Source organism: Calidifontibacillus oryziterrae, assembly GCF_000331575.1.
In the GTDB taxonomy this organism is placed as follows: domain Bacteria; phylum Bacillota; class Bacilli; order Bacillales; family Bacillaceae_J; genus Calidifontibacillus_A; species Calidifontibacillus_A oryziterrae.
The window spans coordinates 57,672-115,342 of sequence record NZ_ANOK01000004.1 but is presented as its reverse complement, the minus strand read 5'-3'; the positions used below and the strand labels follow the sequence as shown (position 1 = coordinate 115,342).

At 35.7% G+C, this 57,671-nt stretch carries 45 protein-coding genes (2 of these 45 cut by a window edge); 6 read left to right on the top strand and 39 right to left on the bottom strand.

The genetic code is table 11. The features are described from left to right. The 8 genes from D612_RS0103820 to D612_RS0103780 all read right to left on the bottom strand — a co-directional run. Positions 1 to 877, bottom strand: partial view of a lysylphosphatidylglycerol synthase transmembrane domain-containing protein gene (locus D612_RS0103820; protein ID WP_017754162.1) — the 5' portion only. Its footprint begins 119 nt before the window's first position; the window shows 877 of its 996 coding nt (coding positions 1–877); its start codon is at positions 875 to 877; the stop codon falls past the left edge of the window. Between the two features lie 5 nt (positions 878 to 882). Beyond that, positions 883 to 2,052 carry a TVP38/TMEM64 family protein gene (locus D612_RS19795; protein WP_017754161.1) on the bottom strand — a complete coding sequence of 390 codons (1,170 nt, stop codon included), beginning with the start codon at positions 2,050 to 2,052 and terminating at the stop codon, positions 883 to 885. Positions 2,053 to 2,196: 144 nt separating this feature from the next. Further along, the gene (locus D612_RS0103805) at positions 2,197 to 2,922 is read right to left on the bottom strand and encodes a YdjY domain-containing protein (RefSeq protein ID WP_017754159.1); all 726 of its coding nucleotides are present in this window, start codon (positions 2,920 to 2,922) and stop codon (positions 2,197 to 2,199) included. Positions 2,923 to 3,349: 427 nt separating this feature from the next. Continuing rightward, positions 3,350 to 4,273 (bottom strand): DMT family transporter, encoded by a 924-nt coding sequence (locus D612_RS17810; RefSeq protein ID WP_017754158.1) that lies wholly within the window; start codon positions 4,271 to 4,273, stop codon positions 3,350 to 3,352. Positions 4,274 to 4,368: 95 nt separating this feature from the next. Further along, the gene (locus tag D612_RS0103795; protein ID WP_017754157.1) at positions 4,369 to 5,418 is read right to left on the bottom strand and encodes a TolB family protein; all 1,050 of its coding nucleotides are present in this window, start codon (positions 5,416 to 5,418) and stop codon (positions 4,369 to 4,371) included. A 9-nt stretch (positions 5,419 to 5,427) separates the two neighbouring features. After that, the gene (locus D612_RS0103790; protein WP_017754156.1) at positions 5,428 to 6,222 is read right to left on the bottom strand and encodes a permease prefix domain 1-containing protein; all 795 of its coding nucleotides are present in this window, start codon (positions 6,220 to 6,222) and stop codon (positions 5,428 to 5,430) included. Continuing rightward, entirely contained in the window at positions 6,219 to 6,545 is a 327-nt protein-coding gene (locus D612_RS0103785) for a PadR family transcriptional regulator (protein ID WP_017754155.1), read from the bottom strand. Before D612_RS0103785 ends, D612_RS0103790 begins: the two co-directional genes overlap by 4 nt. A gap of 718 nt (positions 6,546 to 7,263) precedes the next feature. Then, positions 7,264 to 8,001, bottom strand: coding sequence for a DNA polymerase beta superfamily protein (locus D612_RS0103780; RefSeq protein WP_017754154.1), 738 nt, complete (start codon positions 7,999 to 8,001; stop codon positions 7,264 to 7,266). Positions 8,002 to 8,336: 335 nt separating this feature from the next. Between D612_RS0103780 and D612_RS0103775 the strand changes: the two genes are divergently transcribed. Continuing rightward, complete coding sequence (locus D612_RS0103775) at positions 8,337 to 8,711, top strand: PilZ domain-containing protein (protein WP_017754153.1); 375 nt, start codon at positions 8,337 to 8,339, stop codon at positions 8,709 to 8,711. Between the two features lie 153 nt (positions 8,712 to 8,864). On the opposite strand, the gene D612_RS0103770 is transcribed toward D612_RS0103775, so the two are convergent. The 6 genes from D612_RS0103770 to D612_RS0103745 all read right to left on the bottom strand — a co-directional run bounded on the left by D612_RS0103770 (position 8,865) and on the right by D612_RS0103745 (position 13,636). Next, a complete protein-coding gene (locus D612_RS0103770; protein WP_017754152.1) occupies positions 8,865 to 9,386 on the bottom strand; it encodes a CYTH domain-containing protein in 522 nt (173 codons plus the stop codon). 473 nt (positions 9,387 to 9,859) lie between these two features. Then, positions 9,860 to 10,051, bottom strand: a complete 192-nt coding sequence (locus D612_RS19365) for a hypothetical protein (RefSeq protein WP_154649430.1) — start codon at positions 10,049 to 10,051, stop codon at positions 9,860 to 9,862. A gap of 235 nt (positions 10,052 to 10,286) precedes the next feature. Then, complete coding sequence (locus tag D612_RS0103760; protein ID WP_017754150.1) at positions 10,287 to 10,547, bottom strand: hypothetical protein; 261 nt, start codon at positions 10,545 to 10,547, stop codon at positions 10,287 to 10,289. 174 nt (positions 10,548 to 10,721) lie between these two features. Continuing rightward, positions 10,722 to 11,180 carry a hypothetical protein gene (locus D612_RS0103755; RefSeq protein WP_017754149.1) on the bottom strand — a complete coding sequence of 153 codons (459 nt, stop codon included), beginning with the start codon at positions 11,178 to 11,180 and terminating at the stop codon, positions 10,722 to 10,724. Between the two features lie 287 nt (positions 11,181 to 11,467). Further along, positions 11,468 to 12,637 (bottom strand): sporulation protein YhbH, encoded by a 1,170-nt coding sequence (yhbH, locus tag D612_RS0103750; protein WP_017754148.1) that lies wholly within the window; start codon positions 12,635 to 12,637, stop codon positions 11,468 to 11,470. 543 nt (positions 12,638 to 13,180) lie between these two features. Beyond that, positions 13,181 to 13,636: a helix-turn-helix transcriptional regulator gene (locus D612_RS0103745; RefSeq protein WP_017754147.1), complete on the bottom strand. Its 456-nt coding sequence runs from the start codon at positions 13,634 to 13,636 to the stop codon at positions 13,181 to 13,183. A gap of 217 nt (positions 13,637 to 13,853) precedes the next feature. Here D612_RS0103745 and D612_RS0103740 point away from each other — a divergent pair, with 217 nt between their 5' ends. Further along, positions 13,854 to 14,084, top strand: coding sequence for a hypothetical protein (locus D612_RS0103740; protein WP_017754146.1), 231 nt, complete (start codon positions 13,854 to 13,856; stop codon positions 14,082 to 14,084). Positions 14,085 to 14,251: 167 nt separating this feature from the next. Here the strand turns inward: D612_RS0103740 and D612_RS0103735 are convergent, their stop codons facing one another. From D612_RS0103735 to D612_RS0103690, 9 genes are all read right to left on the bottom strand, one after another. Next, on the bottom strand, positions 14,252 to 15,118 hold the full coding sequence (locus tag D612_RS0103735) for a YitT family protein (RefSeq protein WP_017754145.1): 867 nt from the start codon (positions 15,116 to 15,118) through the stop codon (positions 14,252 to 14,254). Between the two features lie 234 nt (positions 15,119 to 15,352). Further along, a complete protein-coding gene (locus tag D612_RS0103730; protein WP_017754144.1) occupies positions 15,353 to 16,834 on the bottom strand; it encodes a potassium/proton antiporter in 1,482 nt (493 codons plus the stop codon). A 559-nt stretch (positions 16,835 to 17,393) separates the two neighbouring features. Beyond that, positions 17,394 to 18,116: a P-II family nitrogen regulator gene (locus tag D612_RS0103720; RefSeq protein ID WP_017754142.1), complete on the bottom strand. Its 723-nt coding sequence runs from the start codon at positions 18,114 to 18,116 to the stop codon at positions 17,394 to 17,396. Beyond that, positions 18,088 to 18,837, bottom strand: a complete 750-nt coding sequence (locus D612_RS0103715; protein ID WP_017754141.1) for a DUF1538 domain-containing protein — start codon at positions 18,835 to 18,837, stop codon at positions 18,088 to 18,090. Before D612_RS0103715 ends, D612_RS0103720 begins: the two co-directional genes overlap by 29 nt. After that, entirely contained in the window at positions 18,834 to 19,526 is a 693-nt protein-coding gene (locus D612_RS0103710; RefSeq protein WP_017754140.1) for a DUF1538 domain-containing protein, read from the bottom strand. The genes D612_RS0103715 and D612_RS0103710 overlap by 4 nt, the downstream gene beginning before the upstream one ends. A 130-nt stretch (positions 19,527 to 19,656) precedes the next feature. Further along, positions 19,657 to 19,887 carry a helix-turn-helix domain-containing protein gene (locus D612_RS0103705; RefSeq protein WP_017754139.1) on the bottom strand — a complete coding sequence of 77 codons (231 nt, stop codon included), beginning with the start codon at positions 19,885 to 19,887 and terminating at the stop codon, positions 19,657 to 19,659. A 99-nt stretch (positions 19,888 to 19,986) separates the two neighbouring features. After that, positions 19,987 to 20,889 (bottom strand): YitT family protein, encoded by a 903-nt coding sequence (locus tag D612_RS0103700; protein ID WP_026092384.1) that lies wholly within the window; start codon positions 20,887 to 20,889, stop codon positions 19,987 to 19,989. Between the two features lie 344 nt (positions 20,890 to 21,233). Further along, complete coding sequence (locus D612_RS0103695) at positions 21,234 to 21,830, bottom strand: TetR/AcrR family transcriptional regulator (protein ID WP_017754137.1); 597 nt, start codon at positions 21,828 to 21,830, stop codon at positions 21,234 to 21,236. Between the two features lie 106 nt (positions 21,831 to 21,936). Next, positions 21,937 to 26,163, bottom strand: a complete 4,227-nt coding sequence (locus tag D612_RS0103690) for a 2-hydroxyacyl-CoA dehydratase (protein WP_017754136.1) — start codon at positions 26,161 to 26,163, stop codon at positions 21,937 to 21,939. A gap of 350 nt (positions 26,164 to 26,513) precedes the next feature. On the opposite strand from D612_RS0103690, the gene D612_RS0103685 reads away from it, so the two are divergent. Further along, complete coding sequence (locus D612_RS0103685; protein ID WP_017754135.1) at positions 26,514 to 27,074, top strand: RNA polymerase sigma factor; 561 nt, start codon at positions 26,514 to 26,516, stop codon at positions 27,072 to 27,074. 972 nt (positions 27,075 to 28,046) lie between these two features. Here D612_RS0103685 and D612_RS0103680 read toward each other — a convergent pair. Further along, complete coding sequence (locus tag D612_RS0103680; protein ID WP_017754134.1) at positions 28,047 to 28,673, bottom strand: hypothetical protein; 627 nt, start codon at positions 28,671 to 28,673, stop codon at positions 28,047 to 28,049. Positions 28,674 to 28,869: 196 nt separating this feature from the next. On the opposite strand from D612_RS0103680, the gene D612_RS0103675 reads away from it, so the two are divergent. Both D612_RS0103675 and D612_RS0103670 read left to right on the top strand, forming a co-directional pair. Then, complete coding sequence (locus tag D612_RS0103675; RefSeq protein ID WP_017754133.1) at positions 28,870 to 29,439, top strand: sigma-70 family RNA polymerase sigma factor; 570 nt, start codon at positions 28,870 to 28,872, stop codon at positions 29,437 to 29,439. Then, positions 29,436 to 30,542, top strand: a complete 1,107-nt coding sequence (locus D612_RS0103670) for a DUF4179 domain-containing protein (RefSeq protein WP_017754132.1) — start codon at positions 29,436 to 29,438, stop codon at positions 30,540 to 30,542. Before D612_RS0103675 ends, D612_RS0103670 begins: the two co-directional genes overlap by 4 nt. Before the next feature lie 212 nt (positions 30,543 to 30,754). Here the strand turns inward: D612_RS0103670 and D612_RS0103665 are convergent, their stop codons facing one another. The 8 genes from D612_RS0103665 to D612_RS0103630 form a co-directional block, all read right to left on the bottom strand. Further along, positions 30,755 to 31,042, bottom strand: a complete 288-nt coding sequence (locus D612_RS0103665) for a hypothetical protein (protein ID WP_017754131.1) — start codon at positions 31,040 to 31,042, stop codon at positions 30,755 to 30,757. A 605-nt stretch (positions 31,043 to 31,647) separates the two neighbouring features. Then, complete coding sequence (locus tag D612_RS0103660; RefSeq protein ID WP_017754130.1) at positions 31,648 to 32,736, bottom strand: copper amine oxidase N-terminal domain-containing protein; 1,089 nt, start codon at positions 32,734 to 32,736, stop codon at positions 31,648 to 31,650. Positions 32,737 to 32,809: 73 nt separating this feature from the next. Next, the gene (locus D612_RS0103655; RefSeq protein ID WP_017754129.1) at positions 32,810 to 33,109 is read right to left on the bottom strand and encodes a DUF2651 family protein; all 300 of its coding nucleotides are present in this window, start codon (positions 33,107 to 33,109) and stop codon (positions 32,810 to 32,812) included. 218 nt (positions 33,110 to 33,327) lie between these two features. After that, the gene (locus D612_RS0103650) at positions 33,328 to 33,945 is read right to left on the bottom strand and encodes a LysE/ArgO family amino acid transporter (protein ID WP_017754128.1); all 618 of its coding nucleotides are present in this window, start codon (positions 33,943 to 33,945) and stop codon (positions 33,328 to 33,330) included. Between the two features lie 247 nt (positions 33,946 to 34,192). Further along, positions 34,193 to 34,906, bottom strand: coding sequence for a DUF1287 domain-containing protein (locus tag D612_RS0103645; protein ID WP_017754127.1), 714 nt, complete (start codon positions 34,904 to 34,906; stop codon positions 34,193 to 34,195). A gap of 273 nt (positions 34,907 to 35,179) precedes the next feature. Further along, positions 35,180 to 35,377, bottom strand: a complete 198-nt coding sequence (locus D612_RS17805) for a hypothetical protein (RefSeq protein WP_017754126.1) — start codon at positions 35,375 to 35,377, stop codon at positions 35,180 to 35,182. A 352-nt stretch (positions 35,378 to 35,729) separates the two neighbouring features. Then, entirely contained in the window at positions 35,730 to 36,308 is a 579-nt protein-coding gene (locus D612_RS0103635; protein ID WP_017754125.1) for a hypothetical protein, read from the bottom strand. Between the two features lie 33 nt (positions 36,309 to 36,341). Next, a complete protein-coding gene (locus D612_RS0103630; RefSeq protein ID WP_017754124.1) occupies positions 36,342 to 37,634 on the bottom strand; it encodes a uracil/xanthine transporter in 1,293 nt (430 codons plus the stop codon). A gap of 219 nt (positions 37,635 to 37,853) precedes the next feature. Between D612_RS0103630 and D612_RS17800 the strand changes: the two genes are divergently transcribed. Then, positions 37,854 to 38,894, top strand: a complete 1,041-nt coding sequence (locus D612_RS17800; RefSeq protein WP_017754123.1) for a copper amine oxidase N-terminal domain-containing protein — start codon at positions 37,854 to 37,856, stop codon at positions 38,892 to 38,894. Between the two features lie 584 nt (positions 38,895 to 39,478). On the opposite strand, the gene D612_RS0103620 is transcribed toward D612_RS17800, so the two are convergent. The 7 genes from D612_RS0103620 to D612_RS17790 all read right to left on the bottom strand — a co-directional run. Next, entirely contained in the window at positions 39,479 to 41,419 is a 1,941-nt protein-coding gene (locus D612_RS0103620) for a 7TM diverse intracellular signaling domain-containing protein (RefSeq protein ID WP_017754122.1), read from the bottom strand. Positions 41,420 to 41,421: 2 nt separating this feature from the next. Further along, positions 41,422 to 42,102 (bottom strand): response regulator, encoded by a 681-nt coding sequence (locus D612_RS0103615; protein WP_017754121.1) that lies wholly within the window; start codon positions 42,100 to 42,102, stop codon positions 41,422 to 41,424. A gap of 166 nt (positions 42,103 to 42,268) precedes the next feature. Continuing rightward, the gene (locus tag D612_RS17795) at positions 42,269 to 43,213 is read right to left on the bottom strand and encodes a GGDEF domain-containing protein (protein WP_017754120.1); all 945 of its coding nucleotides are present in this window, start codon (positions 43,211 to 43,213) and stop codon (positions 42,269 to 42,271) included. Between the two features lie 316 nt (positions 43,214 to 43,529). Continuing rightward, positions 43,530 to 47,234 (bottom strand): hemoblobin-interacting domain-containing protein, encoded by a 3,705-nt coding sequence (locus D612_RS0103605; protein ID WP_017754119.1) that lies wholly within the window; start codon positions 47,232 to 47,234, stop codon positions 43,530 to 43,532. Beyond that, entirely contained in the window at positions 47,204 to 47,926 is a 723-nt protein-coding gene (locus D612_RS0103600; protein WP_017754118.1) for a hemoblobin-interacting domain-containing protein, read from the bottom strand. The genes D612_RS0103605 and D612_RS0103600 overlap by 31 nt, the downstream gene beginning before the upstream one ends. 191 nt (positions 47,927 to 48,117) lie before the next feature. Then, complete coding sequence (locus tag D612_RS0103595) at positions 48,118 to 51,897, bottom strand: InlB B-repeat-containing protein (RefSeq protein ID WP_017754117.1); 3,780 nt, start codon at positions 51,895 to 51,897, stop codon at positions 48,118 to 48,120. 410 nt (positions 51,898 to 52,307) lie between these two features. After that, positions 52,308 to 57,671, bottom strand: the 3' portion of a protein-coding gene (locus D612_RS17790; protein ID WP_017754116.1) for an Ig-like domain-containing protein. It continues 3,915 nt past the right edge of the window; 5,364 of the gene's 9,279 nt are visible here — the last part of the coding sequence; the start codon falls outside the window, past its right edge — the gene reads right to left on this strand; its stop codon occupies positions 52,308 to 52,310.

Here is a 57,671-nt window from a genome sequence, read left to right as displayed (position 1 = left end):
GAAAGAAAAATATATAACTTACCTCTCTTACTCCGATCCCATTAATACTTATCGGGAGCATCGTTAACGCCGATATAAGCGTTATAATCACAAGCAATTCTAGAAACGGTACTTCAACATGCAGAGATTTAAATAACAAATCATTAATCCATACCATCCCAATTTGAAATGCAAATGATAAAACAGCAACAAGCAGCCACCATTTTGACCCTTTATTGCTATACTGCCCTGTTGTCTCACCAATTTTTAATAAGGATGCTTTTAATTTATCCATAATTTTTAAAAATACATTTGAGAATGTACGATTTAAGTCAACTGAGCCACGATTCTTTTTGCTTTGTATCATAAGGTACCACAGAATAAAAAATATAAGGACGAAAACAAGACAAAGAAGCACAATTGAACCTAGAAAAGGTCTCGCTCTTTCCGTAATCATCACACTACCTAGCAAAATCATTACTAATGCCAAACCGCTTGTGAACCGCTCAAACCCTACAGATGCTGTTGCTGTTGGCATCCCGATTGTTCTACCAAGCTGGATGATCCGAATAACGTCACCACCAACACTACTTGGTAAGAAATTATTAAAAAATAAGCCGATGTAATACAATCTCCCAAGTCTACCTAAAGAGACTGAATCGGAACCTTGTTCGACAACGGAAGCATCTACTAAAAGCTTCCACTTCCAAATACTCGGTAGCACTGTTAACTGAATTGCAACTAGCGCTAAAATGATAAATAATAAGGAACTTTCCTTTAATACTGTACCTAATTGAGACCAATCAATGGTGAACCCAAGCCAAATAATTAGGGCTGCGCTAATAAGCAAGCGTACCAATAATCTTAAATATTGGGTTCCTCTTTTACTGAAAGACATTTCCCCTAACTCTCCTGTGGCTTTTTCTTAAATTTACTAAATTTAGGTTTTAATAACATCCCAATAACAGCAAGTGCTATTACAATCGTAAACATGAAAAAGAGAATTTGTACCGTGCCTGTTGCGTTTTGCCCTAAATAAGAATACAAAATGGTTGCCGGTAATTGCCCTAGACCTGTTGCCCAGAAAAATTGCCAAAATGAAATAGATGTTATACCCGCGGCATAGCTGACTAAATCAAATGATACAATTGGCACTAAGCGGGCAATAAAAACTGCATGCTTCCCATACTTTTCAAAAAATTGATCCCACCAATGTAATCCATTTTTCGATACAATTTTTTCAACGACTGGTCTACCTAAAAATTTCGCTAAATAATAGCAGACGATCGCTCCGAGCATAGCTGAACTCCATGATAATAACGCACCGAAAAACCAGCCGAACAAGAGACCATTTGCGAAGGTTATGACGAACGCTGGCAATGGTGCCATAACCGATTGAAACACCATCAACAACCCTGAAAAAACGGCAGCTAGGGGGCCAAATGATAATAAATAATCCCTGAACCCTTCTACATCAGCATTTTTCATGATTGTTACTGCTTGATTAATCATTGTCTGGAACTCACCTTGAGCTAAATAACATAGTAGAAACAATTGTAAAAAAGCAAATAAAGACATAATGCCAATTCGTTTCGTTTTCGAAAATTGATCCCAAACTAACGTTGTTCCTTTTTTTAATGAAAGCGTCTCTTTCTCTGCAAAATAAAGTGAACATAAACCAAACAGCAGCCAGATTACTAGAATGATATTCATTTGTTGTAATGAAAATATATCACTTAAAAATAACGCTTTTCTTGTAATATAGGCTGGAATGACAAAGAAGCCTTCTTTTGCAACAACTGTTGCAAACAGCGTTATAATTGTTGTTGCAATTATTGTGAGATAATTTATTTTCTTGTTTGTCCAGAGGGCAAGATGCTTGCCATTCATAAATAGAACGATGAAGTAAAGCCAAATCCCAACAATCATTGAAACAACTATAAAAAATTCACTATCAAAACGCATATCTATCCAGTTACTTTGAATTAACAGCAAAGAAATACTAAATCCAATTAAATAAAACAGGAAAACGGAAGCAAAAAAGTGGCTTCCGAAATTTATAATTCGTCGCACGTTAATCCCCCTTTATTCCATAAACGAATAGATTATTACGGCTTAAATTCATAGCATTCTGTAACAAGGTTACCCTCTTTATTCCATAAACGAATAGGTTACTACGACTTAAATTCATAACATTCTGCAACATGGTTACCCCCTTTATTCCATAAACGAATAGGTTACAACGACAGGAGTTCCATCCGCTGGAAGAACATCAGGATTACCATGAAATGAAGCATTCCCTTTTTCGAATGTTCCAACTGGATGTGTTGAGTTACTAGTAATACCAACTGGGCAACTGTCAAAACACATATAGCAGCCTGTTACTTTATTAGCTGCTGCATCATAATTGCCACCAAAACGATAAACAATTTTTTTGCCAGTTGAATCAACCATTACTTCATTAATATCGTAGTCCTTTTCAGCACTTTCCCAAGTCACAGAAACGTTAAGCACATCACCTTTGATAAACTTGCCTTCTGTTGTTTCTTCAAATTCCTTACTTGCATCTCCACCTTTATCAACCGCAGGCGTTCCACCGATTTTTACTAATGCTTCATTGAAAGCAAGTGGATTTGCATACGTTTTTAAAACTGCTTGGTCACCATATGCTCCCTCAATCCAATTCATCCCATGGCGAGTTGGTTCAACTAAATATTTACCATTTACTGTTGCATATACTCGAACCAACTTATTTTCCTCATCAATAAAAATAGGTGTCTCTTTACTTAATTGTTCAACCGAGCTTGCATATACCCTCATCATTTCTTCCGTCGACATCTCGCCTTTTTGCTGTGCGGTCCCGCAAGCAGCCAACAATCCAACAACCATTGTTAATACGATAAATAGCTTAATACTATTATTCTTGAATAATTTCTTGAACATATCCCTCACTCCTCGTTAGTAATTCTATGCTGTTCAATAACAAAAATAAATATAACAAATAAAATTATTTTATACAACAGTTACACTGTTAGTTGAAATACCTCCAAACTGTGATTAAGTCCGTAGTCTTGCAAAAGAGATGAAGATAACTTTTTACAAACTGAATCTCTCATGATTTAAGTCACAGGTGTTCTGGCTATTTTGAATCAAACCTATGAATTTGATACCCTAACAAAAAAAGCCAGCATTATTTGCTGACTCACAACTAAGTGGTTATTCTTATTTTCTAGTATTTTCTTCTATTATTGAATCTAAAATTCTACTTATTATTCTTCATACTTTAGTATTGTTTTCATTTTTAATGACCCGAATTTTTCAGCATACAATTATTAACAGCCTGATTTTTTACTTTTGCAACACCGAAATTTCAACTTGTCCTACTCAAATCTTGGGATTTTTCCCTCTCTGACCCATCACGTGATATTAAAAATATCGCGACAATGACAAGAAAGATCCCGATGAAATGTGAGCTTGTAATGCTTTCCTTTAAAATTAAAAATGAAAGAATAGTAGAGCTTACAGGAAGCATACTAGTTAATACTCCAGCTGAACTTGCCGGAACCTTTGCTAAGCCTTGATACATTAGCAAAAATGCTACTATCGTAACAACGATTCCAAAATATAATATGTTCAACCAGTCTCCTACCCCAACACTACTAAAATTGAAATCCTTCGCTTCAATTAAAGCAAAAGGCAGGAACATAATTAGTCCAAAGATACTAACCATTGTTGTAATGACAAGGGGACTAAGCTGATTGGATACAAATTTGCCTAGCGTAATAAAAAATGTTTCACCTAATACCGCTCCAAAAACTAGTAGATTCCCAAACCATGAATAAGAATCACCAATCTTACCACCAACAAAGGTCATCACCAATACTCCAAAAACGGCAAATAAAATTCCCACACCTTGATGTATTGTCATTTTTTCTCTTAAAAAGATATAAGCAACAATCCCTACCACGGCTGGAAGTGTGCTCATAATTATTCCCGCTTCCATCGCAGTGGTATATTTTAGACCATAAAGCATAAAAACATTAAACAGAAAGATGCCTGTAAATGCTTGAAGAAACATTATAATTAGGTGCTTTTTATCAATTACAGGAAATCGCCGTTCTTGGCGCAATAAAAGTGGTATTAAAATTATAACTGCAATGACAAATCTCAGTTCCGATGCAATAAATATCGGAAAACTCGATACAATCAGCTTACCAACGACAACGGAGCTACCAACGATCGCCATGGCAACTGCTATTTTAATGTATGCTTCTGCTTGAAACGATGATGACAAAACGACACTCTCCTATCTACACGAAGCACCGGGGAACAGGAAGACGGTTCTCTTGCCCGTTCTTATGCTTCCTTCAATTTCATACTCTCCTTACCTTACATTTCTATCTCAATTTTTTCTAAATCCGTTCCGTCAACATTCACTTTCCATAATTGAAATTTTTCAGGCTTACCTGGCCAATTATACTGCTCTACAAAGAGAAGCTGCTGATTATGATTGAAAAACACAGGGTCTGAAGCATGTGAATGTAAATTTGTGATTTGGGTTGTACTGTTCGTCTCCATGTTCGTTACAAACAGTTCATATTTAAAATAGTTTTCTGTTTTTGATTTAGGCGTGACCGCTGAATAGGCAAGCTGGCTTTCATCGTTTGAAAAGGCAATCCCAAATACTTCTCCCCAGCCAAATTCACCCTCAGGTACAAATGAAAATTCCGTTTCGCCTGTTTCTAATGAGAACTTATATATTTCTTTAAAAACCTCAAACGTATCACTTTGTTCCTGCATTTTTTCATCATTCATCATTTGAAAATACAAGTATTTCCCATCAGCAGAGACAGTTATATCACTCATACTGTAATTCTTATAATTAGTTAATCTTTTTATTTCAGTTCCATCAACGTTCATTTCGTAAATGTCAAATTCATGCGGGCGTGGACCGGTAATTGGTGAATAATTTGTGTATACCCCTGCATTCAAAAAGTATATTTTTGTGCCATCCTTTGAAAAAGCTGCTTCGGAAACATAGTAATCATCATTTGTTAACTGCTGCGGTTGGCCGCCACTAGCATCGATAATATAAAGCGATTGCTTCGGTTCTTCTCCCTCGGTTACTAATCGATGAATATAAGCTATTTTTGAACCATCAGTTGAAAACTGCGCTGAAATATCATACCCAGTTTCTGGATATGTCAAGACGTCAACATTTTTTCCACTAACGCTTGCTTGATAAAGTCCAGCACTATTATTTTGAAAATATGAAAAAATAATTTTCTTATTGTCAGGTGAAACCGTTACACTAGAACCGATCCCACTATAATTCTCTTCTTCATTTGTACTCGTTTTCCAAAATCCAAATAGCAATGAAATAGCTAAAATCAAACCTACACTTATAGAAAAAATCACATTAAACTTTTTACGATTCATATTCTCACCTTATTTCGCAGCTTTACGGTCTACTAGTTTAATTTGCCACCAATATAACAGTCCCCATGCAAATATAATCGCCGCTGGCACGAACAAGACAGGATTTGGCCCTGCAAAAATAAGAACTCCAAATGAAAATAACATCGAAAATCCAATAGCAATTATTCCGATCGTTATATTGATAACGTGGACAATTTTTCGTCTCTTTAATGTCTTCTCATCTACCCTTTTATTCGTTGGTGGTTTTAAAGCTGTTAAAAAAATCATCCAAATTGAACTAATAACTAGTAAAAATCCCAGTACATTTAATAGCGGAATGTACCAGTTACTCATCGTATCAATTATTAAAAAATTAATAAAATAAAACGGAAATAGACTGATTAACAAAACATTCATCGCGATTTTTCTATTTGAAAAATAAACCGGATTAACCGCTGCAAATACTATCATCGATCCTATCAAAATACTTAAAGCAAGAACAATATACGTATTATCTGAAAACATTATCACATTATGAAAATAACACGCAAGACTAAACACGATTGTGCCAAATCCAATAAAAAGCAATAGATTTTTTCGATATGGATACATAGAACGCTGTAAATTGTTTCCTAGACGCTCTGCTTTTCCAAAACCTTGGATTGCTTGCTCTTCTGCCTCTTGTTCTGAAAGACCTTTTTGCATAAGTTCAAATTTTGCTTCCGCAAGATGAGTTAACAGTTCTTCCTTTAAGTCGGCTCTTTCAATATCATTACATTCAACATTTGCCAATATCTCCGTTATATATTGCTCTAATCTGTTCATGTTAATCCTCCTGAAACAGATTTAATCAGGCTGTTAATGTTATTCCATTCGCTCAGTTTCCTTTCTAATTCTTTACGCCCGTCATCAGTAATTCGATAATATTTTCTTCGACCACCTAAAGGTACATCTAGCCAATAGGATTCGACCCATTTTTTCTTTTCAAGTCGCTTTAAAGCTGGATACAATGTCCCTTCACTCATATTGTATAAATCATTACTTTTCTCTTTTAATGCTTTTACCATTTCATATCCGTACATTTCCTTCGATGAAATCATCGCAAGTAACAAAATATCAATACTACCTTTCATAAGCTCCTTATCCAAAACGACTCACCTCCAAAAGTGTTACTTTTATTGTATAACGATTTACATCGTATTACAAGGTTATGTAACAAATAGATGTACATCGTATTACAAGGTTATGTAACAAATAGGTGTACATCGTATTACAAGGTTGTGTAACAAATATAGGAAATCATTTGAAAAAGGGTGGTCTATTTGGGAATCTTCCAGACTTCGAGTCATATAGGAGAATCTTGAATTTTGCTGCGGCATTGGTTCTGCTAAGTGGGGTCAATTTAAAGGGGGAATTTTACGAAAATAGGTTCCTCTAAGCGGGTTACAATTATACGATTTTTAAATTTAGCGGACCTCAATTCCGCAATTCGAGTTAAAAATATTAGAAGTTTAGATCTTACGGACAGTGGTTCCGCTATTCGCGGTAAAAATATTAGAAGTTTAGATCTTACGGACAGTGGTTCCGCTATTCGCGGTAAAAATATTAGAAGTTTAGATCTTACGGACAGTGGTTCCGCTATTCGACTGAAAAAGGAACATTTTCTTGCGATTAGAATCAAATAACGGATCTGGTGTCCGCATAATGCTTGTTTTTAAAGGATAATCACAAAATAAAGGATCTGGTGTCCGATAAACTATCAAGAACACCATCCCACGAATCAACACTCTTTCCTCTACGATCGAAATTTTAAACAATATGTATTTTGAGTAACCTCACACCATTATTCCCCCCAAAAAAGTCACACTAATGCTTCTTGAGACGTAAAAACTCTTCTTTTATAGAGGCTCTGACACTTTCTTTAACCAAATTTTCAACTTTTTCCTTAAGGGATTCATTCGCAGCAAACGATTTATATACTTCCTCCAATAGTCGCACTTCTGATTCTTTGGCAGTTATCATGTTGATCAATTGACTCGAGTTAAACTTTCCATTTCTAATCTCAAGCAGTAAATCCCGATTTGAATCAGAAGAATTATATTGTATTGCCTTCTTAAATGAGCTAAATGAATTTTTATGAAAACGATCTAAAAAATCGAGGATTCTGTAGGCACCCATTGCATGTTTGCAAGTTTTTTCAATAGGCGCATCAGCTTGGTCGCGATAAAATTCTTTGCTTTTTTGAAGGTACATGCCGTAGCAGGCATCATATAAATACGGTAAATTGATTTTTGAAATGTCGTCTCTCAACACAATAACTTTATTGAAAAAATCATGATCAAAAATTTCATATTCCTCAGAAAAAAGAACCTCCATGAAATTCACATTTGATTTATACAGTAAACTCGGTAGTTTGCGAATATCATGAAATTCTACATCTTCATCAGTGCTGATTAGAGCTTTCGAATACTGTCCACCATTATAAAGATCATCAAAGTTTGGATAGAAAAAAATCTTATAATCTTTATCTGACTGCTTAGTATTCAAATTATAATTATAACTGCCAACTAGTGCTTTAAAACATAGTTTTCTTTCAATTTTCATATTCTTTCACCTATTTCCGTGGAAATTCGTATACTTTTTTCCATATTAACTCTCTTATTTTTATAATTATATTTTTCGTATTTCCGAATTTTTGTATATTTTAATCAAAAGGTTCACACTTTTTTCAAGAAAAAAAATGAACTGGACCCAATTTCCATTTATTATTTGGTATTATAATAAAAAACAATTAGCAATATTTTGTCATTTAATTAAATTGTAATTAGGTTACACTTCCCATCAAATGCAACACCTGAATATTATTACAATTTTTAGTAAACACCATAGAATTTAAAAAATAAAATTTAATCTATCCAATAGGAAGGCGGGGATATTAGATGTTAAATACATTAGTGAACAGAAGAAAGTACATTCGTGTTTATTTAACTGAACAGGTTCATGTTGATATTTATATTTCACGCATGAACCAAAGAGCATTTCCGAATGAACGAATAATGAATGGAACTGTAGATGACATTAGTATGGGTGGCTTGAAGATGACTTTCGATTTTTCTTTACCTTCTAAAGTTGGAGACACCCTTTATTTTAAGCTGGATTGTTTAGGAGCTATCTATACTTTCTATGGTAAAATTGTTTGGGAAAGGCCGATTAATGATACTCACCATTCTTACGGAATTGAATTTGAAGAGGAAATCACTCAAGGTGAAGAAATATCCGGTTTATTATTAAGTTTAACTGAAAAAATTAAATAATTTTTGAAAAAATGAATAAATTGAGAGAAACAACCACTTCAGGAAATTTGATGCAAATATTTTAAAAACGAAATTAAGACTTGCCCTGTATTTTAAAGGGACAAGTCTTATTACTTTATATACAAATAAATTTATTTACCTTTCTATACTCAATTATGCTTTTATTTCGCTTGGATGATGAATATCGTTAATCTTCAGAAATAGATTTTGATTCCGGTAGGAAAGGTCATCTGTAATTTCAGTACTAAACCAATGGGGAATTTCAAACTTATTTGCTTCTGCCTCTGAATCAAATTCAACCTTTACAATAATTAAACCTTCTAGTTTCCCAAAATACTTGAATATTGTTAAATGGTGTCCACAATAATCGTAAAATAATCTCTTTTTGATGATAGGTTTTAGATTATTGATTAGTTGTTTATACGTATTTTCCTGGATTTCAACTTCAGTTTTAATACGTGACATCCCTTTTCCTTTTTTAATTGACAAACAATACGTTACTTCATGCGGCTCAGAGCTATAATCCTCGATACTTCTAATTCTGACCTCTTCATCTTCTCCAAACGCAATATAATATTGCTCTACTAGATCAATAGACTCTAAATCTATCCGATCGAGAAGATAATCACATTCTACTAAAAACTTTCTGTCAATTTTTTTCTTTCCTGCAACCATTTAAGATCACCTCTCTATTATTGTTAATATTTCTGTAAAATTTATTTAATTACTTGTCCTATGATAGAAGAACCTTAGGAGATATTGAAAATCCTTAATTTACCACCTAATACATGCACCTAATATATAGACCTTATAACTCGGAAATTTTGGATAAATGTTATTTTATCATATAATAGATATAAATGTACATAATTTTCTGAAAAATAATAAAGTTACATAATTACTGTTGCGGCCTCTGCTCTTGTTGCTTTTCCTTGCTCCACCATCATTTGTTGAATCAACCTTCGTTCCTTGTGTACTTTATTAACACTTTACATGTTTCAATACTATTCCGCATTATTAATATCCTTTTTGTTGTCCTAAATAATTGCAAAAAGAAAAGCCAACATTTCTGCTGGCTTTCTTAATTATAAAAAACTTTTTGCACGACCATTGTGCAAGGAAGCACAAGAACCGTTCCTACGATTCCTTTATCGAAGCTTCTGCAGATCAATCTCGAACGAATTCCCCATCATTTTCAATATACGCTTTTCCTCTAAGTCGTTAATAACCTCTGCTAACTCAGTACTCTTTACTCCCGCCAACTGTGCTAATTCCCGAAGATTAAGGGACATTTTCACAAAAAGGGAATCTCCCATACGTTTGCCGAAGCGATTAGCCAATAGAAGCAGATTCTTCTCCAGAACAAGCATCTGAAGCAACTGCTGCGAATGGGGTTTTTTGTTCCTCAAAACTAACATTCCCAATTGTTTTTTCAAGCCATTTTTCCATAGGTTTATTGTCAATAAATGCTTCTTTAGACCATGTTAATCTCGCAATCTTAGACTATACACATGTAAATTAATTATATTTTATGATGGTAAAATAAAAAAAGACAGTTAGGAATTCGAACTCCACTTACTGTCTACTTAATCGTTCTATTTCTGATTCGACTTTAAATACTCTTTTGTTTAACACTTCCGTTTTATCATCAACATGATCAATAATTCTCTCTGTATATAATCCTAAACTATCAACCAAGTTCTTTTGCAGTTTTTGCTGGCCCAATTCTAGTCTACTTTGACCTTGTTTCAAATCATTTACGTCTATTTCTACTTGTCTTATATCCACACGCATTTCTTTTATCTCACTTAGTATTTGTTTTAAGATTTCTTCCACTTTCCGTTCTCCCCTCTACTCATACTATAATAATTATAACATCCATCATCACACAAACAAATAATGATTAACAAAAAATTCTGGTGGTACAATCAGAAGACCTTATAATACAGCAGCGATTTTTTCTTGAGAAGTTTGTCTTTGTTTTGCTATGAAGTTAACAGCGGGCTTCTGCTATTCATTTAACCTAATACTTTGATATTTCTCACTTCCCCCTTCCAAAATGGTGGATATATTTTCAACTATAATCCAATCGTCCATATTATCTTGCCGAGCAAGTTTGAACGGTTCAATTTTTTTTACATCTTGTAATTCTATTAAGCAAAGAAACCTTTTGCCAGCCCAACACTTAATTTGGGCATCCGTTAAGTTTAGCTTACTTTGATTTTCAGTAACTACTTTTCTTGATTCGTCCTCTGTCATTTCTTCAGAGTTAAATATACCTTTAACGGTAGCTTTAGCTTTTATTAATCCATCTCCATTGTTTTCAATAAAATATAAAGTTTCACCTTTAAATACTCTGCCATAAGGTAACTTTCTGCCTGTCGCGCCTCTAATAATCATTGTTTTTGAGCCATTCAGAATTTTTTCTAATACCTTTGCTTTCGTATCACAATAAACCAAATGTTCCATTTATTTAACCGCTAATTTTAAAATCCTTTTTCTGCCAATTCCTATCAAAACTTTAGTATCACTTATTAGTAAACTGATTATTGCATAAAAAGGAAAATACTGTGAAACCTTCTATCAATTACAATTATATTCATATTTTATGTTTTCCTTTTAAATTTTACTTGACCAATCATTTGCTGAACATAAAATATTTCATAACGTTGATCTATAACATAAAATACAAATAAAAAGTTATCCTAAACTATTACAAAGAACAAAAACCAGCATCTCTGCTGGCTTTTCATTTGTTAGGCATACGCCTTATTCTCATTTTCATTTCGAAAAAAGCTCCGCATTGCCGCATAGACGTCTGACTTTTGCTTCAATATATAATGACGGAATTTTTCATCTGTGATATTTTTATAGGCGGACATTAGCGTAGAATGCCGATTGTATTGATTCACTTCCCCGTACCCAAACATGTTGCTTACCTTCATCATCTCGCTGACGAGCTTGACACAACGGGCGTTGTCTGAGGTTAGATTGTCACCATCGGAAAAATGAAATGGGTAAATATTAAACCGAGTTGGTGAGTATTTATCTTCAATTAGCTCAAGTGCTTTTCGATAGGCAGAAGAACAGATTGTTCCCCCACTTTCACCTTTTAAGAAAAAGTCTTCTTCAGACACAACTTTTGCCTCTGTATGGTGGGCAATAAATTCAATTTCAACCGTTTCATACTTAGTACGTAAAAACCGCGTCATCCAGAAGAAAAAGCTCCGCGCCATGTACTTTTCCCAAATTCCCATTGAACCAGATGTATCCATCATTGCTAATACAACTGCTTTCGATTCAGGCTTTACAACCTCGTTCCACGTCTTAAAGCGGAGGTCATCCTGATAAATTGGGCTAAAACTTGGCTCTCCACGCATTGCATTCCGTACAAACGCATTTTTCAACGTTCGCTTTTTATCAATATTCCCCATAAGCCCAGTTTTACGGACATCATTGAAATCAATGTCCTCAACTACATTATCATCGCGCTCTTTTTGCTGAAGATTTGGTAGCTCTAACTCTTTAAAAAGTGCATCCTCAATTTCCATTAATGAAACTTCTGCTTCAAAGTAATCCTCACCCGCTTGATCCCCAGCTCCACTACCTTTGCCTGGGGCCTTTTGCCCGGAACCATCCCGCGCCACAACATCACCAATTTGACTATCGCCATCACCTTGACCTACATGCTTTGTCTTATCATAGTTATAACGAATCTTGTACTCATCTAATGAACGGATTGGTATTTTCACAACGTCCCTACCGTTAGACATGATAATACTTTCCTCTGTTATTAGATCTGGCAAATTGTTTTTTATTGCTTCCTTAACCTTTTCCTGATGCCTTTGTTGATCATCATGACCTTTCCGATGGAGGGACCAGTTTTCCTGAGAGATAACAAAGCTTTGGTCATTACCTGCTGCCATTTCCATTCCCCTCCCCAAAATTGAAGTTGTTATTCTTATTTCTAAAACAATTAACAATTCAAAATAAACCGATATACATAATGTGGAAGGTATATAAATATAGAGTTTACTTTATCCTATGCAAAATCAAGAAATAATTGCTTATAATTTCGAGGAATGTACGTGAACCCTGAAGTTTCATTACTAATTCTGCAGTTACCCCAATTTAATGTCGTGATTTACCCACGGGTTCAGTACGCTACCCACGTAATATCCCAATTTAGCCATGAGTTTCAGCACTTTACCCACGTACTATCCCAATTTACCCATGAGTTTCAGCACTTTACCCACGTACTATCCCAATTTACCCATGAGTTTCAGCACTTTACCCACGTACAACCTCTATTTACCGATATGTGCATCATTATTCTTACGTACTTCTCAATTCACCCAAATGTTTAAACATTTTACCCACATGGACTACTACTTCTTATTTTGTTATCCAGTTTATTGCCTTAGAGTGACAATGAATCTATTAAGCCACAAAAAGTGATTCACTCAGAATCACTTCCCTTTAACTAACTCTTCAAATTTTTCTTTTGTATCTTCCTTACTAAATGAACTATACCAACGATAATTTTCTTCGTCTAGAATTCGATAATGCTGGCTTAACAAATTCTGTTGAATACGAAAACCGTTTTGAACATCAATATTCTTCCACCATACTTTACCACCAAGTGTTTTATCCTTCGGTCGCTCCACCCCATCATGGGCAACCGTTTCAATAACCTCTAACGGGACATCACCTAAAACAGATTGAAGGACTTCACTATCACGGAATAATGCACATACTGCAACGATAAGAGTCCAACTCCCATTTAAACGGCCTTTCTCAATCTGAACCAGTGTTTTTTTTGAAATTCCCAATACTTCCGCCATCCGATCCTGTGTATAACCACTTTCCGTTCTAATTAATTTTATTTTTGCAGATAAAATTTCAATTAATCTCTCTTTATCCATGATTGTCCCAACTCCATATTTACACTTTCTATTTTTAGTGAAATTTTACACCCGCATCATTTTTAATTCAACTAATTCACTCACAACGGTAAATAATATTATTCTGAAACTTATGTGAGTTTGTCACAGAAAAAACATATTTTTTTAAATTTTCAGATTTATTGAACGCGAAAAAAATATTATGATTATAGTAAGAAATTCTAGGGGAGGATTAATAATGGTAATTCTATTAATTATTGGAATTAATTGTTTTGTGCTTGGGTTGATGCTCATTCCAATGATGTTTAATGACCTACAAGCCCCACCCTACTCCTACAACAATAATATTTCTCGAGCAGATTGGATTGAAAGACCATGGTACAAGAAAATTAGAAAACCATTTTCTTTAGGACTTGTCATTACATGGGGAATATCTTTCTTATGCTTAACTACTGTATACTTCAGCTAATTTACAACACCGGTAAATCCCAACTTTATATGTAAAAAGCATCTGCTTTTCGTTAGCTAGCAGATGCTATTTTATTCTAATTAAAACCAACTATTTTTATTAAAAATGTATTAAACAACAACCATACTCACTAAAACATAGGCTATTTTCATAACAATATTTTCAGATTAGTGCGCTCCGCTCTTCCTAAAATTACTACCTGAAACATCTGCAACATTCTCTATGGCCACTAAAGCACCTGGATCTAAGTCTTGAACAATAGATCTCAAATTAGATAATTCAATCCGTGAAACAATCGTATAAATAATTTTTTTTGGCTCCCTAGTATAAACTCCTTCACCGTGAATATAAGTTAATCCACGGCCTAATTCCTTTGTTAATGTATCTGCAATTTCATCTGGAATATCAGAAATTATTGTGACAGATTTTAATTCTTCCATACCTTCTACTACAATATCTATCATTTTAAAAGCGATGAAATACGTAATAATCGAGTACATCGCTGTTTCCCAGCTAAATACTAATAAAGCAGCTAAAATAAAAATGAATAAGTTCATAACCATTACAATTTGGCCAACTGAAATAGGACGCTTCTTGCTAACAAGGATGGCAATAATTTCTGTACCATCAAGAGCGCCTCCTGTTCTAATAACTAAACCTACACCTGTTCCAAGAATAACTGCGCCAATAATTGTTGCCAAAAACAAATCATCAGTAGCACTTTCAAAATGATGCAAGTAAGATGTAAATCCAGATAAAACAATTACTCCATATAAAGTATGTAATGTAAACTTAATTCCTAATCTTCGATAACCAATAAATAAGAACGGTATATTTAAAACAACAATAAACACACTCATTTTAAATCCAGTCAATTTTGCTGCAATAATCGAAAGCCCAATTACTCCACCATCTAAAATATCATTTGGAACTAAAAATAATTCAAGACCAATTGCTGCAATTATCGCCCCAATTGTAATCATAATGATTTGGCGAATTTCTTTAAAAATTCGCTTTTTTTTTGTCATTACCATATTCTCAACCTCTCTGTAAAATTAACTCAAGTTATTTTTAAATTGGCTACCCTTCCCAAACGCTCTCATAACTATAACCACGTGTTGTCTGGGCTGATGAATAAACTTTTTTTGGGTAGCCATTATCAAAATGTTCACACATAAAATTTACGACAAAAATAATAATAAGCTTCATTCTTGTGCATTTTTGGTTTAAAAGTTCCTATAAGGCTAACGATCTTCTCAGAGTTCGTATCACTCTTGAACTATTTTTGGTTTTAAAAGTTCTCTAAGATCACTTTTACTTCGCTTATCTGTTAATATATACAAAATATCCCCCTCGCATATTTTAGTATCTCCTCGAGGCGTAACAAGGTTATTTCCTCTAATAATCGCATTAATTAGCACATTATCTGGTAAGGTTATTTCTTTTAAAAATTTTCCGATTAACTCATGGTCATGTCGGACAATAAACTCAATCATTTCCGCATTTGCTTTCCCCATCGATACTAATTCAAGTGTATGTGGGGATGTAGGTCTCGCTGTCGTACTTAATCCAAGCTTAGCAGCAACATACGTGATGGTTGATCCTTGGACTAGTGCAGAAGTTAAAACTACGAAGAAAACAATGTTAAATATTAATTGACTGTTCTCAACACCAGCAACAATCGGAAATGTTGCTAATACGATCGGGACCGAGCCTCTTAACCCTGCCCATGAAACAAATAGCTTTTCTTTTAACGAATATTTAAAAAACGGAATCGATAAGAAAACGGCAACCGGTCTAGCAACAACTAATAAAATGAAAGCTAATAGCAAGCCCTTCCAAATAAGATCCCAATCCATTAACTGCGAAGGGAATACTAGCAATCCAAGAATAACAAACATTAAAATTTGCATCATCGAAGCAAATCCTTCATTAAAGCGAACAATTGAAGTACGATATGTTAAATCACTGTTCCCGATGACAATGGCAGCAACATATACAGCAAGTAGTCCACTTGCATGTATTACTGCGGTTATACTATAAATTAAGACCGCAAATCCAAGTGCCAAAACTGGATATAGTCCACTTGAATCTAAAGAAATTTTATTGATAATTTTCGTGACCAACCTTCCGGAAAAATACCCAATTGCCAAACCGATAATCATTTGCCAGAAAAAATTTCCAATTAGCATCCATAAATTCGAATTCTCTATCGTTAGAAACTGAATAAATGATAAAGTTAGGAAAACAGCCATTGGGTCATTCGATCCAGACTCTATCTCAACTGTAGCAGACATTCTTTCTTTAATATTTTGTCCTTTCATTACAGCAAATACAGCTGCAGCATCAGTAGAACCTACAATAGAACCCACTAAAAATGCCTCTAACCAAGTTACACCTAAAATCAGTTTCGCACCAATTGAAAATATAATAGTTGTGAGAAGAACTCCCAACGTGGCGAGTGATATGGCGGGATAGGCTACTTTTTTCACCGTTGTCCACTTTGTTTGAAGCCCTCCTTCAAACAAAATAATAACTAGTGCAAGTACCCCAATTAGCTGAGCAACATGTGGATTATCAAGATAAATAATCCCGAGCACATCACTTCCTAAAACCATTCCTAATGCTATAAATAAGACTAGTGCGGGTACGCCTAACCGTGACGAAAACTTAGTCGTTAGTACGCCTAATAATAAAAGCATTGCAAACATTAGTATAAAATAATCTGTATTAAAATCATGTGTTAACATTGAATCCCCCTTAAAATTTTATTAATAGATTCTAGGATAAATTCATTTAAGAAGGAAATTAGCTTGAAACTTTACAGCTAGTAATTTTTCTTGCTTTTTTACAATTGAAATATACGAAGAAATAAAAATTAAAATAGAAACGCAGATTAATAAAAATTTTTCATCATTAACTGATATTATCGAAGCGGATGTTAGTGGAGAAAAAGACTTTTTATACTTTGATGCTATATGTATTACATTGACCTGGCTGCTTTTCATAGATAAAATTTGATCAGCACTTGTAGACTGTAGCTGCGGATGAAGAGAGCAATAAGGAAATACGAGCTGAAGTATAAGAATGAATCCTATTACAGAAATGATCATTTTTGAAAAATACGCCATTTATTCTATACCTTTCTCCTTATTAGTACACTTAATAATTATAGCACAAGCCATAAATTGATTAAAAAGATAAGCATCTTTTACATTATTACAAAAAATGATGTGACTCACGAGGGCAAAAACAAATTAGAATCAAAAAAGGAACTGATTACTAGGAGTCAGTCCCTTTTAATATTGGTTAATTATTTTCCATAAATTTTTCATTTACCATTCTATTTAAAATATGGTTAATGCCTACCGTTCGCTCAACATCAAGAACAAACGCAATCCCTTTACCAGGTTTTTCAAGTTCCCCTTCTTTCATGATCGCCTGTAGCACCGCATCTGTTTTATTTCTATCAATTAATGTTAATACAATTTCTTTTTCAGGCTCTATTGGGATAGAAAAAAGCTTCGCTTGCTCTCTTATGCCTGTCCCGCGGCCATTAATGATCGTACCACCTTCTGCACCAGCTTTTTTTGATGCATCAACAACTTTTTCAGAATGGCCTTTATTAATAATTGTCACTATTAAATCGTAATGAATTGTTTCTTCCATTTTAAAACCTCCAACATTATTTGGATCGCATAAATTCAGCATACCTGCAATTCCTGAAACTTGTTTCACATCAATAACAAAGCCAATTCCATGAGATGGCTTGAATAAATTCCCTGCTTTTTCGACTGCTGAAAGAATACTATCCATCTTGTCTATTGGAATAACTGTTAAGATTACTTCTTTTTCTTTATCAACAGTAAAACCTAAAAATGTTCGCTTTTCATGAACGCCATGTCCGCGTCCAAATAGAATAGTTCCACCTCTTGCACCTGCGTCTTTTGATGCTTGAACAACTTTAGATGCTAAACCTTTTTTCACAATTGTGATCAATAATTTATGATCCTTGTTCAAAAGCTCGTTCATTTTCTTTCTCCTTTCGGCCATAAAGCAATCCTAATAGTAACACTGATAAAACCGGAGCAATTGCAACTAAGGCAATCATTCCAAATCCATCAAGTAAAGGATCACGACCTTCTAATACAGTTGCAATCCCTACAAACATTGCAACTAAAAACGTAGCAGTCATCGGCCCCGTCGTAACTCCACCTGAATCAAATGCAACAGCTGTAAACGTTGCAGAGGAATAGTACATTAAAATAATTGCTAATAAATAGCATGGAATAATAAAATACCAAATAGATATTCCTAAAATAACCCTAACCATTGATAATGCAATGGAAGCTGCAACTCCAATTGATAATGTATAAAGCAATACCTTTTGCGGAATATAACCACCAGACATTTTTTCTACTTCATGGTTTAATACACGGACAGCTGGTTCAGCAAAAACGGCAACGAATCCAAAAATAAAGCCAATCGGCACTAAAAACCATTTATTTGAAAATTGACCTAGGATCATCCCCATTTGCTCTCCTGCTGGTAAAAACCCAATATGTACGCCTTGGAGAAAAAAGGCTAATCCAAAAAAGGTAAGAAGCATTCCTTTTAAGATGTCCATTAGTTTCCTAATTGGAAGCTTTAGTATAAAAAACTGGAAAAATAAAAATAAAATCAATAACGGGAGCAGTGCCAAAGCAACTTCAGTTATTACATGACCAAATCCCTCAAATATTGTGATACTCACCCATAAATCACTCCCAACATTAACACAGCTAATATCGGTCCAAGAGAAGCTAAAGCAACTAATCCAAAGCCATCAGCTGAAGACGTTTTCCCTCTAATTACCGAAGCTACACCTACACCAAGTGCAATGATAAAAGGGACTGTCAATGGCCCCGTTGTTACGCCACCTGAATCAAATGAAATTGGTACAAATTGCGGTGGTGTAAATGCTGCAAGTAAAAAGACGATCAAATATCCTGCTGTCAATATGTATTTAAGTGGGACATTTAGAACGATACGAAGCATGGCTAATCCTACAAAAATAGCAACACCTAAAGCAACCGTATAAATTAGAATATTCCTTGAAACAGCTCCCCCTGAAACTAAATCAACTTGGAGAGCAAGTACTCGAACATCTGGCTCTGCAACCGTAACAACAAAACCAAGTAAAAAACCGAAAAATACAACTACCCATACCTTTCCGTATTTCGGCAAAGTAGACCCAATCAATTCCCCAACTGGCAACAATCCTACATTTACTCCTAACAAAAATAAAATCAAGCCGAGCGAAACCATAACTACTCCAATTATAAATTGAAGAAATACCTCCATCGGCATTCCAATAATCGTAAATTGTAATAGTATGACTACTAAAGTGATTGGAAAAATGGCGAAGAATACTTCTTTTATTGTATCAATAAGATTTTGCATTTCATCCCCTCCCTATTCCATTGACTTGGTTATGTACAATCATGCTCCTTAAACTTTAATGATTTATCTTTATTTTAACAGAAAATTAAATTTACTCGGCTATTTTAATACAAACCAATCTTTATCCAATTTAATCCTCATCCTTTATATCAAGATCTTCTGGAATCGGTTCATTAAGAATTTCTTCAACCAGTTTTTTATATTGTTCCATTTGTTCCATATGTGTATTAAATTGTTCCTTATTTATTAAGTATTGCTGTCCATCAAAAATAGCCCTAATCCGCTTTTGTTGGATTAAGGCTTGAATTGTTGATTCCTTCATATTTAAATATTGGGCAGCTTCTTTAATCGTTACATACATTTACTAGGCCTCCATCTGAACGATTGTTAATAGCTTTCTATAGTTTAGTTTTATAACCCATATTATTATAAACAATAACTAAATTCTGTAATCTTCATATTAGTGAATTGCTTTTTTCTTAAATCGACCACCACGGACCTCAGCAATATCTGCCACTGCTAAAAACGAACTTGAATCTATACCCTCTACAATTTCTTTAAGCTTTGCTTCTTCAAGACGGGATATGACACAAAAAACGACCTTCTTGTCGTCACCAGAATATGCACCTTCTCCATTTAAATATGTGACTCCACGACCTAATCGAGCCATAATTGTGTCACCGATTTCAGTATATTTTTCACTTATTATCCAAGCAGATTTTGATTGATCCAAGCCTTCAATTACAATATCAATCACTTTAAAGGCGATAAAATAAGCCAAGCTTGAATACATCGCCCGGTCCCAACCAAATACAAAGCCACCGCTGGCGAAAATAAAAATATTAAAAAACATAATAATCTCACCAACAGAAAACGGAAGCCGTTTATTTATCAGAATCGCTAGGATCTCAGTCCCATCCAACGAACCGCCGAATCGGATAACTAATCCTACCCCGGCGCCTAAAGCAATTCCACCAAACACAGTAGCGAGCAAAATATCATCTGTAAATGCAGGAACGGGATGAAGGAAAATCGTTGCTAAAGACATAATGGTAATCCCGAATAAAGTTGAAAGAGCAAAGGTTTTTCCTATATGCTTATAACCAACAAAGAAAAATGGAGCATTTAAGAAGAATAAGAATATCCCTAATTTTATACCTGTCAGATGGGAAACGATAATTGAAATCCCAACAATTCCACCGTCCATAATTTTGTTTGGTACAAGAAAAGTTTCAAGACCTACTGCCATTAGGACAGCCCCGATAAATAAGAATATAATTCTTTTAACTAGTTTTACTTTTGTTAATTTATGATGTTTAACTTGATTAGATAAGCTTTGAACTTCCGAATTAATTTTTGCCATTTCTTTTCCCATATTCCACCTCTTAACGATAAAAATTTTATCACAAGAAACCGATAGTTGTCACTTTAGAAATACTAACGCTAAGCCTTTATTTTTGATAAATTTTGTAGCAATAAAAAAGGCGCAAGCGCCCTGATTAGCGACGTAAAAATAAGAGCGCATCGACTGAGATAAAGGAAACACGTCGAGGGACGTGTCGATGTTGACTTATCGCAAAAGAGATGAGCGAAGTTTACTAGTCGCTGGGCGCTGGAGCTGGATTCCAAAGCGCAAAATTATATACTTTCTTATCTTTTAAAAAAGGGCATCCTCTAGAAGGACACCCATTTTTAATATTCCAGTATTTAAATATACTTAAATAAATAATGATTCACCAATAGTTCTACTTGTGATTTCGTATCAGGTAAATCGATCTCTGAAATTTTTCCGACAATTGGACTCATTAATATTGGGAAAACTAACGCCCCGATTATTTGTACTGCACAAACCGTAACCTTATCATGATCCACTTCCCCAGTTATTTCCTTGAGAGTGTTGATGATTTTGTTATAGCCCATTGTTTTCATAAAGGAAATAAACTCATTTTGCACGTCACAGGAAATTGTACCAATTGCCACTAATTGCCGTAGCAATCCAGGAAACTTCCCCAAAGCACTTGCATAATTAGTTAAAAAAATCGTCAGCCGTTCCAGAGCAGAAATATCTTTCCTATCAAACACGGTAAAGCAGCCTTTAAAAGAATGAATCATGACTTTAACTGTTTCATTTAATAGCTTTTCTTTAGAACCAAAATGATAATTAACAAGGGCAACATTAACATTTGCAAGTGCAGCGATTTTTCGAATTGTAACTGCTTCAAACCCCTCGTTATTGATAAGCTCCAACACAACATTTAGAATATGATCCTTTGTAGATAACTCGTCTCCTACTTGTTCTTTCATGGAATAACGCCTCCCTTTAAAGGGTAGTAGCAATTTCATTAACCTTGTACTAAGAAATAAACTTCACACGACTAAATTCCCGAGCGTTCTCACTAGTGTAATAAAACTAATAGATCTCTGTTTTTTCTACATTCTTAAATGCTGTTGCTAACATAAGCTTGAGTCGATTAATTTGATTCACTTCTGATTCGCTTGCATCATAATCAATTGCCGTCACATTTGCCGTTGGATACATTGCTTTCAACCCTTTCAGCATACCACGACCCGTTACATGATTAGGCAAGCAGGCAAACGGCTGTATACAAGCAATGTTCTCTACATCATGCTCAATAAGCTCCATCATTTCTGCTGTTAAAAACCAACCTTCTCCGGCTTGATTCCCGACCGACAATAGCTTGCTAGCTTTTTCTGCTAATTTGTAAATAGGTGCTGGTGCTGAAAATCTCTTACTCCTAGTTAAAGCTTCCTTCAAGGGCTTTCGGAATTGCTCAAGCAGGTAAATAACGCCATGTCCGACTGCCGCATTTTTTTTCGATTTTCCTAATTGGATTCCTTTATAGATCCGATCATAAGCACAATATAGAAAGAAGTCCATGATATCAGGCAGGACGGCCTCTGCACCTTCTTGTTCAATCATTTCTACAATTCGATTATTGGCATTTGGGTGAAACTTAACTAAAATCTCGCCAACAATCCCAATCCTTGGCTTTTTGACATAGTGAACTGGCAGCTTATCAAAATCGTTCACAATATTCGTAAGGATTTGCTTGTATTCACGTCCTTGGAAATTTGCTAATGATTGACTGCATGCCTTCAACCATTTATTATATAACTCATTTGTACTACCTTGTATTTCCTCATATGGTCGAATTCTGTTTGTTACACGCATTAGCGCATCTCCATAGCAAGTTGCTGCAATTAATTTTCTAATAAGCTTATAGTTCAAATCAAAGCCCGGATGCTTTTCGATTCCTAGAGCATTAAGAGAGATAACGGGAACTTGGTCCATACCGGCATCGTGTAGCGCCTTGCGTAATAGAGCTATATAGTTTGTGGCCCGGCATGCTCCACCTGTTTGCGACATAATGACTGCTGTTCGATTCAGATCATATTTTCCACTTCTCAGTGCACGAACTAGTTGTCCCGTCGTTAAAATCGCCGGATAGCAGGCATCATTATTTACAAACCGCAATCCATCATCAACAGCTTCCTTGTTTACTTCTGGTAAAAGTTCTGCCCGATAGCCTTCACTATTCAAAGCCGCTTCATACAAGGCAAAATGAATTGGTGACATTTGTGGAATTAATATTGTATAATCCTGCTTCATATTCTCCGTAAAATAAACCGGCTTGTACTCTGTTTTTACTGTAGCTCGTTTTATTTGCTTTTTGGCACGTTCCCTCATCGCCGCTTGCAGAGAGCGAATTCTTATCCGTGCTGCTCCCAAATTATTAATCTCATCGATTTTAATAAGGGTATACATTTTTTCTTTACTTTCCAAAATTTCTTGAACCATGTCTGAGGTGACGGCGTCCAAGCCACAACCAAACGAAGTCAGTTGCACAAGCTCAATTTCTTCTCTTGCGGCCACAACTCGTGCAGCCCGATACAAACGAGCATGATACGTCCATTGATTTACAACCCGCATATCCATTTCCACATCAGCTAAATGGGCAATTGAATCCTCCGTCAAAACAGCCATCCCTTGACTAGTAATTAAATCTGGCATTCCATGATGTATTTCCGGATCAATATGATATGGCCTACCCGCTAATACAATCCCCTTTTCCCCGCTTTCCTGTAAAAATTTAAGCGTTTCCTCTCCTTTTTGTCGTATGTCACTTTTAACACGATCCATCTCTGCTAACCCTAGGTCTACAGCACGAGAAATTTCCTTTTTAGGAATATGAGAAAACTCTGTAGCCAATATTTTTTTTAACGCTTTTTCGTTATCAAAAGTTATAAAAGGCTGAACATAGCGGATATTTTTTTCTTTTAAAATATCCATATTTACTCTAATAACCTCCGGATAGGAAATAACTACTGGACAGTTAAAATGATTGGTTGCCTCTTCGGCTTCTTTTTTTTCAAAAACAACATCAGGATAAAAAATTAAATTTACGCCTTTTTCTACTAAGCTAGCTATATGACCATGTGCTAGTTTAGCAGGATAGCAGACAGATTCAGATGGGATTGATTCCATTCCTTTTTCAAATAGCTTTTTGCTAGATTGCGGAGAAAGGATGACTTCATAGTTTAATTGGGTAAAAAACGTATGCCAGAACGGATAATTTTCATACATATTTAACACACGTGGTATTCCGACTGTACCGCGTGTTGCTTCATTTTTTGTCAATGATTTATAGCCAAATATCCGCTCATATTTATAATGATAGAGGTTTGGCAATGAATTTTTTTCTTTTCGTAGCCCGGCCCCTCGTTCACAGCGATTACCCGTTATAAAAAATCGTTTATCTTTAAAGCGATTAATTGTTAGAGAGCAGCTATTCCCACATAGCTTGCAGCGCGTATGGGATACATCGCAGGAAAAATCGGCAAGTTCTGCTAATGTTAAAATATTACTTTTGCCAGCTTCATATTGTTCTTTTGCAATTAAAGCACAGCCATACGCACCCATCATCCCAGCTATATCCGGACGAACTACATTTCTACCTATCAACAGCTCAAATGCACGCAGTACTGCTTCATTATAAAAGGTACCGCCTTGAACAATGATATGTTCCCCTAGTTCTTCAATATTTCGTAGCTTCATAACCTTTTGCAAAGCGTTTTTAATAACAGAATAGGATAACCCCGCAGATAGATTGGCAAGGGTCACACCTTCCTTTTGAACTTGCTTCACCTTCGAATTCATAAATACAGTACAGCGTGATCCCAAATCAACAGGTTGATCTGCTAGCAGTGCTTCCTTCGCAAATTGTTCAATTGGAATATCAAGCGACTTCGCAAAGCTTTCAAGAAACGACCCACATCCGGCAGAGCATGCTTCATTCAACATTAGTCTATCAATCGTGCCTTTTCTTATTTTAATACATTTCATATCCTGACCACCGATATCAAGAATGAAATCAACCTCAGGTAAAAACCTTGCCGCCGCTTTAAAATGAGCAACCGTCTCGATCTCACCAATATCAACCTTAAAGGCAGACTTAACAAGCCCTTCACCATAGCCAGTTACAGCAGAGTTGGCAATGAAAGTGCCATCTGGCAACTTACTGTATACTTCTTTTAATCCAGTCAGTACCGTTTGTAACGGATTGCCTTGGTTGCCTTCATAATATGTAAACAAAAGTTCATCATTTTCACCTATCAACACAAGCTTAGTAGTCGTCGAGCCGGCATCAATCCCTAAATAAGTGACTCCTTTATAGGTCTTCAGCTTTCCTTTTTTTACCGAAGCCATGTGATGCCGTGAACGAAAAGCTTGTAATTCATCACGATTCTCAAATAATCGTGGTAAGGTTTTTGTTTTCACGTTAACAGAAGCTAGTGAAAAGTTTTCAAACCGTTTAACGAGTTCAACCAAGTTAGTTTTCTCGTTATTTTTACCATTATGTGCAGCACCTAACGCGACAAAATATAAGCTGTTTTCAGGGAAGATAACCTCTTTATCACATAAATTAAGAGTCTCAATAAAGCGACCACGTAGCTCCGATAAATACGTTAACGGACCACCTAAAAATGCAACCCTTCCACGAATCGGTCGGCCACAAGCTAGGCCTGCTATCGTTTGCGTTACCACACTTTGAAAAACAGATGCAGCAATATCCGCCTTCCTCGCCCCTTCATTTAACAAGGGCTGGACATCTGTTTTGGCAAATACCCCACAACGTGATGCAATTGGATAAATGGTTGTATAGTCCTTGGCTAGTTCATTCAAACCCGCCGCATCGGTTTGTAAAAGCGCCGCAATTTGATCAATAAATGCGCCAGTCCCACCGGCACATGCTGCATTCATTCGCTGTTCTAATCCGTTAGTAAAATAAATTATTTTTGCGTCCTCTCCCCCAAGCTCAATCACAACATCCGTCTCAGGGATTTTCCGTTCAACCGCCTCTGTACAAGCAATGACCTCCTGTATGAATGGAATTTGCAAATGCTTTGCTAGTGATAAACCCGCAGAGCCTGCTATTGTGATCGTTACACTCACATCTTTATAAAGATTATGTAGTTCGCTTAACATTTGTAGCGATGTATTCTTAACATCAGAAAAATGTCTAGTATATTTTTGATATACTATACTCCCGTCTTGATCTATTGCAATCAATTTTGCTGTCGTCGAGCCAACATCTAGCCCTAAATGCAATGCCATTTTGCTTTGCGGCCTCCTCTATCGAACCCTGATATTGTCACTTTCATATTTGGATTAAACAGTGTTTAAAACTATGTTTAAATATAAAGTACCACTAAACAAAATGACAAAATTCGACAATAAGTTACAAATACATGAAAAAATAAGGAATAATTTGTTACTGATTTCAGGAGAACACACTATATTATGAATTTTTTATAAAAATATAATAGGAATTTTGTAGGAAAAATACTAAAATACTATTTTCAAATAAGACAAAAGACATAATTTACCACAAACATGTTCCTTATTTTGGAATCTTTTTGTATAGTAGAAGGTGTGAATAGATAGCTTTCGAAAGGAGCTTTAAAATGTTCCCCCAAGGAATACATAACAACCTTACAAACGATGACCAATCAAAAAGAGTTATTTATGAAATGTTTTATTCTCACGTCTATAAAACCGCTTATTTTATCACGAGAGATCCTCATGCTGCCCAGGATATTTTACAAGAAACTTTCATAAAAATTTTCCGAAATATGGATAAAATTGAAGATGGAGAAAAGCTAAAATCATGGATATCAACAATTGCATCTAGAACGGCAATTGATTATCTCCGAAAGCAGAAACGTGGAAATGAATTTCAAATTGAAAATGTTGGCGATTTTAAATCGGATAGCAACGCCAGTCACTTTACAGTGGAAGACCAAGTAGAAGATTCGTTAATTTGCGAGCTTGTTAGAGAAGAAATTGATAGTCTAACACCAGATTACCGCAGCATTCTCTACCTTAAATACATACAAGATTTAAAAGACCAAGAGATCGCTACCATACTTCAGTTAAAAGTAGCAACCGTAAAAACTCGGATTCACAGGGCAAAGCACCAATTAAAGAAAAGATTACAAAAAAATAAAACATACATAATGGCATAAGTGTAGGTGTTGGTTGATTAGCGTTGGTTGATTAGTGTTGGTTGATTAGTGTTGGTTGATTAGTGTTGGTTGATTAGTGTTGATGTTGAGTAAAGTAAGCTTAGATCTGCAATTACATAAGCCTTTTGTTTGGTGGTGCAGGTGCAGGCTGAAAGTGTTGAGTAAAGTAAGCTTAGATCTGCAATTACATAAGCCTTTTGTTTGGTGGTGCAGGTGCAGGCTGAAAGTGTTGAGTAAAGTAAGCCTCATCTTGGCTGTGAGGGCAATTTCTCGGTCGAGCGCAACGCAATTTGCTCCTCATCTTGGCTGTGAGGGCCATTTCTTGATCGAGAGCAACGCAATACGATCGTTACCTCGGCTATGAAGTCCATTTCTTGATCGAGAGCAACGCAATACGATCGTTACCTCGGCTATGAAGTCCATTTCTTGATCGAGAGCAACGCAATACGATCGTTACCTCGGCTATGAAGTCCATTTCTTGATCGAGAGCAACGCAATTTGCTCCTCATCTTGGCTGTGAATACTATTTTTTGACCATTATTCAACCTGACCCGGTCAGAATGCAAGCTTATCGGACACACGATCCGCTATTTTGCTAAAAAACTTATATTTTTAAATCTTACGGACACACGATCCGCTATTTGCTTGAAATTGATGTATTTTTCCATGATTTTGATCAAATAACGGAACTGGAGTCCGCTAGTATAGCAGTTTTATAGAATAATAACAAAATAACGGATTTGCTGTCCGTTAGGCCTCAGAATTCAAGCAAAGACAGCTACTAATACGAAAATAGTAGATTAGTATTTTTACTAATCTACTATTTCGCAATAAACTATTATTTATTACTGTAATCATTTATTTAGATCAAATTACTTCTGGAAAGTTCCGCTCGTATTGCCTTATACAAACTTATCGATTAAATTACTTCCGGAAAGTCCCACTCGTATTGCCTTATACAAACTATATCGATCAAATTACTTCCGGAAAGTCCCGCTCGTATGCCTTATACAAACTGTATCTATTCAAACCTTTTGCCTCAGCTAATGCAAGCTTTGCAAAACGTGCAGCCTCAGCGCAATTATCTTCCTCTTTTTCTATTTCAGCAAAGAGAGCGTGTTGCATCCATCGTTTCGTAATTTGTGAAGCAAGCTGCCTAGCCTCAGAAAACTCCCCTTCCTCTACTAATAGAGCCGTTTTATAATAATTTTTATATAATTCCGGCTTAATGTATTCAATTTCCTCTTTCACTGCCGCAAGATCTTTTTTATACAAATGATACATCGTTTTGAATAATGCTTGCTTATGTGTTTGTTTATTTATTTTTAACAGCTTGTTTAACGCAGCAAGCGCCTCTTCCTCATCATTATTTGCCAGCGCATAAATAAAGGCATATGTTGGCATCTTCCTTTTTTTCAGTAAAAATTTTTCAACCTTTTCAACCTTTGTTTCCGATAATAATGTACGATAAGTTGGATAAAGCAACCCAGCCAACACTATTAGAAATGTAACAATTAATATTATTACACTATTAAACTGTAAATAATTCATAATGAAATTAATAACAAAAGCAACAATAATTGCAAAAACATAATTCATTTACGTGCCTCCTCTTTTGATAAAATTGTTTCAGCGTTCAGCAATCCATATTTTTCATTATAAATGTTAACCCATTGTTATGCACAACAAATTCCAGCATAACTGACCTTTTAGAAATAATTTTGAGAATATTCTTTTTTTTATTCGTTATATAAGGTGTAAAAGCTTTTACGAAAAACATGAGGAGATTTGTTTTATGAAATCAAACGAAAAAAATTTTATAAAGCGATTAAAGTTACAAAAAGAAGATGCGCTTGAATTTGTGGTCGATCAATACTTGCCACTAATGAAGGGAATTACTTATAAATTGCTATCCGCACAGAAAAATGACGGACTTATTGAGGAATGTATAAACGATATTTTTTTATCAATCTGGAATAACTCGAGCAAATTCCACGGGGATTCCCCAGAGGATTTCAAGAAATGGATATGTGCGATTGCAAAGTTTAAAGCGATTGATTACTACCGGAAAATTATGAAACAAGCAGAGGTTGTTTCAGAGCACATTGAGGTAAATCTAGAAAACTCAGTTGAGGACGAGTTGATTTTGGAAGAAGATCGTCGCGAGTTAATCTGGCTTATAAATCAGTTGGAACCAGTAGATAAAGAAATTTTCCTAATGAAGTTTTTCCTAGGCTATAAATCTGAGGATATCGCCAAAAAGCTACAGGTGACGAAAGCTTCAATTGATAACCGCATCTACCGAGGAAAAAAGAAGCTTCAACAAAAAGTAATTAATTTAAGTGTTGGAGGGCATGCACTATGAAAGACATTTATGAATTATTAAATGATGTGAACATAGAGGAATCAGATTTTGAAGAAATTGAAGTTACTGATCTTGAAAAAGCAAAATTGAAAAAATCTTTAAAAGCCTCTATTAAAAAAAGCAAACCGAAAAAAGTAGCGAGCTGGAAAAAAAGAGCAGCTGCTGCCGTTATTATTATTGGTTTATCAGTTACATCTTTCGGATTAACATTCCCAACCTATGCTGGTAACATTCCAATAATTGGTGATATTTTTAAATTTATAGACGAAGAACGTACCGGCTTTTACGATAATTATAAGGAATACTCAACCGAAATGAACATGACAGAAGAAAGCAACGGTATTAAGATTACGATAAATGATGCAATTTTTGATGGCGAAACAGTATCACTTACGTACTCGATCGAGAGCGAACATAACTTAGGTGATTATCCTTTCGTATCTGGTCGCCTCAAAATTAAGGGCGCAAACGGGATGACAGGTAGCGCTAAAACGACGAAGGTTGATGACAATCATTATGTCGGGATTGAAAAAGCTACGGACATCGATCGCATGGATTCAAATTCAGTAAAATTAAAGTGGGATATCAATAGTATAGTCATTCCAGATCAGCAAAAAGAAATTAGCGGAAAGTGGAGTTTTTCTCTAAGCTTAAAAGCTACGGACAGCAAAGTGCAGTTAGCAGACGTAAGTTCCGAACAATCTGGCGTAAGAGTAAATATAAACAAAATTTCGATGACGCCCGTTTCTTTTATTATTTTTTATAATCAAGAGGTTTTTGAAAGTGTTACAAACAACTGGGACGATGTTTATGTTGATCTAGAAATAAAAGATGATTTAGGAAATAGCTACATTGGTGAGAACAACGGCGGATCTGGTGACGGCTATAATATGAGTTGGAGCAAAACGTTTGAAAAACTAGATGAAAACGCCACAAAGCTAATCATAACACCAACAGTTGTACTACGATTATTTGGCGCCGACAACCATGGTGGAGGGATAATAAACGAAGACGGCGAAATGATACCAATAGAACCGGCTAGAGAAAAAGGGGAACAAGAAGAATTTAAGCTGAACGATTTTGTAATTGAACTGGAAAAATAATGTTACTTTAACAACTTCGAAAATGCTGCTCTTTTTGAATGAAAAGAGCAGTGTTTTATTTATGGATTATTATAGGTTTAAATTTTAATAAGGAAAAAATGTTACTTATAAACATTACGAAGATAAGTTTAAATTTTAATAAGGAAAAAATGTTACTTATAAACATTGTGAAGATAAGTCTTAAAATAAACTTTGGGTTTCGTACAAATATATTATTCTTCTATTTGTGTGACATCCTTACCGAACCAATGAATAAATCCACATTGTTTACAAACTAAAGTAATGGCCGCGCCATTTAACCACTCAATATCAAAAAAAGTCATGCCTCGTGTGTTAAGTAATGCCTTCCCATACTCAAACTTATCGTGCTTGCAATGCATACAAATCACTTTCATATCATTCGCTTTATATTCATGGCCGAGCTTATTACGGTCCATTTCTTTAGCTGCTTCTTCTCCTTGCTTTTTAATTTTCTCTAATTGCTGTTTACTATAATACATGATAAGACCTCCTAATTTTGTATATTAGATCGTGATTTAGCCAACTATTCAAAGTATTCTTTGGGATTTTATTCATTATTATATTGAAAAATAGCCGAGAACACTCGTAACTTTAGTCATGAACGGTTCAATAACGTATTTTTGTTGAAATATGGATCGGGAACATCCTTCCATTATGAAAAGTTGTCCCCAACTTCATCTTTGTTGAATGCTCTGTTAAAGTGGGGTGTTGATTTCCGTTCCAGGCACTTCGCTTTTTAGCGCATCTCGCACCAAGTCTCCTCGCTCACTTCGTTCGTTGTGGGGTCTTGGATTGTCTCGCTTTCCCACAGGAGTCTACGTGCCTTTCTCACCAATCAACCATAGAAACAAAAGCTATAGGCGCCCTGATTAGCGACGTATAAACTATGAGCGCATCGACTGAGATAAACAAAACACGTCGAGGGACGAGTCGATATTGACTTATCGCAAAAGAGATGAGCGAAGTTTACTAGTCGCTGGGCGCTTGCGCTGGACGACTACTCTCTGTGCTATAGTATTGATCCACAGGATCAAATTTTATAATTTCGTAAACAACAAAAATCAACAGTGTGCTTTACAAAGCATTATTTAAAAATATTGAATGTATAAGTTTTCCCACTTTCATTTAGACCGCTGTATGAAAAAATAAGAGTTCCGTCTTTCTCATTGATGAATTTTAAGCTATCACCAGGTACTGTACCACCATTATTTTCAATGTATTCTCTTTCTACATCATTCTCGATTAACTTTTTATACAAAATTATTCGCTCATCTATAAGACGATTTATATACACCAAAAGTCCATCTTCATTCCCTCGAATTAGCATATAATTAGGTTTTAGCGCTATTAAATCGTAATTTTGTTCTTTTTCATCTTCAGTTAGTGGAAGTTCTTTAATAATTTCACCCTCAGAATTCACTAGTTTTATTGATGTTCCAGCATGAAGAATAGCTAAGTCATTATACATAAGAAGATCATGTCCTTCGTAACGATACTTGAAGTACGCCATTTCTTTATGTAGGATTGAAGCATTTTTAACAAACATTGTGAAAACTTGATGGTGAATATGAGGCTCGCCATATAAATCAGACACTTTAAGTGCAAATGTATCGTCCGCCATTTTGACCCCTTTAAAAGTAACGATATCATACAGTTCATGATTTATCGTGCCAATCATTTTCGGAGCTTCGTTACCTTGTGCGTAATAGAGCTCTCCTGTTTTATATTTAATCCAAAAGGAATCATTTTCAACAGTTCCGTAAGCAAAGCGCTCATACCCATCAATATGAACAGTTTGCGTTTGTCCGTCCCAGTTTACATTTGTATGGAATTGCTCTGAAATAAATCGTAGTGGAACATAAGTAGTACCGTTTTTCACAATCACTTCTTTATTATTTTTTATTGAAAGCTCGATAATTTGACTTGGATGACGTAAAGTTATTAATTTAAGCTCCTCATCAAAATCAACTTTCATCTTCCATTCCTCTGCAAATTCTCGTAAAGGAACGAATATATGTCCGCTATTGTTAATGGGCTCGTTAACAAAATTAAAGTAAATCATATCATTCTCAGTATTAACTCTTATAGAGATCTGCTCTGCATACGTTTGTCCATTAGTGGATAGACAAAATAAACAAACGAAAGCTAAAATGAACATCTTTTTTTGAATCACAATCCCATCTCCTTCACTTTGTATTGCCTATAAAAAAGTAATCTTCAAATTTTGAAACTATGATGATGTTAATTTATTTTAAAACGTTCATTGTCAAAGATACTAGTAGAGAGATAATTGTATAGGAGATAACCCAAATGAAGAACGATTCGTTGAAGATTACATACATCATTACAAAAAAGATTGAAAATGTTATTAAAGGCATAATAAACCACTTTTTCAGTAATAGGTTACCGATTATGGTTGCAATTAGTACGATAAACGGACAAATAAATAATACAAGGATAAATTCATTCCCCCAGCCGAGAGTTAATAAAATTGCTGCTACCATTCCTATAACTATCAACAAAGTATTAATAATATTTTTCAGCATAAGTGCCTCCTAATAACTTCCACCATTTATGCAGTTTTACCCTCATATTTTTAAAACATAGTTACCCAAAAATATATGTAAGGACCCAAAATATATGTAAGGACCCAAAAATATATGTAAGGACCCAAAAATATATGTAAGGACCCAAAATATATGTAAGGACCCAAAAATATATGTAAGGACCCAAAAATATATGTAAGATTCTAAATATCTAGTATTTAAACGATATTTAGCAGCTGACTAGCAATATAAACTGCTACAATCCAAATAATAATTGCTGAGACTTTATTAATAATTTTGATGAAGGTTCCTTTTGAGTCTAGGCTTCCTACTATCCTGCCAACAATAGCAAGTCCCAGGAACCAAATCCACGAAACGGTAATGCAAGCAACTGTAAATCCTGTTTTCTCCAATCCATGATAGCTAAGCGAACTTGTTCCAATTACACCAATCGTATCGAGAATTGCGTGAGGATTCAATAATGATACTGACATCGCAAATATGATTTGTTTTTTTATCGACATAGCTTCTTTCTTTTGAGTCATGCTGACAGGATCACTATTCCAAATTGACCATCCAATATAGAGTAAAAACAAAAGCCCAATTAAAAAAATAACAGTTTGCAGCACCGGTACAGTTAAAACAAGCATCGACACTCCCAATACCGCCATTACAATAAGTAAGGTATCGCAAACAGATGCAGTAATTATAACTGGAATCGCATTTCTGAATTTAGGCTGTGATGCACCTTGATTGAAAACGAACACATTTTGCGCACCTAGTGGAAGGATTAGCCCAAAGGCTAAAATAATCCCATGAAGTATTGCTGCGACCACTGTTTTGTTCTCTCCTTTGTAATTTTACTTGTCATTTCGTTAATGTGTAGACTTACTGCCCGAATGGCTACGATCATTTTCCATTTTAAAAGAAGTCAATGATTAGGGGTTAAGCTATTATGGCATTTACTCCATGGAAGGTAACGACCGGTTTAATTTTCTTTTTTATTACTGCCTTTGATTAACGGAAAAGCTATTGTCGAAAATACTTTATGGCAATCTGGACCGCATTTCTTTCTCCCGGATGTCAATAATTCCATCTGTAATGACCTGTGATTGGTGTTTTAATCGATGATAGCTTTATTTCAGAGGCGAACGGGTATGTATTGTGAATGAAGTATGGTGTTCCATCCTTCGCTCGTTTATCTGAAACTATTCCAACATGGTGAAAGCTGGAATCTTCCATGAAAATGACAATATCACCAGGCTGCCACTCCTGCAAATTCTCGATATCTCTCGGTTTTAATGTTGTTGTCAACTCCTGGGCATGCCGTTTCAAATAAACATATTGGTTAGGAACCCGTCTGAAATCAATGTTAGGATCCGGTTTTCCGTTAACACGCGGATACAAGTTAGTGTTTTCCTCAATATCTTGATCTACGGAATCTTTTAGTGATATTCCCGCTCCCTTTAGACCACGCCAAACAACATCAGTACACACACCCTCATTATCCGGGGGATAGCCCCCGTCATAATAAGCACTTTTGTATGGAGTCCTTTGTTTAACTTCATGTCTCGCGGCATTTACTATATCAATGGGGTCTGCAATTCCATTTTGATTTCTGTCAATTGTTGCATACACTTCAGGCACCTGAACAGATTTTATAAAAGGATTATCAATATGTATACCTATATAATCTAGGATCATTCCATTTCTAAAAAATATTATAATGCATAATATCGCAATTGTAACTACAACTGAGCCCCGAACTATCAATCTTTTGAATGTAATATTTTTCACACCAACTCACCTTTTGGTTAACATGCATATTTCAAACACAACTATCACTTATCAGACAAGCTTTTTTTGAACTAAGCTTGTTCTCCAAATCTCGTAATCTACTACTTAAAGCTAAGAAAATTAACTAGAGAAGACATACGATGCCACCCTAGCATCCCTTTCAGCTACATTTTTCAATTTTTTATTAGTCTTTATATTTTTTTCTGTTTTGTTAGTCTTTGTTTACAAACATTCTTACTTATTTTGTTGGTCCTTTTCTGCCAACAATTCTCATTAATTTTGTTGGTCCTTTTCTGCCAACAATTGATCTAGTTTTTCCTCAATTCGATCCATGCGCTTATTACGCCGTTTAAAAATTCTGTATAAAATGATCAGCGCTATTGGAATACTCAACAGCATTAAGAAAGTTGCTAATTGATATATAATATCACCGATATTAATACCTGGTGTTGCTGCTAAAATCTTCAACATAATTATCACCTCTGCCAACTATTTTACCATATCGTTCCAGGGTAAAGACAACCCAATAGTCTTTCGTGACAACAATCTTAAGGAAAGGTCTATTCGGACAGCTTTTCCAACTTTCAACCGTTTTCTGTCCGAACTCAAGGTCTATTCGGACAGCTTTTCCAACTTTCAACCGTTTTCTGTCCGAACTCAAGGTCTATTCGGACAGCTTTTCCAACTTTCAACCGTTTTCTGTCCGAACTCCCAATTCAAACCATGAAAGCATACTCGAACCATAACATTAGGCTCAATCCAAATTTAGGGCTACTTGAATGCAAACTGGAACCATACTGTACAATTGGTACCAGTGAAGGGGTTATGTGATAATTAACCATATAATTCTCTTTACCTGAACATTAACAAACGGAACATCTATTGAAGGTACAAAGTCAGAAATTAACCATATAATTCTCTTTACCTGAACATTAACAAACGGAACATCTATTGAAGGTACAAAGTCAGAAATTAACCATATAATTCTCTTTACCTGAACATTAACAAACGGAACATCTATTGAAGGTACAAAGTCAGAAATTAACCATATAATTCTCTTTACCTGAACATTAACAAACGGAACATCTATTGAAGGTACAAAGTCAGAAATTAACCATATAATTCTTTTTACCTGAACATTAACAAACGGAACATCTATTGAAGGTACAAAGTCAGAAATTAACCATATAATTCTCTTTACCTGAACATTAACAAACGGAACATCTATTGAAGGTACAAAGTCAGAAATTAACCATATAATTCTCTTTACCTGAACATTAACAAACGGAACATCTATTGAAGGTACAAAGTCAGAAATTAACCATATAATTCTCTTTACCTGAACATTAACAAACGGAACATCTATTGAAGGTACAAAGTCAGAAATTACCTTATTATTCACTCTACCTGAACCCCACACGTCTAAAATTACGGACTAATGAATAAAACGTTGCAAACAATAACAAAATTCCATTATTAACGCAACTATAATCCCCATCAACATTCCATTTGACACTAAAGGACTAATAAGCGCTGGGACCGACGCAAATGCTTCCTTTGGGATAATCATAATGGACAATCCTAAAAGCGACGGCAAAGCAACACGGTAAATTGTCTTCGTCGTAAAAGTCAACCCTTCAATATTTCGCAATGCTGAGCGAAACAACTGCAAATAAGCTACAAACAAAATTGTATTCCCAACATTATCTGGAATCGTCGAGAAAAATGCACTTAATGACGGAATTGCCCCTAACAAAATGAATAAAACAGAACCGATGAAAAACGGTGCTTTTCCCTTTATGCCAGTAGACTGAATAAATCCTAATGAAGAAGCATATGGTGCATAAGGAACAAGTCCAAGCGCACCTGATAATGACGTAAACGACCCAGATAAAAATAAAGAAGCTTTATATTGCTTCGGTTTTGCTTCTTTTTCAAAAATATCCTCAGAACCTTTTAATGTAGCAATCGTGTTTGTTGTATTTAACAAGCCTGTTATCACAATAGTAACAACAATTCCCCACTCAAACGATGGTTCACCCCAAGGAAACCAGCCCAAAAAAGGCGTTGTTTTTATCGTTTCGCCAGCTTCAGATGGAAAGAGGAAAACCGCTCCAATCCAGCCAATCACCATTCCGATTAATAATGCTAAATTACTAATAGCACCTTTTCCTTTCACATTAAGAACAATGGTAATTGCTGCAAGCACCAATGAAAAACAAGCCACTTTCACATCAATGTGATAACTACTATTTAACCCAAGCATTCCTTTTAAAAAAATAAAGATTAACTGATTCGCCAACAATAATAAAAATACAAACATCACGACTGGTGTAAACCACTTCTTCAAAATTTCACCAATACCAAGCATTCCTAAAATGGCTACAAGGATACCGGAAATAATCGCCCCAACTGCAATGCTACCGCCAATCGTTGCTAAATCAAGATTCAAAGCACTAGCCGTTGCTGCTAAACTTAAAATAACACCCCACCATAAACCTGATTGCCCCTCCATTAACGCTAAGCGATGGCCAACCAGACCTTGTAAAATACAAGTTATCCCAGTAAAAATAAACGAACGCTGGAGTGCTGATATGATTTCAACTTGTTCTAACCCAAAAGCTCCACCAATAGATATAGGAATAACAACCGTATTGGCAAACATAAAAAATAACCACTGAAAACCTGCTAAAAATGTAATAGTTATTCGTTGTTGTTGAATTGCCATGAAACTTCTCCTTAACTCCCGTTTATTATTATGAAAATGATCTAAAAATCATTTGTTAAAAGTTAAGTTCTACAATTTATAACCATTATCCTTTAAAATAAACAGCTCCGTTTCACTGAATTTACATAAATGGTTAAAAACGGAAAACACTAGACTGTAACCTTCTCAATACTTTTACCGACAAATAAAATGAATAAACAATAAAGTGAGGAGACGAAAATGAAAAAAATTACGACTATAGCACTAACAGCCATGATGAGCGGAGTAATATTTAGTAACTCTCCAGCACTTGCTCAAAATGATGTAGCAGAAAATGTGAGGGTTATTTCGATTAACGAAAACAATCCGAGTTTAATTAAATCAGAAAATCCTGTAGAAAATCCTGCAATAAACATTGAAGCTACAAACTTTATTAAATACGCAGGAGTCGTTTCTGAAATTGAAGACCATAACGGGAATCCTAGATTATTGTTCAAGAATCAAGAGGGTTCTGTCGAAATGATCATGACAGTGACAGATGAAGTACTCCTTTTTAATAGTGGCACAGCTGAACCACTAGAAAAGGACCAATTACAAATAGGGGACAAGATTGAAGCATTTTATGATAAAAACAAACCAAGAATTATGATTTATCCGCCAATGATCACACCTGAAATTATAATTGTCCATGATGAAAAAATTTCGGGTCAAGTGAAGGTTGCGAAATTTGATGATAATTTACTAAGCCTTGATAACGAACTCAAACTAAAACTCAATGAAAACACTATTCTCATCAATCAAAAAGGAGAACCAATTGAAGAAAAAGACCTATATGGTAAAGAGCTCATTGTTTTTTATGACATATCAACAAAGAGCATCCCGGCACAAACATCTCCGAAAAAAATTATTACATTTGAGTTACCAGATGAGCAAGTCGGGATTCCAAATGATCAACTTGAATCTCCAGATGAGCAAGTCGGGATTCCAAATGATCAGGACGTTTCTCACATTGATCAACTCATAAAAAAGGACCATTACATGAAGAATGGTACAAAGATGGTACCACTAAGAAAAATAGCAGAACATTTTGGGTACGATGTTAATTGGCAAGAAAAAACAACAAGTGTCTTAATCAATAAACAAAATCGTTCCTTTTTAGTCACAAATGGTAACTTACAATATGGCTATAATCAAAGCCAACTTAAATTGGCTGTATCACCAGAAATAAAAAACGATAGTATGTATGTACCAGAACAATTTATAGAGATGCTGTTAAAATAATTACTAAACGGGGCTGTCTAAAAAGTCATAATGAATAACTTTTAGCAGCTTCTTTTTTTTGAATCCCAATAAAAAGGTGATTTTGATTGCTATAGCGGACGCGGACCTTAGGGCAAGCATCGAGCCGCTTCCCTCGCTACGCTCCGTCTAGGGTCTCGATTCGCTTGCTAGTCCCGCAGGAGTCGCCGCCTTCGCTCTTCAAAATCACCAATTTTTAGCATATTTTTAATCTTTTTAAGGACTTATCGGACAGCCCCGAAATTATACTGATATGATTGAATTGCAAAAAACATCTAAACACCCCCTTCTATTTTGAAGGGTTGAAATTTGTAACAAAGTGACACTGCCGTCCAAATTACTAAACACCCCCTTCTATTTTGAAGGGTTGAAATTTGTAACAAAGTGACACTGCCGTCCAAATTACTAAACATCCCTTTCTATTTTGAAGGGGGTAAAATTATACTGATATGATTGAATTGCAAAAAGTATCTAACCCTTCTATTTTGACGGGGGTAAAATTATACTGATATGATTGAATTGCAAAAAACATCTAAACAACCCCTTCTATTTTGAAGGGGTTGAAATTATTTGATGGGTAAGCAGATTTCGATAGAAAATCCCTTTCCTTTATTAGATTCAATATACATTTCTCCATGTAGCTCCTCAACACGTGCCTTCATCATTGATAGACCAAGTCCTGGTTGGATTTCTCCAACTCCTTTTCCGTTATCCTCCAGCATGAAAATAATATATTCATCCGACTCATACAAGGAAAAGTTAAAATTATTACTTTCACCATGTCTAATTCCATTTGTTAATCCTTCTTGAAGAGCTCGATACAATACCGATTGCTGCTTTATAGATAAAGGTGTCGTCACTTTCATTTCCGCTTTTATCGAAACTCCGGTGCTTTTTTCTGTATTTAATATTAGATTCCTCAACGAAAACAAGTAATCACTTGAGCCTTGTCCATGATCCTTTAATAAGCGCAGTGAATTTCTAATTTCATTCAAGCCAATGCGTATTTGCTCTTGAGATCTTTCTAGCTTTTCCTTTGCATCGGACGGTTTTTTTTCAATTAGTCGCTTACCAGCTTCAATTTGGATATTGATAGTCGTAAGCGTATGTCCAACTGTATCATGGATTTCCCCAATTAAGCGGTTTCGTTCCTCTAATACCATTTTATCCGATAGAGCTATGGCGGTCTCCTTCATCGATTGCTCTAATGATTCCGTTTGAGCCTTAACTCGCTCTTCTAATTTCCCATTAAGATTTTGCAGTAAATCATTTAACCGGTTAGCTTCATTAAAGGATTTTGCATATTCTTGTGTCAGCATAATAAATTGTGAGAAAAGAAAAATGAAAAAACCAAATGGTACCATACTAATTGATTGAATGTATCCGTTATAGTGCAGCAAATCATTCATGACTGTAATATAGAAAAATAGACCCATAGAAAAGCTAATAATGGCACCCTCACGCTTATGAAGCATAGCCATAAACATCACATAAAAAAAATAAATGATTAAAACTAGAGCTATCAAGCCAAAAGGCTTTAATAAATTCGTAAATATACCCGGCCCTGTAAAAATGACAATTAATGATAAGGCTCCTGTAACTACAAGAGAACTGCGATATATCCATCCATTCCATTCTTTTGGGTACAATGTTTTTAAGAAGATTATATATAAAAAAAATCCTAAAAAAACAGTTAAATATTCAAACTTTATGAGTAAAATCCAATTAAAATCAGGAAAATATCGAACCAAAAGCGTTTGATCAATCACAACAATCCGTGTCGCAATGACCAAACTAAAAAGTGCAAAGGCTAAGGAGCGGATTTCATTCTTTCGTTTAAAAAAGAACAACAAATGATACAGACTAATTAATATGAAAATACCAAATAAAAAGCTATTTTGAGCAACCTCTTTTTCTTTGAAAGCTATAACTGCGTCCGCGTCTCCATATAATATTTCGTCGCGCACACCACTTTTTATATGATAATAATTAGATGTTTGAATTACAATTTCAACTTTCTTTGACTGAGGCATAAATGTGAACACTTGTGGTAAATACTTCGGTATCATCGTTTCCTTGCTAATACCAACCTTACCGACTTCCCCCATCAATTTGCCATCAATGTACAATCTGTACGCTGTCTTAACAGTGGGAATATAAAGAGCCTTTTGCTTTTCAATATCACGTTCTGGAATATTTAATGTTACTTGGAATGTCCCATGCCCTTGCTTTGGTAACCCTTTCCCATTTTGATCCCAATAATTGGACCAAAGTCCGGGGAAAGGAACTTTAGTGGTTGGCTGATGAATCTGTAAATCTCGTGGATGGAGTAATTTGTCCAAGTAAAAAAACCACTCTCCATTTAATGGAGTTAATTCATTAGAGCTACTATTATTTAAATCTATCATTCCTGACTGAGCTTGTTGTGGGCCCTCTGCACTTATATTAGTAAAAAAGCTTAGTAAAAAAATAGGTACTAAAAGTAGTGTTGCGATTTTTGTTTTCATAATTATTCCTCACTGTATTGTTCCATTAGCTTTCGAAAATAAATAATTGCTTTTGGGCGATTTTTGATGCCGATTTTATTATAAATATCACTAATATAATTTTTCACAGTTCCTTCGCTAATATAAAGCCGTTCTGAAATTTGTTGATTATTCAAACCTTGAGTCATTAATGTAATAATTTCTTGCTCTCTTGAAGAAAATTGCATAGGGTCCTTGTTGATTTTCTCAAGCTTATAATCCGGATCATAGGTTTTTGATAATTCAGATATTTTTAAAGCTAACTTTTCAGCAATATTAGTCGGAAGGATCATTTGTCCCTTCGCTCCATCTCGAACGGCCTCAATCAACTTATCCCCTTGAATATCCTTTAATAAAAAACCCTTTGCACCGTTTACAAGCGACTCAATGATATATTCCTCTTCATCGAAGGTAGTCAACATGATAATATTTGTATCCGGAAATTCATTGATAATTCGTTTCATGCTCTCTACCCCATTCATTACCGGCATCCTAATATCCATTAATACCACGGAAGGTGAATGCTCCTTCACAAACTCATAAGCCTCTTCCCCATTCGAAACTGCCCCAATAACCTCCATATCCTCTTCAAGATCAAGAATCGTTTTCAAACCATCCCTCATCAGTGTTTGATCATCTACAATTAATATAGTAGTCGGACACATTTCTCTCACCAGCCAAATTCAAATTTACATAAACTTATAAGATACTAAAATTTCCCTGACACTTAATTAATTATTCAATAAATTTGGACCTTCATCAATATAAATATTTTACTCATTAAAATTGCCAAACTATTTTCTATTATTTGTTAAATTTTTCCGAAAAACATCATTCTTTTTTTGGAGACATTAACACTTGATTTCTACCTTTTCTTTTTGCTTGAAATAAAAATTGGTCAACATCATTAATTAACTGCTCCGTCGATACATCAGTTGCTTTCGGAAAGAAAGTTGTACCACCAATACTGACAGTCAAATAAGGGGTTACTTTAGATAAAGGATGCTTAATTCTTAGGTTTTCTATATTAGACCTTATCTTCTCTGCAGTGACATTTGCCATTTCCCTATTAGTACGTGGAAGGATTATGATAAACTCTTCCCCACCATATCTGCCCACTATATCTGATCCTCTTACACTTTCTTGAATTGTCATTGCCACCTTTTTCAAAATAACATCTCCAGATTGATGTCCATACGTGTCGTTATAAGACTTAAAATTATCAACATCAAGTAGTAAAACAGAAAGAGGATCACCCGTTCTTGTTGCTTGGGTCCATTCCGAATGCAAATATTCTTCATAACCGTTTCGATTTAATACCTTCGTTAAATTGTCCTGAACAGATATTATTTTCAATTTTTCGTTTAATGTTTTAATCTTGTAATTTTCTTTATTTAATTGCCTATTTTTTTCTCTTAACTCCTTATTTGAAAGAAAAGTTTTATAATGAATATCATATATTAAATAAGCTCTTGCTAATAAAATGAGTTCATCATTTTCCATATTCAAATTAATACCGATGACTGTTGCAAATATAGAATTTTTTATATACCTATAAAAACGTAATCGCCCAACATCGCTTGCAGAGCGCATTTTTAATAGAAATTCTAAAATATCTGGCTGTTCAATAGCACATCGAAATATTTGTTCTACCTTTTGGGGGTGGGGGATATGATTTGTATCAATCGTCATTTTTGCGACTTTTTCAACTTCATCTTTTATGTCTACAATTTCTTTACTAATCCCTATATTAATCTTAGAAATTGGGTGAATCATCTTATGTTAGCCCTCCAAACTTTATCATGACGATATTCAAAAAAAGCACTAGAAAAACACGACTTTCCGCCCGTAATGGCGGAAGTCGATGTATTTCTTATACTGATATCCACTAAATTTATACTTTCTTATCAGTATAAAAAATGAAAGATGGCATTTTCTAATTTAATAATTTGAAAAATATCGTTTGTGCTTTTTCCATTATATTGTTGAAAAGTCATAAATTTTATGACAAAAGTCAGTAAAAAGTCATAACTTTAAAAAAATATAAGAAAAGAGGTTGACCATTTTTAGTCAACCTCTTCAACATTCTTTACTACTCTATTATCCTCGTAATCATCGCTACTGCTTCTGCTCTAGTGGCGTTTCCTTGCGGATTAAATGTTCCGTTTGGTAGACCACCAACAAGATTTTGTTTCGCAGCAGCCGTTACAGATGCTTTTGCCCAAGATGAAATTTGAGAATCATCTTTGAAAGTAGTATTTGATTCTGAGACTTCTAGTTTTGCCGCCCGGGCAATGATTACAGCCATTTCCTCTCGTGTAATCGGTTCATTTGGTGCAAACTTATCTGCTTCAAGTCCAGCTACAAGTCCGTTTGTAGCGGCTGTTGCAATACAATCTTTCGCCCAGTGATTGGCTGTATCAGAGAACACCCTGCCTTCTTCACACGTTAAACCTAATGATTTAACGATAATGGAAGCGAATTCTCCTCTTGAAATAGTATTGTTTGGCTTAAATGTTCCATCTGGGAAGCCGTTGACAGCGCCTTTTGAAACAAGATAGGCGATCTCTTTTTCAGCCCAATGACCGTTGATATCCGTCATTTCAATCACAGTCGGATTAACAGGAGTGTCATCATTTTGTTCTGACACTTCTTCAGCCAATTGTTCCACTTTCTCAGTTGGATTTGATGGAGTTGTTGTACTTCCACCACCTCCGCCACCAGATGAGCCATTATTATTATCGTTTGATGAACCAGATTTTTCTGTGTAACTAACAAACTTCGTAAAGTGTTTAGTCCATATAACTAAATTGCTTCCTTCCGTACAATATGCCTCTCCATCAACTGGTAATGCATCTGCCGCAGTTTGGTTACATGGATTCAATTTCGTCTCAATCTTCTTAAATTTCCCATCATTATCGATAAATCCAACTGCCTTTCCAGCTTGACTAGGAATCACTATCTTAACAGCTTTTTCAAACTGTAATGAACTTTTTGCAATACCAACTTCAACTACTGCGTGTATAGCTGAAGCATTTGGAACAGTAACCGAATTGTTTCCCCTAACCGTTGGTAACAATAGTTCACCATTCCAATTAGCTGGACCTGTCACTTTCCCCTCTGGTATTTCAAGTATAATCGTACCAAGACTAGTTTGTTGCTGAGCATCCACCATTATGTAACTTTCCTTGCCACCATTACCATTATCTCGTGCCGCCACTGAAACCTTAACATCTGAGACATTCGCTGGAATGACAAAAGAGGTCGGTCCTATTAACGGTATTGGCTGACTAGAATCCGTTACTTCCTCTAATACTGCTCTAGTTACGATTAGTTCATATTCTTTTGTTATCGTTCCAGATTCTGTTGTAACCGCAATTTTAATAACATTCTTATCAGGGAACACAGCATTTAATCGTATTTCTGCAGATTCTTGCCCGCTTAATACTGGTTGACCATTAACCGTAATAGTATAGTTCGGATCAATAGAAATTGGCATTACCTTTATGCTAGCTTCATCGTTTTTTACAGTTGTAATGTAACCTCCTCTATAAGCATCATAAACTACTGATCTATTATTTAATTTTAAATCACTTAATAAAAGTACATCCTTTACTTCTTGGTCCACACTTACATCTTCATAATTGGTAGCTTTCACTTTAATCATGCGTGTTCCAGCGGATAAAATTCCTGCGTTTATCTTGATGGTCCCTTTTTCCCCATTTATTTCGTATTCATCTTCAGGGATGATGGTCGATACCCAACCATCAACCATAACGATCTCTGTAATGGCATCCGCCCATTGACCATCATCAGTAAATGTTACCTCCAAAGGATTGAGAATGGTATTATTCGTTGAATCTGCTGTGATTATCGGCGGCTTTATGTTCGTTACATAAATACCGCGAATAAGCTTCAAATAGTAACCCGTTGCATAAATCGCAATGTTGCTATTTCCTCGCTTGAGAATCCCTTCTTTTATGGTAATTGTTCCTGCTGCTTTATTGACTGTAAAATTCTCATCTAATATTAAGTTTGTTTTTGTTGAATCTGGGTTGTGAACTTCAACTAATGTTATCGCATCTGCCCAGTATCCATCGTCGGTAAACTTTAGCTCAATGGGTGTTTTAATATCAATTTCCGTTTGAACTGATTCTACTGTTGGCGGATAACTTGTCATAACTACTTGAGTAAGGACTACATTTTCATAATTAGTAGCTTTAATAGTGATTGTATACGTTTCATCATATGGAAAAACTCCCGGTCTAATGGTGATCATTCCGGTATCTTTATCTATTTGATATTGATCTTTATTTATGGAAACAGGATTACTAACCGGTCTTGCAAATTGGATGTCCGTGATCGCATCTGCCCAACGTCCATCATCTGTAAATGTTAACTCTATTGGTGTTGACTTCCCATTATGCGTGGTATCCGATTCCACTTTAGGTGGAATGAGGGATAATATCGTCTGTTTGACAATTGTGTCTTTATAGCTTGTTGCTGTGATGATAATATCGTATGTTCCCGGTGCTAATGCTCCTGCCTTAATAATGATTTTCCCACCAATTCCAGCTACTGTGTAATCAACACCTTCTGTTAATGTAGTTTCTAGCCTTGTTATTATATTTTTTGCTTTTATCCCAGTAATGGACTTGGCCCAGTTTCCGTCATCTGTAAATGTAATTTCTATATCATTCGTTGCATCATTTTCCGTTGTATCCGGAGTTAATGAAATAGTGGGTAGCTCCGTTACAGTTTGATAAATTTGTGCGTCATAATAGTTTGGTGCTTTAACTTTAATTTGGTAATTCCCAATATTTAATACACCCGGATTTATTGTAATTATTCCGCTTATTTTATCTATACTATAATCTGAGGCAGCCAACGTAATGGTCTGTCCGTTATTAAAATTAGTTGCAGTAATAGAAGTAATTGTATCACTCCATATCCCATCATCTGTATAAGTTAATTCTAGCTTTCTTGAATACTCATTATTCGTTGTATCTTCCTCTACACGAGGAGGTGATTTCAAATCTACATTTTGCCAAAAATAGGCGTCCGAATATCCCTCTGCTGAAATGGTTATTTTATAATATCCTTTTTCATTAAATATTCCAGGTACTAATGTAATAGTATGTGCTGTTTTATTAACTTCGTAATTTTCTTTTGGCAACGTAAAATTAATCCCTTTTGTTTGCTCTTGTACTGTTATTTGTGAAATAGAATCTGCCCATTCATCATCTGGCGAAAAGGTTAGTTCCAATGGATTTAATAGATAACTTTCTGAAGTATCAGGATTTACGATAGGTGGTTCTTTAGTAGCATCTACCACTTGAAAAACACCTGATGCACGGTAATATTTGGCAAGAACTTCAACGCCGTTCATTTCTCCTGCATTTAATACACCTGGATTAATCGTTATCTTCCCAGATGCTCCATCAACGGTATATTCAGAATTTGACACCGGTTGACCGTTTACCCTCATTCCTGTTATTAATTGTGCCCACCTTCCATCATCAACAAAGGTTAATTCTATTGGCATGGTTGGATAGCGGTCTGTTGAATCTGCAACCAATCTTGGTGGATCATATGCTTTAATCTCTTGATATTTCAAAGTTGCAACACTGTAATTAGTAGCTTTTATTTCAACTGTATAGTCCAGACCTACGTATTGTATTACATCCGGATTAATGATGATTTTTCCATTTTCTTCATCAACTGTGTAATCAGTCGGACTAAGGGGAATGATGGTGTCAAACCAACTTACTGTAATACTTGTAATGTAACGCCCCACATTCCATCATCTTCAAATGTAATTTCAATTGGCTGATCCCCATAATTATCTGTCGTATCTGCTGTTAATTTTGGGGGCATAGGTTCATTTACTTTTTGCATAACATCTGCATTTTTAAAATTAGTTGCATGAATCGTTATTGTATAATATCCAAGTGGTAAAATACCTGGATTAATTTTGATGATTCGATTGGTTTTATCGATTTCAAAATTAGGGGTATGTATTTCTGTAGTTGAATCATTATTTACATTGTATGCTGAAATGTATTCAATTACATCGGCCCACCCATTAGCATCCACAGAATACGAAATCTCTAAGGGTGTTACTGTGTCATTTTTTGTCCCATCTGCTGTTAATGCTGGCGGGTCGTCACCACCTGTATATGTTATTTCCAAAGGTGTCCCTATAGTGGATTGGGGTTGATAGGTTAAAGTTGGTAGTTCATCGGCTGAAGTAGTATTTACTACTCTTATAGTATCTGGTGTAGTACTATTAGCAGTAGTCATTTTGCTGCCCATGACATCATCAGCAGCGCTCGGATCTTCTAGATTTTGAATGGCTTCACTTGCTGCATACACATACTCAACCTGACTTGAAGGCATTGACATCGGAGTTAAAAAAACGATAACTGTTATCCAAACTACTATTTTTCTAATTAATCGAGTTAATTCTTTATGATTCGGTATATCCATGTTATTTTTTCCTTTCTACATAATTTTTGTAATCTTGTATTTTCTCTTTTATTATTTTAGTTTTGAAAAGTCATATTCTTCATGACAAAAGTCATGAAAAAGTCATGAAAACAAAAAACCGGAGGAAAAATCCCCCAGTTTTTCAACTATATTACCATTAATCATGGCCCTTCTCTACGAAGATTAACCTATCATTGGCTAAAACCAAGTTTTGCTGCTCGATCGATTATAGTTATAGCTTCCGCCCTAGTTGCGTTTTCTTTCGGTTTGATAAAACCATCTTGATAGCCACCAATGATACCATGTGCAACAGCTGTTTTCATTACTGGTTTTGCCCATGTAGAAATAGCAGAATCATCCTTGTACTGTTTTAATGAATCCATTTCCTTTATTTGAAAGGCTTTTACAACCATTGCAGCCATTTGTTCTCTTGTAATGGGGTCATCTGCCCCAAATATAGTTTCATTATAACCATTCGCAACCCCATTAGAATAAGCTATTGATATAGCATTTCTTGCCCAATGATGTTTTGTATCTTCAAACAATTTTCCACTGGTATCTGTTAAATGGAGTTTTCTTACAAGTATAGAAGCAAACTCTGCTCTTGTAATAGTATGATTTGGTTTAAACGTCTCGTCAGGATAGCCACTTACAATTCGATTAGAAACAAAATCCACAATTGTAAGTTCAGCCCAATGTCCCTTAATATCAATTAAGTCCATAACTGTTTTATTTTTCTCCATTGGAGAACTTTCTTTAGAGGTTGCTAATGCTGCAAATTTTGTAAAATGATTAACCGTTCCGCTGATTGTTCCTGTTTCGATATCAACTACAATATCATCTAGTTCAACCCATTTTTTAGTATCTTCATTCAACCAATAGAGACTAAGCTCATGGCTAGCTGGATTATATTTGGTCTTATCGAACATGATTGTAATTGTTACTGGACGATTAAAATGACTAGGATCGTCCTTTGTGATTTCGTAAATATCACCCACTAATAATCTATCACTTATATCTGTGGTACCTACAATTTTTTCAATCCTTACTTTTATTGATTTCGAAAGAGAGTTTTCTGGTATATTAATATTTACACCTAAATACTCAAATACGCCTCCGCTTTCTGAGAAAATCACTTTTTCATTTGGTTCTAGATCTATTTTATTGTCTTGTAATTCATTGGAAGGATTGTCCTCATTACCACCTCCATTACTAGAATCCCCTTCATCCTCGTTCTCTTTTGGTCTTGACGATCGAGTAATCGTTATCGTATACATATTTTCACTACCATCTTGTGCTGTAACCATTATTGGAATGATGTTGGATCCTTCTTGCAAAGAGAATGATTCTGTTAATGAAACTTTAATCATATCCCCAGTTGTAAGCGTCATTGGATCAATCACAATCGTATCAGGTGTTGTTGGAACTGGTTCACTGACAGGGGTTACTGTTTTTCCATTTAGTGTTAATGACGAAGCTGCATCTGCTACTTGCGCATAGACTGTGACATTCGTGATTGTATTATCAACTCTAGTAGAATATTGATTAATCATAGGTGTGAAGTTCGGTATTAATATACCTTGGTCAATGGTTAAAACTTCTAAGCTTGCGTTCCCTGATTTCAAACGGGTAATGTTCAATTCATATTCTCTTTCAGTTCCATCCGGAGCTATAACGGCAATTGTAACTAAATTGGCTCCATATTGTAAGGCTATATTCGAGTCGGTGTTTTGTACCCCATTTATCTTTATTGTTGCATCGACCTGTGCCGAATTCGCCGTTACTAGTACTTCGGATACTGTAGGTTCGACAATTGCAGTATAACTTGTAATCTGTTCGTCAAACAGAGGACTCAAGGCTCCGCTACTAATCTGTAAATCTTTTAAATTAGCATTATTTGATTTTAGCCTTGTTACCGTAATTGTGTAGGTTTGAGTCGAGTATTCATTCTCAGTAACGACCAATGTTATCGTATTTTTCCCTATATTTAACGGAATTGGTTCCGACGCTTCCCCACTTTTCACGGTTTGATTATTAATCATTAAAGTCCCATTTTGGTCGTTCGATAAAAATGGTGTTACGGTTAGATTTTCTACTTCATTTACAACAGTAGCCTCATAAGAGAGAGTGCTTTTGGAAAAGTTTGAATTAAGTTTGCCTGCACTAATAGATAAATCTATTAATTGATTTTTTTCTAGCCATTTCGCATATAGGGTTACATCATTCTGTACTTTTTCTGTCGCAAAATCCCATGGGGTTGTTAATGATTCGTCTTTGTTCCAACCTAGAAATGTAAACCCTTCTCTTGTTGGTTCATCTGGTGCTGGTATGGTTGAACCATAGTCCGTAGTTACCTCATTAACAATACTTCCTCCATTACTGTTAAAAGTAATCTTGTATGAATTCATTTTGTAGGTTGCCGTTACCGTTAAGTTATTTGTTATATTGGTGAACTCTACATCCCATCTATCAAATGTGTAGCCTTCTCTTGTTGGGGCCGGTGGTGCCGTTACACTTTTGCCGTGGCCTACAGTTTCTGTTTTCAATTCTGTTCCATCATAGTCCTTAAAAGTTACTGTATACGTTTTGAGGTCCCACTTCGCATATAATGTCGTTCCGTTTAAGGGCATCGTGTCTGTTGTAAAATCCCATGAATTCGTTAATGCTGCATCCTTATACCAACCACCAAAGGTATAACCTTCTTTTGTTGGCGAAGTCGGATGGGGTATCTTCGAACCATAGTCTACTGTTACTCCTTGTACCGAACTTCCCCCGTTGCTGTTAAAGGTTATTGTATAGGAATTGACTTTGTAGGTTGCTGTTACCGTTAAGTTACTTGTTACGTTCGTGAACTCTACATCCCATCTATCAAATGTGTAGCCTTCTCTTGTTGGGGCCGGTGGTGCCGTTGCACTTTTGCCGTGGCCTACAGTTTCTGTTTTCAATTCTGTTCCATCATAGTCCTTAAAAGTTACTGTATACGTTTTGAGGTCCCACTTCGCATATAATGTCGTACCACCTATTGGTACAAGATCTATTTCCATACTCCATTTATTTGCGAATGTACCGTTATCCTTATACCAGCCTTCAAAATCGTATCCTTCTCTTGTCGGTACAGGCAGGGATGAAATGATTGTCCCATGACCTACGTGAAGTGGACCGACTGCACTTCCCCCGTTACTGTTAAGAATAATATCGTATTCATAAGGAACATATTGTGCTTTTACTGTCAAATCTCTAGATACATTGATATAATCAGGATTCCAACCAGTAAAATTATAGTAATCAATTGTCGGTGCAACAGGCGGGGATGCACTGTTTCCGTGATCAACTATTTCTGTTTTCAATACATTGTTATAAGCATCCACAAATGAAACTTGGTATAGCGGAGTGAATCGAAACCCTCCATCAACAGCAAAATTTTCCGCTGCAGTCCCTTTAAACCCATAGACCATTACATCACTGTCCCAATCAAATATATCATCCGCAATAGTCGTAACAGATCTTGGAAAACGGACACTATTTAAGTTACTATTTTCGGAGAAAGCTCCGTTCCAAATAGTTTGAACCCCTTCTTCAATGGTTACATGCTGCAAATTTACATTATACCAAAACGCATACATACCAATTGAACGAACATTCCCAGGAATCACTACACTAGTTATGTTATTAGCATGAAAGGCATTGCTCCCAATTGTTGTGACACTGTCAGGAATTTTTACGCTCGTTATACCATCCCATTCAAAAGCATTATCTCCTATTGTCGTAACTGGCACTCCCCCGATTGTACTTGGTATGACGACATCTTTTGGTCCATTTGCTCTATCATAGTCGGTAATCGTGCCTGTACTAGGATTGAAGGTAAAATGATGTTCCGATGTCGGAGTTTCCGCCCGCGCTCCTTTATCTGTCAGCCAAATGGAAATCCCCAACAAACAAAACAATACTAGAATCACTACTGGTTTTCTCAATTCTAAAGCCTCCTACAAATCTTTAATTTTTGCCCTCGGCGAATTTGTGCCCTAAATTTCAGAAAAGTAAAACAAGGTTCAAAAGTGCACTCAATGAGCTTCAAATCAACAACAAACTTTAATACAGCTATTGATTAAAACTGTGTTGTTTCTAAGTATTCTTCAATTATAAATTTTAAAAATCATACTTTTTATGACAAAAATCATAATAAAGTCATGAAAAAGTCATAATTAACTCTAAAAAATTATTAGAAAGACACGGCTTTCCGCCCACAATGGCGGAAGCCGATGTCCTTTCTAATACTTTAATCCTTTAACAAAGTTAAACTTTCTTAAAGTATTAGAAAGACCAACTCCCTCGCTTATTAAACGAGGGAGTTGGTTAACGTATTGAGTTTTGTCTTTTCTACTTATTTTACGAATCTCGTAATCATCGCTACTGCTTCTGCTCTTGTGGCATTTCCTTGCGGATTAAATGTTCCGTTTGGTAGACCACCAACAAGATTTTGTTTCGCTGCTGCAGCTACAGATGCCTTTGCCCAAGGCGAAATGCTCGCATCATCTTTAAATGCTGTTTTTGCATCGGGAACGTCCAGTTTCGCAGCCCGGGCAATGATTACAGCCATTTGCTCCCGTGTAATTGGTTCGTTTGGTGCAAACTTGTCTGCTTCAAGTCCAACTACAAGTCCGTTTGTAGCGGCTGTTGCAATGCAATCTTTCGCCCAGTGATTGGTCGTATCAGAGAACACCGTACCTTCACCGCACGTTAATCCAAGGGCTTTGACGACAATAGAAGCAAATTCTGCTCTTGAGATATTGTTGTTAGGTTTAAAAGTTCCATCTGGGAAGCCGTTGACAGCTCCTTTTGAAACAAGATAGGCAATCTCTTTTTCAGCCCAATGACCTTTGATATCTGCAACATCTACAACAGTGTGTTCAACAGCATTCTTATTTTTTTCTTGTGTTTCTTTGGCTTGCTGATCCACTTTTTTCGTTGCTAAAATGGCAAATTTAGTAAAGTGGTTCACTTGACCACTTACTTTACCATTGTTTAAATCAACCTCAACATTTTCTAACTCTACCCATTCTTTTGTAGCTTCGTTGAACCAGAATATGCTTATTTCATGGGTTGTCGGATCAAATTTTGCTTGGTCAAATGGTAGAGTAATTGTTACAAAACTATTAAACGTACCTACTTGGTCTTGTGATATCTCATAAACTTCGCTGAGTATTTGATGATTTTCACCAATCGGTAGATTTGCCGTATTTGTTAGGTTGGTAATAAATATCCTAAAATTAGTTGAATGTGCATGGGCTGGTATTTCAACCTTTGCCCCTTCATTTTCAAATGTTCCACCAACAGAAGCTGTTATTTCTTTTCCATTGCCCAACTTCGGAGTAGAAGAAGCTCCGCCTCCACCACCTCCGGAATTCGGGCTGGAACCACCAGGATTCTGCGGCTCTGTTCCTTCACCCGGAGTACTTGGATTTTGGCTTCCACCACCATTGTCTCCCCCCGGAGTACCTGGATCTGGGCTTCCCCCATCAGGCTCAGTCGGGCCTGGGTCACTCGGATTCGTTGGATCGGGTTGATTATCCACAGGTTGGGATACAACCTCGACAGTTGCTGTGGCTGTAAAGCCCCCATCAATCGTTATGACTGTAATTACTGCCGTACCTTTTCCGACCGGAGTGACAATACCATTTTGTACAGTTGCTACATTTGAATCGCTTGATTCCCACTTTACATCTTGGGTGCTGGCGTTTTTCGGCGTAATCGTGGCAATTAACGTCCTTGGTTCTTTTCCCAAGGTCAATGTTAGAGCAGACTCTGATAGGCTCACTCCCGTTACAGAAACTTCCGTTGGATCTGGATCTTTATCCTCTGATGGATCAACAACAGTTACAGTTGTCGTAGCAGTATGACCACCATCAATCGTTGATACAGTTATCGTTGCAGTTCCTTTCCCTACAGGTGTCACTACCCCATATTGGTTGACTGAGGCAACTTCTGGATTGCTTGATTCCCAGTTAACGTCTTTATTGTTGGCATTTGCTGGTGTTACTGTTTCTATTAGCGATTTTGCTTTTCCACCAGCTATTAATTCTATTGCACTTTGGTCTAAGCTTACACCCGTTACATTGACCTCTTTAACGGTTACTGGGATTGTAAAGGTCTTACCAGCAAAGCTTGCTTGAAGAACTTCATTATTTGTAGGGCTATTTCCGATTAGCTTCCAAACCCCAGCTTCTTTCATAACTGTAAATTTATTAGATGATGTTGAGTAAGTAACTGCTTTCGTCATATCAATTACCCGTCCATCAAAATATGTAGATGTAAACCAGCCTTGCTTTGGTAGTTCTAAAGGTGTATTTCCTTCAATTGTTAGATGCTCTGACTTTATTTGCTCAAATCCATTGAAATAGAGACTTCGTAAAGGGTACGTTTCTCCTTCTACCAATACCCATTCATCTGAAAAATAAGGCCATGCTTTGTACGTTGCACTTTGTTTCATTTCCGCCAGCGATTTTACAACCGCTCCGTTTGGATTATAGACAACACCACCAGAACGATCGGCATAGACTTCATAACTACGGTTTATCGTTCCATTATTAAGTCCAACAAGATTCCTTCCATTATCTACATAACTGCGATCAATGGAACCGTGATTAAGCCCGACTAACCCACCTTTATTGGACTTGCCAAAAGTTATATCTACATCGGTATAACTATCTGCAATATGACCGTAATTAATACCAACGAGTCCACCTAAGTTATTACTTTGTGGGAATTGTTGTTCGTCATCATAAATCAGTCGACCAGTGACCGTACTATTGTATATCTGCCCTCTGTTTTCACCAACAAGTCCACCCATATGCATGGCACCTTTAATTTGAACATTCCTAAGGTGAACATTCTTTATAACAGAGGATCCATATGTTTGGCCAATTAAGCCGCCAAACACTCCTGCAACTCCCTTGACTTTCAAATTTGATATTGTATGACCTTTCCCATCAAAGATGCCATTAAACTGATGGAACTCTACAACTTCAGGCATACCTGAACAGTCAATATCAGCTTCTATTGTATAGCTCATATTCCAATATTCTTCCATATCACGTTTTGAAAAGAATTTCTCATAAAGATCATCTGCTGTATAAATCGAAATACTATTTTTAAATTCGACTGTTACACCAGTTTTTAGTTCTATTTCTTCACTATCTGTTTTGTGATAAACCGAAAATATAATCCTATCTGAAGTTGTCGAAGTAAAAGAGAACGTTGCCACTCCATTTTCATCGGTCACAGCCGATAATTCGGTATATGTTGTCCCACCATTTGTACGCTTTAACTTTATCATTTGGTTAGGTATAGCCTGATTCGCAGCTGTTTTTAGGATGACATCTAATTTTGCTTGATCAACTCCATTTGCCGCAACTTGCTGTGACATAGGAGTGATTATTGTTTTTTCTCTGCTTACTTGTAGACTTTCAACAAAGTTAATTTGTCCTATTCTCATAACATTTTCGTCAGGGACAATGACTGTAAAGTCCAATAGACCTGGCTTTCTTGTTTGGTCATTACTGATCGTAAAGATTGCTTTCCCATTTTTATCCGTCATACTTGTCGCAATAATTTCCCCATTCTTATCTCCCTCTCTTAATTCAACAGAACGATTAGGAATGGGATTTGCTTTTTCATCAAGTAACGTTAACATCACGGTTGGATGTACTCCATTACCCGCAACAACCTCTGTATGGGATTGATCGATTGTTGTCTTTGCTCCACTTCCAGCTGAAGGTACAAATGTAACTTTTACAGAAGCAAAAGTAATCGTATCCTCAACTGCATGCGCTGTGTAAACAACGGATTCAGCTATTGTGCTTTTCACTTCAAAAATAGCAACCCCTTGATCATCGGTTACAACTTCTCGTGAAGCTGGTTCAATGACACTTGAACCACTTTGCTCTAGCTTCACTGTCTGTCCAGCTATTGGAATACCCATTATTCCTTTCACCGTTACTTTAATTTGTGCCTTAGAAGTTCCATCTGCCATTCTTACATAAGAATCAGCTTCGACTGTTGATTTACTAGCGTCTGTCCTATCCACTATATAAGTGATTGGAATGGTATACGTAACATCTTGAAATTCGTCAATTACTGTATAAGTGATGTTACCTGTTGATGTACTCTCTACCTCAAAGGTAACTGTACCTTGTTTGTCCGTCATCGTTTGTTCTATAACCCTACCATTCTTATCCCCTTGCTTAAGGAAGATGCTACGGTTATCTATTGGCTGATCATCTATACTTTTCAATGTTACAGTAATCGTTGCTTTTTCCTTACTGGCAATGACTCTGTTCGATGATACAATTAAAGTCGAACGTTCTTGGTCTGCCTTCATGTCACGAATGACAACTGGAATGGTAATAGTCGAACCATCCAAGCTTACTTGAAGAGTTTCATTGTCTCCTACAGTGTCCGCTACTGTTAACTTCCATGTCTCCCCATCTTTCAGAAGTGACAATTTATCTGATGAAGTTGTATAACTAGAAATTTTTGTAACATCTACTTCACTACCATCACTGTAGGTAGATGAAACTAATCCTTTTTCTATCGAAATTGTACTACCACCAGATACTATGAAAGGTCCATTTTCTATTCTTTTAAAACCTTTCAGATGGCTCTTCAACAATGGGAATGTCTCGTCTTCAACGATTAACCAATGATTATTGAATGTCGGCCAACTGGCATAAGTAGTGCGTTTTTTCATTTCCGCTGTATTTGAGTTCTTTATATCCTTCACACCAGGTACATTCTGATTACTGTAGATGTCAAACCAGGTATTTGAACCACTATTACCCCAAGAACCGTCTGGAGGTACAATTTCTTTATTCCAAACAATATGTTCGAGTACCCCAAGATTAAATTCAGTAATTCCCGATGGATAATTACTAACTAAGTCTCTTGTAACACTAGTATAAGATTGATAGACCTTGTTTGAATAATTATCGCCTAACAGTCCACCAGAACGAAAACCAACAACTGCACCTAATGAATAACTATTTTCGATAGAACCATTATTATGGCCGACTAAACCACCAATAGAATAATAATCGCCCTTAACATTGGCATTGACATAACTTTCTTTGATTACACCAGCATTTTTCCCAATTAAACCTCCTATCGCTGAAGAGCCATTAATCATTGAATCATTCCCACCAAATACAGCTGAAGTTTCAACTGTACCACCATTGTTAAAACCTACAAGTGCACCGACATTTTCTGCCCCATTTATATTTACATCTTGTAAACGAAGATTCTTTAAAACGGCACCGGATTCAATAGAGGCAAACAAACCGACATTATTGGATGATGGTTGATTTATATTTAAATTGCTAATGACGTAGCCATTGCCATCCAAGCTTCCGGTAAAGTTTTGGATTGGTAGCCACGGATCCCAGCGTACATCACCCTTTAACGAAATGTTTGCCCCTAACTTAAATCGGTTGTTTTTATAAAGTGGATGGTTAAGCATTAGCCAGAAGTGTTCTGCTGTTTTGAGAATATAGTAATGATCCTCAGTTAATTCTGGTAGTTCATCGTTATTCAAAAATGTAATTTGGATTTGTTGCTTCAATTCAACTCCAGTTGTTATATCCGTTACTTTATAAGTAAACCAATCAACCGTTGTTCCTGTAATTCGAAATTGGGCAATACCCTTTTCATCCGTTGTTGCTGTCAATTCGTTATTCGATGGCCTTTGATCCGT

What these genes read in the sequence shown, in the direction of transcription:
- D612_RS0103805 (WP_017754159.1), bottom strand. Translation starts at nt 2,922, where the DNA reads ATGTTCAAGAAATTATTCAAGAATAATAGTATTAAGCTATTTATCGTA.
- D612_RS0103795 (WP_017754157.1), bottom strand. Translation starts at nt 5,418, where the DNA reads ATGAATCGTAAAAAGTTTAATGTGATTTTTTCTATAAGTGTAGGTTTG.
- D612_RS0103790 (WP_017754156.1), bottom strand. Translation starts at nt 6,222, where the DNA reads ATGAACAGATTAGAGCAATATATAACGGAGATATTGGCAAATGTTGAA.
- D612_RS0103780 (WP_017754154.1), bottom strand. Translation starts at nt 8,001, where the DNA reads ATGAAAATTGAAAGAAAACTATGTTTTAAAGCACTAGTTGGCAGTTAT.
- D612_RS0103775 (WP_017754153.1), top strand. Translation starts at nt 8,337, where the DNA reads ATGTTAAATACATTAGTGAACAGAAGAAAGTACATTCGTGTTTATTTA.
- D612_RS0103770 (WP_017754152.1), bottom strand. Translation starts at nt 9,386, where the DNA reads ATGGTTGCAGGAAAGAAAAAAATTGACAGAAAGTTTTTAGTAGAATGT.
- D612_RS0103755 (WP_017754149.1), bottom strand. Translation starts at nt 11,180, where the DNA reads ATGGAACATTTGGTTTATTGTGATACGAAAGCAAAGGTATTAGAAAAA.
- yhbH (WP_017754148.1), bottom strand. Translation starts at nt 12,637, where the DNA reads ATGGCAGCAGGTAATGACCAAAGCTTTGTTATCTCTCAGGAAAACTGG.
- D612_RS0103745 (WP_017754147.1), bottom strand. Translation starts at nt 13,636, where the DNA reads ATGGATAAAGAGAGATTAATTGAAATTTTATCTGCAAAAATAAAATTA.
- D612_RS0103740 (WP_017754146.1), top strand. Translation starts at nt 13,854, where the DNA reads ATGGTAATTCTATTAATTATTGGAATTAATTGTTTTGTGCTTGGGTTG.
- D612_RS0103735 (WP_017754145.1), bottom strand. Translation starts at nt 15,118, where the DNA reads ATGGTAATGACAAAAAAAAAGCGAATTTTTAAAGAAATTCGCCAAATC.
- D612_RS0103730 (WP_017754144.1), bottom strand. Translation starts at nt 16,834, where the DNA reads ATGTTAACACATGATTTTAATACAGATTATTTTATACTAATGTTTGCA.
- D612_RS0103720 (WP_017754142.1), bottom strand. Translation starts at nt 18,116, where the DNA reads ATGAACGAGCTTTTGAACAAGGATCATAAATTATTGATCACAATTGTG.
- D612_RS0103710 (WP_017754140.1), bottom strand. Translation starts at nt 19,526, where the DNA reads ATGCAAAATCTTATTGATACAATAAAAGAAGTATTCTTCGCCATTTTT.
- D612_RS0103705 (WP_017754139.1), bottom strand. Translation starts at nt 19,887, where the DNA reads ATGTATGTAACGATTAAAGAAGCTGCCCAATATTTAAATATGAAGGAA.
- D612_RS0103700 (WP_026092384.1), bottom strand. Translation starts at nt 20,889, where the DNA reads ATGGCAAAAATTAATTCGGAAGTTCAAAGCTTATCTAATCAAGTTAAA.
- D612_RS0103695 (WP_017754137.1), bottom strand. Translation starts at nt 21,830, where the DNA reads ATGAAAGAACAAGTAGGAGACGAGTTATCTACAAAGGATCATATTCTA.
- D612_RS0103690 (WP_017754136.1), bottom strand. Translation starts at nt 26,163, where the DNA reads ATGGCATTGCATTTAGGGCTAGATGTTGGCTCGACGACAGCAAAATTG.
- D612_RS0103685 (WP_017754135.1), top strand. Translation starts at nt 26,514, where the DNA reads ATGTTCCCCCAAGGAATACATAACAACCTTACAAACGATGACCAATCA.
- D612_RS0103680 (WP_017754134.1), bottom strand. Translation starts at nt 28,673, where the DNA reads ATGAATTATGTTTTTGCAATTATTGTTGCTTTTGTTATTAATTTCATT.
- D612_RS0103675 (WP_017754133.1), top strand. Translation starts at nt 28,870, where the DNA reads ATGAAATCAAACGAAAAAAATTTTATAAAGCGATTAAAGTTACAAAAA.
- D612_RS0103670 (WP_017754132.1), top strand. Translation starts at nt 29,436, where the DNA reads ATGAAAGACATTTATGAATTATTAAATGATGTGAACATAGAGGAATCA.
- D612_RS0103665 (WP_017754131.1), bottom strand. Translation starts at nt 31,042, where the DNA reads ATGTATTATAGTAAACAGCAATTAGAGAAAATTAAAAAGCAAGGAGAA.
- D612_RS0103655 (WP_017754129.1), bottom strand. Translation starts at nt 33,109, where the DNA reads ATGCTGAAAAATATTATTAATACTTTGTTGATAGTTATAGGAATGGTA.
- D612_RS17805 (WP_017754126.1), bottom strand. Translation starts at nt 35,377, where the DNA reads ATGTTGAAGATTTTAGCAGCAACACCAGGTATTAATATCGGTGATATT.
- D612_RS0103630 (WP_017754124.1), bottom strand. Translation starts at nt 37,634, where the DNA reads ATGGCAATTCAACAACAACGAATAACTATTACATTTTTAGCAGGTTTT.
- D612_RS17800 (WP_017754123.1), top strand. Translation starts at nt 37,854, where the DNA reads ATGAAAAAAATTACGACTATAGCACTAACAGCCATGATGAGCGGAGTA.
- D612_RS0103620 (WP_017754122.1), bottom strand. Translation starts at nt 41,419, where the DNA reads ATGAAAACAAAAATCGCAACACTACTTTTAGTACCTATTTTTTTACTA.
- D612_RS0103615 (WP_017754121.1), bottom strand. Translation starts at nt 42,102, where the DNA reads ATGTGTCCGACTACTATATTAATTGTAGATGATCAAACACTGATGAGG.
- D612_RS17795 (WP_017754120.1), bottom strand. Translation starts at nt 43,213, where the DNA reads ATGATTCACCCAATTTCTAAGATTAATATAGGGATTAGTAAAGAAATT.
- D612_RS0103600 (WP_017754118.1), bottom strand. Translation starts at nt 47,926, where the DNA reads ATGGATATACCGAATCATAAAGAATTAACTCGATTAATTAGAAAAATA.